The 56469-nt window shown below is 64.1% G+C and carries 56 protein-coding genes (1 of these 56 only partly in view); 39 read left to right on the plus strand and 17 right to left on the minus strand.

All coding sequences use genetic code 11. The features are described 5' to 3' along the window. The 9 genes from M2343_RS00005 to M2343_RS00045 all read left to right on the plus strand — a co-directional run. The coding region (locus tag M2343_RS00005; protein ID WP_264603846.1) for a c-type cytochrome at nucleotides 1-1086 on the plus strand (1086 nt) is incomplete at its 5' end. A 120-nt stretch (nucleotides 1087-1206) separates the two neighbouring features. After that, entirely contained in the window at nucleotides 1207-2217 is a 1011-nt protein-coding gene (locus M2343_RS00010; RefSeq protein ID WP_264575110.1) for an alpha/beta hydrolase, read from the plus strand. Nucleotides 2218-2470: 253 nt separating this feature from the next. After that, on the plus strand, nucleotides 2471-3034 hold the full coding sequence (gene ahpC / locus M2343_RS00015) for an alkyl hydroperoxide reductase subunit C (RefSeq protein WP_264575111.1): 564 nt from the start codon (nucleotides 2471-2473) through the stop codon (nucleotides 3032-3034). A gap of 181 nt (nucleotides 3035-3215) precedes the next feature. Next, nucleotides 3216-4799: an alkyl hydroperoxide reductase subunit F gene (gene ahpF, locus M2343_RS00020; protein WP_264575112.1), complete on the plus strand. Its 1584-nt coding sequence runs from the start codon at nucleotides 3216-3218 to the stop codon at nucleotides 4797-4799. Nucleotides 4800-5005: 206 nt separating this feature from the next. Next, on the plus strand, nucleotides 5006-6091 hold the full coding sequence (locus M2343_RS00025; RefSeq protein WP_264575113.1) for a transferrin-binding protein-like solute binding protein: 1086 nt from the start codon (nucleotides 5006-5008) through the stop codon (nucleotides 6089-6091). A 99-nt stretch (nucleotides 6092-6190) separates the two neighbouring features. Beyond that, on the plus strand, nucleotides 6191-7477 hold the full coding sequence (locus M2343_RS00030; protein ID WP_264575114.1) for a porin family protein: 1287 nt from the start codon (nucleotides 6191-6193) through the stop codon (nucleotides 7475-7477). Nucleotides 7478-7621: 144 nt separating this feature from the next. Beyond that, nucleotides 7622-9742, plus strand: a complete 2121-nt coding sequence (locus tag M2343_RS00035; protein WP_264575115.1) for a M3 family metallopeptidase — start codon at nucleotides 7622-7624, stop codon at nucleotides 9740-9742. A 119-nt stretch (nucleotides 9743-9861) separates the two neighbouring features. Then, nucleotides 9862-10545 carry a guanitoxin biosynthesis heme-dependent pre-guanitoxin N-hydroxylase GntA gene (gene gntA / locus M2343_RS00040; RefSeq protein WP_264573468.1) on the plus strand — a complete coding sequence of 228 codons (684 nt, stop codon included), beginning with the start codon at nucleotides 9862-9864 and terminating at the stop codon, nucleotides 10543-10545. After that, nucleotides 10545-11132, plus strand: coding sequence for an urea carboxylase-associated family protein (locus M2343_RS00045; RefSeq protein ID WP_264575116.1), 588 nt, complete (start codon nucleotides 10545-10547; stop codon nucleotides 11130-11132). The genes gntA and M2343_RS00045 overlap by 1 nt, the downstream gene beginning before the upstream one ends. Nucleotides 11133-11307: 175 nt before the next feature. Here M2343_RS00045 and M2343_RS00050 read toward each other — a convergent pair whose 3' ends face one another. From M2343_RS00050 to M2343_RS00070, 5 genes are all read right to left on the minus strand, one after another. Then, on the minus strand, nucleotides 11308-11727 hold the full coding sequence (locus M2343_RS00050; RefSeq protein WP_264575117.1) for a hypothetical protein: 420 nt from the start codon (nucleotides 11725-11727) through the stop codon (nucleotides 11308-11310). Between the two features lie 100 nt (nucleotides 11728-11827). Further along, complete coding sequence (locus M2343_RS00055; RefSeq protein ID WP_413715994.1) at nucleotides 11828-11989, minus strand: DUF2474 domain-containing protein; 162 nt, start codon at nucleotides 11987-11989, stop codon at nucleotides 11828-11830. Beyond that, nucleotides 11947-12945 (minus strand): cytochrome d ubiquinol oxidase subunit II, encoded by a 999-nt coding sequence (cydB, locus tag M2343_RS00060; RefSeq protein WP_264575119.1) that lies wholly within the window; start codon nucleotides 12943-12945, stop codon nucleotides 11947-11949. Before cydB ends, M2343_RS00055 begins: the two co-directional genes overlap by 43 nt. Then, entirely contained in the window at nucleotides 12942-14396 is a 1455-nt protein-coding gene (locus M2343_RS00065) for a cytochrome ubiquinol oxidase subunit I (RefSeq protein WP_264575120.1), read from the minus strand. The genes cydB and M2343_RS00065 overlap by 4 nt, the downstream gene beginning before the upstream one ends. A gap of 225 nt (nucleotides 14397-14621) precedes the next feature. Next, nucleotides 14622-17132, minus strand: a complete 2511-nt coding sequence (locus M2343_RS00070) for a TonB-dependent receptor (protein ID WP_264575121.1) — start codon at nucleotides 17130-17132, stop codon at nucleotides 14622-14624. 333 nt (nucleotides 17133-17465) lie between these two features. Here M2343_RS00070 and M2343_RS00075 point away from each other — a divergent pair, with 333 nt between their 5' ends. Continuing rightward, nucleotides 17466-18470: a helix-turn-helix domain-containing protein gene (locus M2343_RS00075; protein WP_264575122.1), complete on the plus strand. Its 1005-nt coding sequence runs from the start codon at nucleotides 17466-17468 to the stop codon at nucleotides 18468-18470. A 37-nt stretch (nucleotides 18471-18507) separates the two neighbouring features. Continuing rightward, entirely contained in the window at nucleotides 18508-19425 is a 918-nt protein-coding gene (locus M2343_RS00080) for a hypothetical protein (RefSeq protein WP_264575123.1), read from the plus strand. A gap of 123 nt (nucleotides 19426-19548) precedes the next feature. Here the strand turns inward: M2343_RS00080 and M2343_RS00085 are convergent, their stop codons facing one another. Beyond that, entirely contained in the window at nucleotides 19549-21105 is a 1557-nt protein-coding gene (locus tag M2343_RS00085) for a carboxylesterase/lipase family protein (RefSeq protein ID WP_264575124.1), read from the minus strand. A gap of 260 nt (nucleotides 21106-21365) precedes the next feature. Between M2343_RS00085 and M2343_RS00090 the strand changes: the two genes are divergently transcribed. The 8 genes from M2343_RS00090 (at nucleotide 21366) to M2343_RS00125 (ending at nucleotide 27202) form a co-directional block, all read left to right on the plus strand. Then, entirely contained in the window at nucleotides 21366-21830 is a 465-nt protein-coding gene (locus tag M2343_RS00090; RefSeq protein ID WP_264575125.1) for a MarR family winged helix-turn-helix transcriptional regulator, read from the plus strand. 140 nt (nucleotides 21831-21970) lie between these two features. After that, nucleotides 21971-22285: a hypothetical protein gene (locus tag M2343_RS00095; protein ID WP_264575126.1), complete on the plus strand. Its 315-nt coding sequence runs from the start codon at nucleotides 21971-21973 to the stop codon at nucleotides 22283-22285. A 44-nt stretch (nucleotides 22286-22329) separates the two neighbouring features. Further along, a complete protein-coding gene (locus M2343_RS00100; RefSeq protein WP_264575127.1) occupies nucleotides 22330-23817 on the plus strand; it encodes a carotenoid oxygenase family protein in 1488 nt (495 codons plus the stop codon). Nucleotides 23818-23861: 44 nt separating this feature from the next. Further along, nucleotides 23862-24452 (plus strand): nuclear transport factor 2 family protein, encoded by a 591-nt coding sequence (locus tag M2343_RS00105; protein WP_264575128.1) that lies wholly within the window; start codon nucleotides 23862-23864, stop codon nucleotides 24450-24452. Between the two features lie 136 nt (nucleotides 24453-24588). Next, nucleotides 24589-25248 (plus strand): HAD-IA family hydrolase, encoded by a 660-nt coding sequence (locus M2343_RS00110; protein WP_264575129.1) that lies wholly within the window; start codon nucleotides 24589-24591, stop codon nucleotides 25246-25248. Then, nucleotides 25245-25535, plus strand: a complete 291-nt coding sequence (locus tag M2343_RS00115) for a purine permease (RefSeq protein ID WP_264575130.1) — start codon at nucleotides 25245-25247, stop codon at nucleotides 25533-25535. Before M2343_RS00110 ends, M2343_RS00115 begins: the two co-directional genes overlap by 4 nt. Nucleotides 25536-25543: 8 nt before the next feature. Beyond that, entirely contained in the window at nucleotides 25544-26242 is a 699-nt protein-coding gene (locus M2343_RS00120) for an ATP12 family chaperone protein (RefSeq protein ID WP_264575131.1), read from the plus strand. A 39-nt stretch (nucleotides 26243-26281) separates the two neighbouring features. Then, nucleotides 26282-27202, plus strand: a complete 921-nt coding sequence (locus M2343_RS00125) for an ABC transporter ATP-binding protein (protein ID WP_264575132.1) — start codon at nucleotides 26282-26284, stop codon at nucleotides 27200-27202. A gap of 90 nt (nucleotides 27203-27292) precedes the next feature. Here the strand turns inward: M2343_RS00125 and M2343_RS00130 are convergent, their stop codons facing one another. After that, complete coding sequence (locus M2343_RS00130) at nucleotides 27293-27961, minus strand: PEPxxWA-CTERM sorting domain-containing protein (protein WP_264575133.1); 669 nt, start codon at nucleotides 27959-27961, stop codon at nucleotides 27293-27295. 228 nt (nucleotides 27962-28189) lie between these two features. Here M2343_RS00130 and nadB point away from each other — a divergent pair, with 228 nt between their 5' ends. From nadB to queE, 12 genes are all read left to right on the plus strand, one after another. After that, a complete protein-coding gene (gene nadB / locus M2343_RS00135; protein WP_264575134.1) occupies nucleotides 28190-29794 on the plus strand; it encodes an L-aspartate oxidase in 1605 nt (534 codons plus the stop codon). A gap of 322 nt (nucleotides 29795-30116) precedes the next feature. Beyond that, nucleotides 30117-31340: a class A beta-lactamase-related serine hydrolase gene (locus M2343_RS00140; protein WP_264575135.1), complete on the plus strand. Its 1224-nt coding sequence runs from the start codon at nucleotides 30117-30119 to the stop codon at nucleotides 31338-31340. Between the two features lie 86 nt (nucleotides 31341-31426). Further along, nucleotides 31427-32467: a glycosyltransferase family 2 protein gene (locus M2343_RS00145; protein ID WP_264575136.1), complete on the plus strand. Its 1041-nt coding sequence runs from the start codon at nucleotides 31427-31429 to the stop codon at nucleotides 32465-32467. Then, nucleotides 32464-33504 carry a glycosyltransferase family 2 protein gene (locus M2343_RS00150; RefSeq protein WP_264575137.1) on the plus strand — a complete coding sequence of 347 codons (1041 nt, stop codon included), beginning with the start codon at nucleotides 32464-32466 and terminating at the stop codon, nucleotides 33502-33504. The genes M2343_RS00145 and M2343_RS00150 overlap by 4 nt, the downstream gene beginning before the upstream one ends. After that, nucleotides 33501-34016: a serine O-acetyltransferase gene (locus tag M2343_RS00155; RefSeq protein ID WP_264571125.1), complete on the plus strand. Its 516-nt coding sequence runs from the start codon at nucleotides 33501-33503 to the stop codon at nucleotides 34014-34016. Before M2343_RS00150 ends, M2343_RS00155 begins: the two co-directional genes overlap by 4 nt. Before the next feature lie 116 nt (nucleotides 34017-34132). Further along, nucleotides 34133-35332: an aspartate aminotransferase family protein gene (locus M2343_RS00160; protein ID WP_264575138.1), complete on the plus strand. Its 1200-nt coding sequence runs from the start codon at nucleotides 34133-34135 to the stop codon at nucleotides 35330-35332. Continuing rightward, on the plus strand, nucleotides 35329-36258 hold the full coding sequence (argF, locus tag M2343_RS00165; protein WP_264575139.1) for an ornithine carbamoyltransferase: 930 nt from the start codon (nucleotides 35329-35331) through the stop codon (nucleotides 36256-36258). Before M2343_RS00160 ends, argF begins: the two co-directional genes overlap by 4 nt. Before the next feature lie 138 nt (nucleotides 36259-36396). Further along, on the plus strand, nucleotides 36397-37539 hold the full coding sequence (locus tag M2343_RS00170; protein ID WP_264575140.1) for an acyltransferase family protein: 1143 nt from the start codon (nucleotides 36397-36399) through the stop codon (nucleotides 37537-37539). A 48-nt stretch (nucleotides 37540-37587) separates the two neighbouring features. Further along, nucleotides 37588-38508: an Hsp33 family molecular chaperone HslO gene (locus tag M2343_RS00175; protein ID WP_264575141.1), complete on the plus strand. Its 921-nt coding sequence runs from the start codon at nucleotides 37588-37590 to the stop codon at nucleotides 38506-38508. Nucleotides 38509-38631: 123 nt separating this feature from the next. Next, complete coding sequence (locus M2343_RS00180; RefSeq protein WP_264571120.1) at nucleotides 38632-39054, plus strand: DUF3617 domain-containing protein; 423 nt, start codon at nucleotides 38632-38634, stop codon at nucleotides 39052-39054. Between the two features lie 138 nt (nucleotides 39055-39192). Beyond that, entirely contained in the window at nucleotides 39193-39897 is a 705-nt protein-coding gene (gene queC / locus M2343_RS00185) for a 7-cyano-7-deazaguanine synthase QueC (protein ID WP_413715995.1), read from the plus strand. Nucleotides 39898-39906: 9 nt separating this feature from the next. Next, nucleotides 39907-40548, plus strand: coding sequence for a 7-carboxy-7-deazaguanine synthase (gene queE / locus M2343_RS00190; RefSeq protein WP_264575143.1), 642 nt, complete (start codon nucleotides 39907-39909; stop codon nucleotides 40546-40548). A gap of 2 nt (nucleotides 40549-40550) precedes the next feature. Here the strand turns inward: queE and M2343_RS00195 are convergent, their stop codons facing one another. Both M2343_RS00195 and lipB read right to left on the minus strand, forming a co-directional pair. Beyond that, nucleotides 40551-40829, minus strand: a complete 279-nt coding sequence (locus M2343_RS00195; RefSeq protein WP_264575144.1) for a hypothetical protein — start codon at nucleotides 40827-40829, stop codon at nucleotides 40551-40553. A 146-nt stretch (nucleotides 40830-40975) separates the two neighbouring features. Further along, nucleotides 40976-41656 carry a lipoyl(octanoyl) transferase LipB gene (gene lipB, locus M2343_RS00200; RefSeq protein WP_264577454.1) on the minus strand — a complete coding sequence of 227 codons (681 nt, stop codon included), beginning with the start codon at nucleotides 41654-41656 and terminating at the stop codon, nucleotides 40976-40978. 104 nt (nucleotides 41657-41760) lie between these two features. Here lipB and M2343_RS00205 point away from each other — a divergent pair, with 104 nt between their 5' ends. Then, nucleotides 41761-42522, plus strand: coding sequence for a hypothetical protein (locus tag M2343_RS00205; protein ID WP_264593993.1), 762 nt, complete (start codon nucleotides 41761-41763; stop codon nucleotides 42520-42522). Here M2343_RS00205 and hemF read toward each other — a convergent pair. Beyond that, nucleotides 42509-43390 carry an oxygen-dependent coproporphyrinogen oxidase gene (gene hemF, locus M2343_RS00210; protein WP_264575146.1) on the minus strand — a complete coding sequence of 294 codons (882 nt, stop codon included), beginning with the start codon at nucleotides 43388-43390 and terminating at the stop codon, nucleotides 42509-42511. The two genes, M2343_RS00205 and hemF, sit on opposite strands and share 14 nt — an antisense overlap. Beyond that, entirely contained in the window at nucleotides 43387-43845 is a 459-nt protein-coding gene (locus M2343_RS00215) for a tRNA (cytidine(34)-2'-O)-methyltransferase (protein WP_264575147.1), read from the minus strand. The genes hemF and M2343_RS00215 overlap by 4 nt, the downstream gene beginning before the upstream one ends. 298 nt (nucleotides 43846-44143) lie before the next feature. Between M2343_RS00215 and petA the strand changes: the two genes are divergently transcribed. Genes petA through M2343_RS00230 form a run of 3 tightly spaced genes read left to right on the plus strand, consistent with a single transcriptional unit; the run spans nucleotide 44144 to nucleotide 46917 of the window. Further along, nucleotides 44144-44710 carry a ubiquinol-cytochrome c reductase iron-sulfur subunit gene (petA, locus tag M2343_RS00220; protein ID WP_181560428.1) on the plus strand — a complete coding sequence of 189 codons (567 nt, stop codon included), beginning with the start codon at nucleotides 44144-44146 and terminating at the stop codon, nucleotides 44708-44710. A gap of 11 nt (nucleotides 44711-44721) precedes the next feature. Then, nucleotides 44722-46062: a cytochrome b gene (locus tag M2343_RS00225; protein WP_181560427.1), complete on the plus strand. Its 1341-nt coding sequence runs from the start codon at nucleotides 44722-44724 to the stop codon at nucleotides 46060-46062. Between the two features lie 15 nt (nucleotides 46063-46077). Beyond that, a complete protein-coding gene (locus tag M2343_RS00230) occupies nucleotides 46078-46917 on the plus strand; it encodes a cytochrome c1 (protein WP_181560426.1) in 840 nt (279 codons plus the stop codon). Nucleotides 46918-47070: 153 nt separating this feature from the next. Here M2343_RS00230 and M2343_RS00235 read toward each other — a convergent pair whose 3' ends face one another. The 3 genes from M2343_RS00235 to M2343_RS00245 all read right to left on the minus strand — a co-directional run bounded on the left by M2343_RS00235 (nucleotide 47071) and on the right by M2343_RS00245 (nucleotide 49739). Then, nucleotides 47071-47934, minus strand: a complete 864-nt coding sequence (locus tag M2343_RS00235) for a UTP--glucose-1-phosphate uridylyltransferase (protein ID WP_264575148.1) — start codon at nucleotides 47932-47934, stop codon at nucleotides 47071-47073. A gap of 174 nt (nucleotides 47935-48108) precedes the next feature. Continuing rightward, nucleotides 48109-49410 (minus strand): UDP-glucose dehydrogenase family protein, encoded by a 1302-nt coding sequence (locus M2343_RS00240; RefSeq protein WP_181560424.1) that lies wholly within the window; start codon nucleotides 49408-49410, stop codon nucleotides 48109-48111. 71 nt (nucleotides 49411-49481) lie between these two features. Further along, nucleotides 49482-49739 carry an XrtV sorting system accessory protein gene (locus tag M2343_RS00245; protein ID WP_181560423.1) on the minus strand — a complete coding sequence of 86 codons (258 nt, stop codon included), beginning with the start codon at nucleotides 49737-49739 and terminating at the stop codon, nucleotides 49482-49484. 237 nt (nucleotides 49740-49976) lie between these two features. Between M2343_RS00245 and rfbA the strand changes: the two genes are divergently transcribed. From rfbA to rfbB, 4 genes are read left to right on the plus strand one after another with little or no spacing between them, the layout of a single operon-like run. After that, a complete protein-coding gene (gene rfbA, locus M2343_RS00250) occupies nucleotides 49977-50852 on the plus strand; it encodes a glucose-1-phosphate thymidylyltransferase RfbA (protein ID WP_264575149.1) in 876 nt (291 codons plus the stop codon). After that, nucleotides 50852-51397 carry a dTDP-4-dehydrorhamnose 3,5-epimerase gene (gene rfbC, locus M2343_RS00255; RefSeq protein WP_264575150.1) on the plus strand — a complete coding sequence of 182 codons (546 nt, stop codon included), beginning with the start codon at nucleotides 50852-50854 and terminating at the stop codon, nucleotides 51395-51397. Before rfbA ends, rfbC begins: the two co-directional genes overlap by 1 nt. After that, nucleotides 51394-52260: a dTDP-4-dehydrorhamnose reductase gene (gene rfbD / locus M2343_RS00260; RefSeq protein WP_264575151.1), complete on the plus strand. Its 867-nt coding sequence runs from the start codon at nucleotides 51394-51396 to the stop codon at nucleotides 52258-52260. The genes rfbC and rfbD overlap by 4 nt, the downstream gene beginning before the upstream one ends. Next, nucleotides 52253-53323: a dTDP-glucose 4,6-dehydratase gene (rfbB, locus tag M2343_RS00265; protein WP_264575152.1), complete on the plus strand. Its 1071-nt coding sequence runs from the start codon at nucleotides 52253-52255 to the stop codon at nucleotides 53321-53323. Before rfbD ends, rfbB begins: the two co-directional genes overlap by 8 nt. A 417-nt stretch (nucleotides 53324-53740) precedes the next feature. Here rfbB and M2343_RS00270 read toward each other — a convergent pair whose 3' ends face one another. The 3 genes in view from M2343_RS00270 to M2343_RS00280 are tightly spaced (at most 32 nt apart) and all read right to left on the minus strand, a layout consistent with a single transcriptional unit that may run on beyond the window. Further along, nucleotides 53741-54544 (minus strand): CpsD/CapB family tyrosine-protein kinase, encoded by an 804-nt coding sequence (locus tag M2343_RS00270; RefSeq protein ID WP_264575153.1) that lies wholly within the window; start codon nucleotides 54542-54544, stop codon nucleotides 53741-53743. A gap of 32 nt (nucleotides 54545-54576) precedes the next feature. After that, nucleotides 54577-56079: a GumC family protein gene (locus M2343_RS00275; RefSeq protein ID WP_264571106.1), complete on the minus strand. Its 1503-nt coding sequence runs from the start codon at nucleotides 56077-56079 to the stop codon at nucleotides 54577-54579. Continuing rightward, nucleotides 56079-56469: the end of a hypothetical protein gene (locus M2343_RS00280; RefSeq protein WP_264575154.1), read on the minus strand. 803 nt of this gene lie beyond the right edge of the window; only the last 391 of its 1194 coding nucleotides appear in the window; the start codon falls outside the window, past its right edge; it ends in the stop codon at nucleotides 56079-56081. The genes M2343_RS00275 and M2343_RS00280 overlap by 1 nt, the downstream gene beginning before the upstream one ends.

Here is a 56469-nt window from a genome sequence, read left to right on the forward strand (position 1 = left end):
AAGGTGCTGATGCAGGCGCCGAAGAACGCGTTTTTCTATGTGATCGACCGGACGAACGGCAAGCTGATCTCCGCCAAGCCCTATGCGCGGCAGAACTGGGCTGAGGGCATCGACCTCAAGACGGGGCGGCCGATCGAGAAGCCCGGCGTGCGCTATGACAATGGGCCGGCGCTGGTCATCCCCTCGGGCATCGGCGCCCATGCCTGGATGCCGATGAGCTATTCGCCCAAGACCGGCCTCGTTTACATTCCAGCGATGGAGCATCCTCTGGTCTATGGCGATGCCGATCCGTTCGTGATCCATGAGGGGCGCTGGAATACGGCAGTGTCCTTCCTCGATCCGCCGGCGATGCCGGGTCTGCCCGACACCGTGGAAGGGCGCCGCAAGGCCCTCGAATCCATGGTGAAGGGTAAGCTGGTCGCTTATGACCCGGTGACGCAGAAGCCGCGCTGGGAAGTCGAGCGCGACTGGCCGTGGAATGGCGGCACGCTGGCGACCGCCGGCAACCTCGTCTTCCAGGGCACGCCGCATGGCGACTTCGAGGCGTTCAGCGCGGACAATGGCAAGAAGCTGTGGTCCTTCCAGACCCATCGCGGCGTGCTGGCCGGGCCGATCACCTATCGCGTCAATGGCGAGCAATATATTGCCGTCATGGCCGGCTATGGCGGCTCGATGGGCATGGCGAGCGGCACGCCGTTCATGAAGAACAAGATGCCCAATGGCCTCGTGCTGGCGTTCAAGATCAAGGGCAGCGGCAAGCTGCCGCCCTACACCCCGATCCCGCAGCCCGAGCCGACGCCGAGCAACGAGACCTTCACGGCGGCGCAGATCGCGACCGGCCAGAAGGGCTTCTTCCAGTTCTGCCAGATCTGCCATGGCGGTCCGGTCAACCCGAACCTGCGGCGCTCGCCGCTGATTGCCGACAAGGATCTGTGGCAGCAGGTCGTGATCGGCGGCGCGCTGGCGCAGAATGGCATGGCGAGCTTCGCGGCCTATCTCAAGCCCGAGGAAGCCGAGGCCATCCGCGCTTATCTCAACCAGCAGGCAAAGGCGCTGCTTGCCGAAGAGAAAGCCAAGGCACGCTGATCAGACCGACCGCGCAACCGCATAATGCGTTGCGCGGTCGGCGGCGGTCGTGCAACTCCTGCTAACGCTATAGTCTAACGATCCGCCCGCAAGGGCAGATCGCGCGTTGAGGAGAGAGTGATGCCGCCCAAATCCCTGTTTGCCCGCTGCCTGATGGTGGCGTCCCTGATGCTTCTCCCACTGACGGCCAGCCGGGCCGAGGTGAAGGTGGAGCATATCAAGGTCCACTCGCAGGCGGTGGAAGGCAATCTGGAAGGGAACAGCGCCGACCGCGACGTGATCGTCTTCCTCCCGGAGGATTATGCGACGAGCACCAAGCGCTATCCGGTCGTCTATTTCCTGCACGGCTTCATGGGATCGGCCGAGGGCTATGACAAATATATCGGCTTTGCCGATGCGCTGAACACCGCCGAGGCCAAGAACCGCCAGGCGATTCTGGTCGTGCCGGATTCCAACTCCCGCCATGGCGGCTCGATGTATTCAAGCTCACCGACCACGGGCAATTTCGAGCGCTTCATTGCGCAGGATCTCGTTGCCTATGTCGACAAGCACTATCGCACGCTCGCCAAGCAAGAGTCGCGCGGCCTGAGCGGCCACTCTATGGGTGGCTATGGAACGCTGCGCATCGCCATGAAATATCCCGGCGTGTTTTCGAGCATCTACGCGATGAGCGCCTGCTGCCTCTCCGCCCGGCCGGTGGATGCAGAGCGCAGCCAGCGCCTCGAAGCGATGAGCATGGATGAAGCGCTCAAAGGCGACTTTGGCGTGCGGGCCGATTTCGCGGCGGCCTCGGCCTGGTCGCCCGCGCCGGACAAGGCGCCCTTCTATCTCGACCTTGGCACGCAAAAGGGCGTCGTCCAGCCGCAGATCATAGCGCAATGGGCGGCCAATGCGCCGCTCGCCATGGCCCCGCAATATCTGCCGGCGCTCAAGAGCCTCAAGGCCATCGCGATTGACGTGGGGGACAAGGACACCCTCATCAAGGATAATGGCGATATGGCCAAGCTGCTCGACCGGATGGGCGTTGCGCATAGCTATACCGTCTATGAGGGCGACCATGGCAATCGCGTGCGCGAGCGCTTCCGGGCCTTCGTCCTGCCTTTCTTTGCCGAGCATCTCGCCAAGGATTGATCTCGAGAAAGGCTAGCGCGGCACCGCTTTGGCCCCGTGACGCCCTGCCCGGTTCGAGACCGGCAGGGCGCGATGTGCGTTGGATGGTCGCGCCTGTCCTTTAGCCGACATTTTTTCTCCCTAACTGTGTGACAGGCGCGCGATCGACAGCGCAGAGATCGACAAAATCGATCTTTGCGTTGAGATTAATCAATTTTGCCTGAACAACAATGATGCCTATGTGCAAGGCGTCAATTCACCAAGAGGAGCAGACATGAGTCTCGTAAACACCCCGATCAAGCCGTTTTCCGCCACGGCCTTCAAGGAAGGCAAGTTCGTCGACGTGACTGAGGCGGACGTGAAGGGCAAGTGGGCCGTCTTCTTCTTCTACCCGGCTGACTTCACCTTCGTTTGCCCGACCGAGCTTGAGGATCTGGCAGACATCTACCCGACGCTCCAGGGCATGGGCGTGGAAGTCTATTCGGTCTCCACCGACACGCACTTCTGCCACAAGGCCTGGCACGACACGTCGCCGGCCATCGGCAAGATCAGCTACTACATGCTTGGCGACCAGAACCACAGCATCTCGAACAATTTCGAGATCCTGCGCGAAGGCGTCGGCCTTGCGGACCGTGGCACCTTCGTCGTGGACCCGGACGGCACGATCCAGCTCGTCGAGATCACGCCGGAAGGCGTCGGCCGCAACGCCGCCGAACTGCTCCGCAAGATCAAGGCGCTGCAGTACTGGGCGAGCCACCCTGGCGAAGTCTGCCCCGCCAAGTGGGAAGAAGGCGAGAAGACCCTCGCACCTTCGCTCGACCTCGTCGGCAAGATCTAATCCTAACAACCCCTCCCCTTCAGGGGAGGGGCAAGGGGTGGGGGCGTGCGCAGCATCGCTCGCGCAGCGACAAGTTGCGGCCTCCAGCCCCACCCCAACCCCTCCCCTGAAGGGGAGGGGCTCTATCTCGACCAACCCCTCCCATGAAGGGGAGGGGCTCTATCTCGAAAGGAGCCCTCTCATGCTCGACGCCGCCATCAAGAGCCAGTTGCAGGCCTATATGGCCAACATCAAGCAGCCGATCGAGCTGGTGCCGTCGCTGGACGACAGCGCCAAGGCGTCGGAGCTGCGGGGCCTCCTGGAAGACATCGCCGGGCTGAGCGATCTTGTGACCATTGCGGCCGATGAAGGCGATGCGCGCAAGCCCAGCTTCCTCATCCGCCGGGCCGGCCCGGATATCGGCGTGCGTTTCGCCGGCATTCCGCTCGGGCACGAGTTCACCTCGCTGGTGCTGGCGCTGCTGCAGGTCGGCGGCCACCCGCCCAAGGTGAGCGATGACGTCATCGAGCAGGTCAACGCGCTGGAGGGCGACTATCAGTTCGAAACCTATTTCTCGCTCTCCTGCCAGAACTGCCCGGACGTGGTGCAGGCGCTCAACCTGATGAGCGTGCTCAACCCGCGCATCCGCAACGTCTCCATCGATGGCGCGCTGTTCAAGGCGGAAGTCGATGAGCGCAAGGTGATGGCGGTGCCCAGCGTTTATCTGAATGGCGAGCCGTTCGCCTCCGGACGCATGGATATCGAGCAGATCCTCGCCAAGCTGGATACCGGAGCTGTCGCCCGCGCGGCCGAGAAGATCGCCGCCAAGGAGCCGTTCGACGTGCTCGTCGTCGGTGGCGGGCCGGCCGGTGCCGCCGCGGCCATCTATGCCGCGCGCAAGGGCATCCGCACGGGTGTCGTTGCCGAGCGGTTCGGCGGGCAGGTGCTGGATACCATGGGCATCGAGAACTTCATCTCCGTGCCGCACACCGAAGGGCCGAAGCTGGCTGCCGCGCTGGAGCAGCATGTGAAGGATTATGATGTCGACATCATGAACCTGCAGAAAGCCAGCAAGCTGGTGCCGGCCAAGGCGCCGGGCGGCCTCGCTGAAGTGCAACTGGAGAGCGGCGCGACCCTCAAGGCCAAGGCGGTGATCCTCGCCACCGGTGCCCGCTGGCGCACGATGAACGTGCCCGGCGAGGACGAGTATCGCAATAAGGGCGTGGCTTATTGCCCGCACTGCGATGGCCCGCTGTTCAAGGGCAAGCGCGTGGCGGTGATCGGCGGCGGCAACAGCGGTGTCGAGGCCGCGATCGACCTCGCCGGCATCGTCAAGCATGTCACGCTGGTCGAGTTCGACAGCCAGTTGCGCGCCGATGCCGTGCTCCAGCGCAAGCTGCACAGCCTGCCGAATGTGACGGTGGTGACCTCCGCCCTGACAACGCAGGTGCATGGCGATGGCGAAAAGGTGGTGGGCCTGACCTATCGCGACCGCAACAGCGATGAATCGCATCTGGTCGAACTGGAAGGCATTTTCGTCCAGATCGGTCTGGTGCCCAACACCGAATTCCTCACCGATGCGGTGGCGCTGAGCAATCGCGGTGAGATCGAGATCGATGCGCGGGCGCACACCTCGCAGCAGGGCATTTTCGCGGCGGGCGACTGCACCACCGTGCCCTACAAGCAGATCGTGATCGCGATGGGGCAAGGCTCCACCGCCGCGCTCTCCGCCTTCGATTATCTGATCCGCCTCGCGCCGGCAGAGGAGCAGGCGAAGGCGGCCTGAGCGCGGCGTATCGGTTAAGATTGGAAAGGGGCGTTCGGCACGGGCCGGGCGCCCCTTTCTTGTGGATGCGGTTGTCCCATGGCGGGTCGCAGCGTGCGCATATCCCGTTTGGGAGATGCCGGGCTCCCGACCTTCTGGCAGGCGCGGATTGTAGCGGCGGACGGACTATGCCTCCGCCGGTCCATGTCTTTGCCAGGGGGTGCATCATGATAATTTCACGGACTTATTCCAGGGCCTTGCTGCTCGTTTCGGCAGCGGCGCTGTCACTCACCCTTTCTGCCTGCGGAGACGAAGGCGTGAACTCGACCCCGACGCCCACGCCTGCCCCCACGCCCACGCCTGCGCCGACACCCACGCCATCACCGACACCCACGCCGACCCCGACCCCGACGCCCACGCCGACTCCCACGCCCGCTGCGGGGCCGATCGCCAACATCGTTGCAGGGCCGGGCACCAACGCGACGCCGGCCGTGCAGGCCACCAATGGCGCCTCGTTCGATACCCAGACGTCGGGAACGATCAGCTTTCCGCTCAGCCAGCTTGCGGTGAATTTCGACGCACAGGGGAATCCCACCGCCGCGGCGACTGCCAACGCCAATGGCGTCACGATCAGCCGGGACTCATCGGGCTTGAAGTTCACCGTCAATGTCCCCGCGGCCGGGATCACCAATGTGGCCCTCGTCGAGGATTGCGACGATTGCTACTCGGCCAACCTCTCCAACGGTCGCAAGCTGGAGGTCGTGCTCGATGGCGAGCTGGATAATGGCGATCTGAGCTATCTGCGCTTCGGCGAATGGGCGGTCTTTGGACAGAACGGCCAGCTTGGAACTTATGCGCCGCTGATCGGCGGGTACGAAACGCCGAGCGCCGGCATGCCGACAAGCGGCACCGCCACCTATGCCGGCGAGGTGGAGGGCTATGTCAGCTTTGTCGATGGCAGTGCCCGCAATGTCGGCGAGCTGGAAGGCAATGCCGCGATCAGCGTGAACTTTGCCGCCAACAGCCTGACCGGCACCACGTCCAACATGCAGGTTGGCTACGAGAAGAACGGCAACTGGCAGCAGGCGGCGTGGAACGATGCCTCGTTCACGGCTTCGCTCTCCGGCAATGACTTCTCGGGCACTACGGCGGTGACGAGCGCACCGAGCGGTGCGGCATCCCTGCAGAGCGGCGCGGTCGGCACGATCGGCGGCAGCTTATACGGGCCGGCAGCCGATGAGGTCGGCGCGATCTGGTCGCTCTCCGACGGCACGAACACGGCGCTCGGGACGATCGCCGGAATCAAGCAGTAACCCGAGGGGCGATCCGCTGCCCGCGCGTGGGGCGCAAAAAGCGTGGTGGGGGCAGCGGATCGAATGGGACGGCAGCACATGTCTGCAGTGGGAGCATTCATGCTTATGTCCCAGGTGGGGGCGATGGCGATGGCCGGGACACCAACGGCCATCGCCGCGCATCCCGATGCGGCGGCCAGCAGCGCGCCGGAAGCGGCAGCGCCAGCGGCGGCCGTGTCGGTGTCGGCAGAGGCCTATGCCGAACGGCTCGCGCGTGATCCGGCCAATCCCGAGCTGCGGTTTCGCCTCGGCATGGCGCTGATGGAAGCGGGGCGGACGCGCGAGGCGATCCGGCAGTTCCAACATTTACTGGCCGATCAGCCGCAGGCGGTGCGCGTGCGGCTGGAGCTGGCGCGCGCTTATTATGTCGCCCGGGATTATGCCAATGCCGAGCGGCAGTTCCGTCTGGCCGGCGCGGCCAATCTGCCCGCGATCGTCTCCGCCAATGTCGATCGCTACCTCAAGTCCATTCGTGAAATGCGATCCTGGTCGTTCAGCGCCTCCTTCGCGCTCGCGCCGGATACCAACATCAATGCGGCGACGGCGGCGGAAACGATCGAGCTCTACGGCCTGCCGTTTGACCTGTCGGAAGCAGCCCGCCGGTCGAGCGGGGTGGGGGTCTATGGGCAGATCGGCGCGGAGTGGGCGCCACGTCTGTCCGCGCGGGTTCGGCAGCGGTTCGGCGCATCCCTCTCGCGGCGCGATTATCAGGGGCAGCAGTTCGACGACATGGTGCTGAGCGCCTATCTCGGCCCGCGCGTGACGCTGGGCCGGTTCGCGTTGGCCGCCGCCGGCACGGCCTCCCGCCGCTGGTATGGCGGGCAGCCCTATAGCCGGATGCTCGGCGGTCAGGCGGATGTCGCTTACTATCCGGGCACCCGCACGGCGATCAGCCTGCAAGCCAGCGCGAGCGACCTGCGCCATAACGGCGCCACGCATCTGAATGGGGCGCTGCTCGGCCTGTCGCTGGGCGTCACGCGCTCGCTGGACAAACAGAGCCTCGGCAATTTGCGCGTCGGCATCAATCGTCACGACGCGGCCAACCGCGCCTTCGCGCAGACCTCCTACACGGCGGGCGCGATCTACGCGCGCGAATTGCCGATGGGCTTCTCGCTCTCGCTGCAGCCCGGCTTTTCCTACAGCCGCTTCGATGGCGTGTTTGCCGCGTTCGGCGCGGCGCGGCGCGACACGAGCTACAGTCTTGGGGTGAGCGCGCTCAATCGCAAGGTGACGCTTGGCCGGTTCGCGCCGCGCGTGGGCGTCTCGCATACGATCAACGAGAGCAATATCGCGCTCTACGCCTACCGCCGTACGCGCTTCGACATCGGTGTGACGACGATTTTCTGACCGGATAGGCGCGCGCCGTAACGTCCGCGTCTGACGGTGCATGTCGCGTCGCCCGCAAGGGGTTGAAACCAAGCGGGTAGCCGATAAGTTTGGCCTCATGTGACGCGACACTGCGTTTCCCCAAGGATTGAGGTTTTCCGACAAATGCCTTCAAAGCATGTTCTTGCCCCGTTGAGCGCCGTCGCGCTCGCGCTATCCACGCCGCTCGCCGCCCAGAAGGCGGAGACCATCACCCCGCCGTGGACCGGCCCCTATGGCGGCGTACCCGCCTGGGACAAGGTCGATCCGGCGGCATTCCCTGCCGCGTTCGAGGCGGTGATGGCCTCGGTGAAGGCGCAGTTCGAGGGTGTGCTGGCCAGTAAGGCCGCCCCGACGTTCGACAATACCATCACCGCGCTTCAGAAGGAGACGCTGTCCGACCGGGTGATGCCGATCTGGGGCGTGTATGTCTCCAATCTCTCCAATGACGACATCCGCCGCATTCAGGGTGAGTGGAGCCCGAAGCTGAGCGCCTTCTTCAACGAACTGACGCTCGATCCGCGCTATTTCGCGCGGGTGAAGGCGCTTTACGACAAGCGCGAAAGGCTGGGCCTTGATGCCAAGCAGATGCGGCTGCTGACCCGCACTTATGAGGATCTGGTCGCCAACGGCGCCATGCTGGATGCCGCGCAGAAGAAGGAACTGATCGGGATCGAGACGGCGCTCGCGCAGGAGTTCAGCAGCTTCCAGAACAAGGTGCTGGCCGATGAGGAGAAGTTCATCACCTTCACCAGCCAAGCCGATCTCGCGGGTCTGCCGGCGGACTTCGTGGCGACGATGAAGTCGGCGGCGCAGGACAAGGGCGTGGATGGCTGGCTGCTGATCAACACCCGCTCCTATGTGCAGCCCTTCCTCGAAAGCTCGACGCGGCGCGACCTGCGCAAGAGCGTGTTCGAGGCGTTCGCCAATCGCGGCGACAATGGCGATGCCAATGACACCAATGCGACCATCGCGCGGATCGTGGCGCTGCGTGCCCAGCGGGCGAAGCTGCTCGGGTTCAAGACACATGCCGAATACCGCATGCGCGACACCATGGCGCAAACGCCGGACAAGGCGATGGCCCTGATGATGAAGGTGTGGCCGGCGGCCGTCGCCCGCGTGCGTGAGGAAGTGGCGGACATGCAGGCCATCGCCGATGCCGAGGCGAAGGCCGGGCAGGGGCCGAAGATCACCATCGAGCCATGGGACTACCGCTTCTACGCCGAGAAGGTCCGCAAGGCGAAGTACGACCTCGATCAGAATGAAGTGAAGCCCTATTTCCAGCTCGACAAGATGGTCTCCGCCATGTTCGACATGGCGAACCGGCTCTACGGCTTCACCTTCACCGAGAATACCGGCGCGGTGCCGGTCTTCCACCCCGATGTGCGGACCTTCGAGGTGACGCGCGGCGGCAAGGTCGTCGGGCTGTTCTACCTCGATACCTGGGCGCGCAGCGGCAAGCGGTCAGGGGCGTGGATGACCACCTACAAGGGGCAGGATCATCTGAACGGCAATGAATATGTGCTGGCCTCCAACAATAACAATTTCGCCAAGGGCAGCGCCGGTGCGCCGACGACGATCAGCCTCGATGATGCGACCACGCTGTTCCACGAGTTCGGCCACGCGCTGCATTATCTGAGCTATGATATCACCTGGCCGGGGCTGGGCACGACGCCGCGCGACTTTGTGGAATATCCGAGCCAGGTTCATGAGAATTGGGTGCTGACCCCCTATATTCTCGAGACCTATGCGCGCCATTTCCAGACCGGCGCGCCAATCCCCAAGGCTCTGGTCGACAAGATCAAGGCCAGCGACACCTTCAACCAGGGCTTTGCCACGGTCGAATATCTCTCCTCGGCCATCGTGGACATGAAGCTGCACAATCGCCCCGATGCGCCGACCGATATCGACGCGTTCGAGCGCGAGACGCTGGCGGAAATCGGGATGCCCAAGGAGATGATCATGCGGCACCGCCTGCCGCAGTTCAATCACCTGTTCTCATCCGATGCCTATTCGGCGGGCTATTACAGCTATTTGTGGTCTGAGACGATGGACGCGGACACCTGGGCCGCTTTCGAAGAGACCGGCAATGTCTGGGACCCTGCGCTGGCCGCGCGCTTTAACAAGGCGCTGCTCTCGACCGGCAACGAGACCGACCGGGCCGAAGCTTATCGGGCATTCCGCGGCCGCGACCCGGATGTGAATGCGCTGCTGCGCAAGCGGGGCTTCCCCGTTCCTGCGCAGTAATCCAGCCCTCGATCCGTGCGATTTGCTTTTTGTTAGTGCGGGGAACCCGCCTCGATTTGGAACGAATGCCCCGGGCAGGATTTCTGAATTAGACTGAGTAGATAGCGGATATAGGACGGATGCTGATTTCACAGGAGGAAGAAGCGCGGCTGCGCGCCTCTTTCGAGGCATTTATCATGGACAGGAGTTTTCCGTGCGTGGGGGCCAAATCGGCTCTCTCGCGCGGCACGCTCAACATTCTCGTGGGCTGGTCCATCGACAGCGGCTGGGACGATTTGCGCCTGCACGGCGAATTGATGGCCTGGGCGCAATCCTATGCGAGCGATCCGGGGCTGTTCCGCAGCCTCGCGATCATTTTCGCGCATGCGGCACCACTGGATGAGAAGGCCTATGAGCAGGCGATGTGGGACCGCTTGCAATCGCTGGCCGACAAGGATGCGTGGCTCGGCCTGCCCTATGATGAGCGGGTGAGCCGCGATCCGGACGATCCCCATTTCTCGCTGAGCTTTGGCGGGGAAGCCTTTTTCGCAGTGGGTCTGCATCCGGCAGCGAGCCGCCCGGCGCGGCGTTTCGAGCGGCCGGTGATCGTGTTCAACCTGCACGATCAGTTCGAGCAATTGCGTCAGGAAGGGCGCTACGAAAAGATCCGAGAGACGATCATCGCCCGCGATGTCGATCTTGCCGGTGAGGCCAATCCAATGCTTGCACGCCACGGCACGAGCAGCGAGGCCGCGCAGTATAGCGGGCGGCATGTCGGCGAGGACTGGAAATGCCCATTCCATGACCCCCGCGAGGTCGCGTGATGGCAGAGCGTATTCCGCCCCGTTCGGGCGTGGCGTTCGAATTGCGTGCCGGCCAGTATCTGACCGTGATCGACCCGGAAGGGTGCCAGGTGGCGGACCTGCTGGCCTATAATCGCGCGGACATCGGCGAGGTGCTCAGCAATGGTCGCACGCTCGATTATGAGGAGACCATTCGGCTGACGACGGGCAACCGGCTGTGGTCGAACCGGTCCAATGTGCTGCTGACGATCGAGCAGGATACGGTCGGCTGCCATGATTTTCTGCTGACGCCGTGCAGCACCGATACCTTCCTGCACTTTTACCCGGACAAGCCGGTCGTTCCGGGTTGTTTCGGCAATCTGGCAGCGGCGCTGGCGCCTTATGGCATCACGGCCGATATGATCCCGGTTGCGTTCAATTGCTTCATGAATGTGCCGGTGGGGGCGGACGGCAAGATCAGCGTTCTGCCGCCGCTCAGCGCGGCGGGCGACCGGATTGTCCTCAAGGCGGAGATGGATCTGATCATCGGCCTGACGGCCTGCTCGGCATATGCCAGCAATGGCGGGAGCTTTCGTCCGATCGATTATATGGTCGAGGATCTGGTTTAGGGATTGCCGCCCGGTCCCCCCTCCTCTTTAGAGGAGGGGGCGGGGGTGGTGGCGATGCGCGAGCAACGCGAAGGCTGTGAATGGCTGCGCGGTTGATGCACCACCCCAACCCCTCCTCTGAAGAGGAGGGGCTCAGGTCGCGCTCGCTATCGCTTCGTCAACCAGCGCAGCCGCCTCAGCGCAAACGCCGGTCGTTGGCCGTCACGGCGCTGTGATAAGGCGCGAGCATCTTGCCCGGCAGGGCCATCAGGGCGACGGTCGTCGCCACATTGCGCTCCATCAGCCGCATCCAGTCGTGGGGCCAGAAGGGCTGGCCTGAGGCGAGGCGCTGCATGTCGCGGGCGTTGGCCGCGCCGGTCTGGCGCAAGCGGCGGGCGCCGCGATCCTGCGCGCGGGCCGCCTTGCCGAAGGCGTCGGTCTTTTCCGTCACCATCAGGCTGAGCTCCCGGCCATCGGCGGTGAAGGGGGACTGCCATGCCGCCATGATGATCGGCGTGCGGGCGAGCAGGACATTGTGCGTGCTCACCATCGTTTCGGTCGCCCGAATGCAGGTCTGCGCGAAATCGAACCACATTGAAAAGGGGTTGGCAGTCATGGCAGTGCTCCTGTTGCAGGAGCACAATGAGCGAGAGGCGGATTGGCCCCCGGCGCGCCAGCTGATTATTATCATGCTGGATGGTTAGGCGTGCGGCGTGTCAGGCAATCCAGAGGCGCAGGACCCAGGCCACGACGCCGAGCACGCACACGCTCGCCAGCCATATGCCTGCCATCCAGCCGAGGCGCTGCCACAGCGGTGCCTCTTGCGGCGCGCGGGTCAATGATAGCCCTCGTGGCCCACCTTGCCCCGGAAGACCCAATAGGACCAGCCGGTATAAGCGAGGATGAGCGGCAGGGTGATCGCGACGCCGACCAGCATGAAGATCTGGCTCTTCTCAGGTGCGGCCGCATCCCAGATGGTGATCTGATCCGGCACGACATAGGGCCAGATGGTGACGCCAAGACCGGCCATGCCGAGGAAGAACAGGGCCAGCGCCAGCAGGAACGGCATCAGCTCACGCCGCGTCTTGAGCGCATAGAAGAGCGCGCCGGCGACGAGGGCGGTGAGCAGCGGCACCTGACTGGCGAACAGGATGTTCGGCATTTCCAGCCAGCGGGCGCGATAATCGGAGAGCAGCAGCAGATTGTAGGCGCTCACCGCGCCCATGAGCAGCAACGTGGCGATCGCCGCCTTGAAGGCGAGCCGATAGGCGTGCTCTTGCACCTCGCCCTCCAGCTTCCAGATCATCCAGCAGGCGCCGAGCAGGGCATAGCCGGCGACTACGCCGGCGCCGGTGAGCAGGGTATAGGGCGTCAGCCAGTCCCACCAGCTGCCATCATAGGAGCGCCCGGTGACATCGATGCCCTGCAGCAGTGCGCCCAGGATCATGCCTTGCGCCAGCGCGGCGACCACCGAGCCGCCGAAGAAGCACATGTCCCACAAGGCGCGGTGGCCCGGATCGCGCCAGCGGAACTCGAAGGCGACGCCGCGAAAGACGAGCCCCAGCAGCATGGCGATGACCAGCGGGTATGTGGCCGGCAGAATGATCGCATAAGCCAGCGGGAAGGCGGCCATCAGGCCGCCGCCGCCGAGCACCAGCCAGGTCTCGTTGCCATCCCACACCGGCGCCACGGAGTTCATCGCGCGATTGCGCCCGTGGCCGACCGTGATGGTCGGGAACAGGATGCCAATCCCCAGATCGAACCCGTCCATCACCACATAAGCGAAGACGGCGAAGGCGATAATGAACGCCCAGATGACCGTGAGATCGATCATGAGTCGGCCCTCCCCTGAACTGTCGGCTGAACTGGTGAGGTCGACCTGGGGTCCCCTTGCGCCGGGCCGGGTGTGATGCCGGCGGTCCGGATCGGACCGCGTTCCGTGGCCTCCACCCCCGGCTCGCCGCTATGCGGCGCGGCATTCATGAGGCGCAGGATATACCAGGTGCCCGCGCCGAACACCGCGAAGTAAATGACGACGAAGGCCAGCAGCGAGGCGGCGACGGCCGGCGCGGCGAGCGGCGAGGCCGCCTCGGCAGTGCGGAGCAGGCCATAGATCACATAAGGCTGGCGGCCGACTTCGGTCGTCACCCAGCCGGCGATGACGGCGACGAAGCCCGCCGGCCCCATGACCAGCGCGAAGCGGTGCAGCAGCGACCAGTCGTACAGGCCCTTGCGCCACCGCGCCAACAGGCTGGTCATGCCCAGTGCGAGCATGAGCATGCCCAGCCCGACCATGATGCGGAAGGACCAGAAGACGACGCCGACCGGCGGGCGCTCGTCAAAGGGAATGGTCTTGAGGCCCTCAATCGGGGCGTGGATGTCGTGTTCCAGGATGAGGGAGGTCATGCCCGGAAGTTTCACGGCATAATCGACCCGCTCTTCCTTGGCGTTCGGCACGCCGAAGAGGATGAACGGCGCGCCATCCGGATAGCTCTCATAATGGCCCTCCATGGCGAGCACCTTGGGCCGCTGATGCTCCCAGCTGTTCAGCCCGTGCATGTCGCCGACGAAAATCTGGATGGGCGCGACCAGCGCGATCATCCACATGGCCATGGAGAACATCTTGCGCGCATGGGCATTGGCACGATCGCGCAGCAGATGCCAGGCGCCGACCGCGCCGACGACCAGCGCCGTGGTGAGATAGGCAGCGGTCACGGTGTGGACGAGGCGGTAGGGGAAGCTGGGATTGAAGATGATCGGCAGCCAGCTGTCACCGGGGAGGAACTGGCCGTTCGCGCCCATGATGTGGCCCTGCGGCGTCTGCATCCAGCTGTTGACCGACAGAATCCAGAAGGCCGAGACGAAGGTGCCGATGGCGACCATCAACGTCGCGAAGAAATGCAGCTTCTTGCCGACGCGGTTCATGCCGAACAGCATGACGCCGAGGAAGCCTGCTTCCAGAAAGAAGGCGGTGAGGACTTCATAGGCCATGAGCGGCCCGATGACCGGCCCGGCGACATCCGAGAAGACCGACCAGTTGGTGCCGAACTGGTAGGACATGACAATGCCCGAGACGACGCCCATCGCAAAGACGATGGCGAAGATCTTCAGCCAGTAGCGGAACAGGTCGATGTAGACCGACTTGCCCGTCTTGAGCCACAGCCCTTCCAGAACGGCGAGATAGCTGGCCAGGCCGATCGAGAAGGCCGGAAAGATGAAGTGAAAGCTCACCGTGAAAGCGAACTGGATACGCGCCAGCAGGAGAGCGTCGGCCTCCGCGAACATAGCTTTTATCCCCAGTCAGTTACTGGTGCCGACAGCTCATGGCGTCGGTGGTGGCGCCTTAGCATCTGCGCCCGGTCCTTAGAAGGGCCATCAGGGGATTTCGGCATGACGATGCCGAGAAGACACATGCAGAATATGCAACAAGTGTGTTTGGAAGCCAAAATGCAGAAGGGCTGCAACCCTGTGCCGGTCGCAGCCCTTCCTTTTTTCGTTAGTAGCCCGCGATCAGAACTTCTTCTTCACGCTCACAGCCCATTCCCGCGGACGGCCGGGCTGGCCGTTGGAGTAGCCCTGGCTGCCGACGGTCTGGTCATAGATGGTGAGCAGATAATATTCGTCGAACAGGTTGGTGACCTCGAACGAGACGTCCAGATCCTCATCCGCATTCCGCCAGGTCAGCCGCGCATTTGCGACGCCATAGGCGTCGATGCGGTTGCTCGAGCGGTTGGCCGACACAGTGTAGACCTTGCTCTGATAAGAGCCGTCGACCCGCGGCGTGAGCGACCCGGCGGTGCCGAGATCGATCTTATACTGTACGCCGAGGCTCCACTTCCACTCTGGCGTGTAGGGCGCATAGTCGCCGAACTGCGGGCCGCTGAGGTTGGTGGGGCCGCCGACCGATACGGTGGAGGTGCCGGCCGTGTAGGTGCCGAACTTCTTATATTCGAAATCGATGTAGCTCAGGGCGCCATCGATGCTCATGCCCTCGGTGGGACGCAGCGTGACTTCGACTTCGACGCCCTTGATGTCGGCATCGCCAGCGTTGACCGGCAGGGCGCATGGCGCGCCGAATCCGGCGCCCGTGATAGCGGTACAATTGCCGAGCGAGAGCTGGATGTCTTTATATTTGCTGAGGAAAGCAGCGACGTTGAAGCGCAGCACGCGATCGAACAGATCGGTCTTCAGGCCGATTTCATAAGCGTTCAGCGTCTCGGGACCGAAGGACAGGGCCTGCTGGACGAAGAAGGGCCGCGGGTTGACGCCACCGCCCTTGAAACCGGTGGAGAACTGCGCATAGGCCATTACGTCGTTCGAGAAGGCGTACTGGACGTTCGCGCGGTAATCGACGCGATTGCCGCTGTAGTTGCCCACCGTTCCGTTGAGCGGCAGCACGCCGTTTGCCGTGACCGACGTGGGGTCCAGATAGGGCCGCTGGCGCACATAGGTGTAGGTCTTGGCCTCTTCCGTGTAGCGGATGCCGCCAGTCAGCGTCAGCGCGTCAACCGGGTTCCAGGAGATATGAGCAAACGCAGCCTTGCTATCCGCGTTGACAGGATCACTCTGCTGGAACTGCAGCGCCGAGGACCGCAGATCCTGGAAGGAGGTGTAGACCGACTTCTGATCGCTGTAATAGCCGCCCAGGGTGAAATCGATCTGGTCGTTGATCGACCCGTTCAGGCGCAGTTCCTGGCTGAAGAATCGGAAGGTCAGCGGGCCATAGCCAAGACTGTGGGCCAGCGGCGATACGTCGTTGTCGTTGCTGAAGTTCGACTCATATTCACGATAGGCCGTAATCGAGTTGATCTGCAGATTGGGCGCGATTTCCCAATCGATCTGTCCCGAAACGCCCCAGCCCTTGAAGCGAACCCGGCCATTGCCGCTGGATGCGCGATAGGGGCCATCTGCTGGCATGTCGTACGTTGCGTAGTTGCAATAGGGCCCGCACACGAAGCGCGTGTCATAAGGCACGACCGCAGCAAAAGGCTGGATATCTCGCGGCACCGCGCCTGAGGGCGGCGTGCCAGTGGTGTAGGGCGGGTTCGGCGCGAGCGGGAAGTTGGGGCTCGCAAGGCCGCCATTAGGGTACGTGCGCGCCAGCAGCACCGAACCGGCGGCCTGACGATCATCGTCGGTATAATCGCCGATGATGTTGATATCGATCGTCTCGGACGGACGCAGGCGTAATTGGCCACGCGCGGCGATGTAGTTCACTTCGCCTTCCTTTCCGAGCACGCAGTCCGCGCGACTGGTGCGGGCAGGAATCCCGCCGACAGGATTCATCAGGCTCCCGCCATTCAGCGGTGCGGTGGTCGGCAAGGTTGCCGTGCCGCCAGCGGGGTAGACGCAGCCATAGTCGAGACGGGTGACATAGCCCTCCTGCTTCTTGGCCACCCCAGCGAGGCGCATGTCGATACCCGGCGCGATGTTGAAATCGGCGCTGCCGCGCAGATCGATGCGGTTACGGCTACCGTAAGCGGCGGCAACATAACCGCTGTTCGTGCCTTCCGGCTTTTGCGAATAGAGCTTTACCGCGCCGCCGATGGAGTTGCGGCCGGCCAGCGTGCCCTGCGGGCCGCGCAGCACTTCGACGCGATCGAGGTCGAGCAGGTCAAGGATCGAGCCGGTCAGCGTGGCGTAATAGACGTCATCGACATAGAAGCCGACGCCAGGCTCAAGTGCGGGGTTGAAGTCGAACTGGCCGACACCGCGAATGTTAGCGCCCAGAGCAGGGCCATAAGCAGCGCCCTGTGGCTTCAGTGTCACAGAGGGGGCCTGGTTGGCGACCTGGCTGATATCGGTCTGGCTGCGTGCCTCCAGCATCGCCGAATTCACCGCGGTGATGGCGATAGGCGTATCCTGCAGATTCTGTTCGCGAAACTGTGCGGTGACGATGATGTCGCCGTCACTCGCGGCCTGCGTATTGCCCGCCTGCGGCGCGGCATCCTGAGCAAAAGCATTGGTCGACGAGATCAGCGCGATCGCGGACGACAAGAGCGCAAAACGGAACTTTCTCATGACATCTCCCCTGTGTGTAATTTATTTTGTCCTACCATAATTGGGATATCTAAGGATGCGAAGCGCAAAATCGGGACTGGCCGTTTCTTTCTTCCGACCGGTCGAGGAAACCTGATCGGGCAGACCGCCGCCAAATTACGGCAGGCAAAGGCATTTGCCTTCTCCAATGGTGCACGCGGACTTGTTTCATGATGCACGGGCGCAACAATGGCTGCACTGTAAGCGGCTTGACTTGGAAGCGGTCTCACGAAACAATCTCTCGCAAAGAGATAATGCGGGCGGCCGGTCCCAAGAGGGATGCGAGCGGCCCGGACATGAGGACGGGAGAGGGCAGTGGGCGCAGCGCGCAGAGTCTCGACTGAGGACATCCCGGACCGCGACCGGCTGGGGTTCTGGAATGCCGGCGCCGCGGCTATCGGCGGGGTAGAAGCCGACCGGATCGAGGACCACGCCTTTCAGGGCGTCGTCGTCCGGCGGGCGCTCGGCGATGCCAAGGTCTTTCGGCTCGACACATCCCCGCATCGCGCGGCGTGGACGCGGCGCCTGATTGCCGCAGGCGAAGGCGATCCGCATGTCCGCATCTGGTTTCAGCACCGCGGCTCGACAATCGTGTCGACCCGCCATGGCGAACATATCGTGCGGGCCGGGCAATGGTCTGTGAGTGACGGGCGATATCCCTATGTGGCGACGCATCTCGAAGCCTCGCGCAAGCTGGCGCTGCAGCTGCCGTTGGGTCGGCTGGCGCGCCATGAGCAGGACGCAATCGCCCGGCTGCCCGGTGCGCTGCAGGTCGGCGGCGACATCGCGCGGATGCTGCAGGCCTGCCTGCATAGCGCGATCACCACGACCGCCGAGACGGACGACCGGCTCGATGCCGATCTTGGCGAGACGATGATCGATTTCATGCGCATGCTGCTGCATGAGCAGCGGCTGGGCAGCGACGTGGCGCCGATGCGCGAACTTACCCAGGACCGCATCCGTGCGTTTGTGCGGCGGAACGTCGGCAATCCCGCTCTATCCGTGGATATGATCGCCCAGGCGATGAAGTGCTCGAAGCGCTATGTGCACAAGGTCTTCAATGGTGACGAGACGATCAGCGAGTATATCTGGGGAACGCGGCTTGAAAGCTGCCGCGCCGCGCTGGCGTCGCCCAAGGCGGCCCAGACGACGCTGACGCAGATCGCCTTCGAGAACGGCTTTAGCAGTTCCGCGCATTTCAGCCGCGCCTTCCGAGAAAAATTCGGCACCGCCCCCAAGGCGTACCGCGCGCAGATGCTGGATGCCGGTTCACGCACGGACAAAACGCGCATGTCCGTCCCGACAAGCGCGGGGACGTGACGATGCTAGGCTGACAGCCGATCGAGTGGAGGATGCAATGCGGTTGGTTCTGGCGCGTGTGGGAGCATTGATGATGATGGCGATGTCGAGTGGCGCGGTGCAGGCCGAGGCTGGCTGCGACAAAGCCTGCCTTGAAGAGATTATGGGGCAATATCGGGCGGCCTATCTGGCCCATGATGTCTCGGCTGCGCCCTTTGCCGATCATGTGCGCTTCACGGAAAACAATATCGAGATGGCGTTTCCCGATGCGAGTTGGGATACTGTGACGGAGGAAGTCGGCACGGCGCTGACGCTCTCCGACCCGCAGACCGGGCAGGCCGCTGCGTTCATGGCCATCAACCAGAGCGAAATTCCCGGCTATCTCGCCGTCCGGTTGAAGATCGAGAACCGGAAGATCACCGAGGTCGAGCACATGCTTTCGACCAGGCGCAACCTGAGCTCGCCGCCGACGCCGTTTGCGGAGCCCAAGGATTTCGTGCGCCCCGCCGACCGTGCAACGCCGGTGCCTCAGGCGCGCCGCAATAGCCGTGAGGAATTGCTGAGCCTGGGCGATGGCTATTTCCAGACGCTGGAGAATAACATCGGCGAAATCCGCAACACGCGCTTTGCGCCCGATGCGATCCGCTACGAAAACGGCATGATCTTCGGCGATATCGAGAAGGATTTCCGGCTCGGCCGCTATGCCTTCAACAATAAGGTCAGGCGGGTGCCGATCCTCGTCGATGAGGAGCGGGGCATTTCCTTGTTCCGCGGCTTCATCGATCACAAGGGCGTTCTGGCCGATTACACCCTGACCGACGGCACGCCGCGTCGATCCATCTTCCGTGAGCCGCATAGCTGGGCGCTGCTGGAAATGTTCAAGATCCAGGGCGGCATGATTACCGGGGTGGAAGCCACGTTCATCACGGCGCCCTATAATGCGACGTCGCCCTGGGGGCCGGGCAACGGGAAGTAGGCGCGGACCTAAGAGGCGTATCGAAGCATCGTTTCGAAGGGCCGACCCTTCGATACGCCGCTTCGACAAGCTCAGCGGCTACTCAGGACGAACGGAGGGAATGTCCTTGCGGTCCCCGCGTGCCTAGCCTTCCACCAGATCGCCCATGATCTCGCGCGCGAGCTGGCCTGCGTCGGGCTCCACGCGGCACGACTGGTCGAACAGCATCGTCGCGCGGGTGCTCCGCTCATAGGCCGGCCAGTGCGGCAATCCGCTCGCCTGATCATTGGGATCGCCATTGGTGGCGAAGGCAACCCAGGCGCTGCTCATCTTGGCCGCGAGCGTGGTCGGGGCGTCGCCCTCGCCCAGCAGGGCGCGGGCGGACTGCGGCGTATTCAGAATGAACGGCGTCTCCATCGTGTGGAGGGCGCCTAGCTTCCCGTCGAGCGCGGGGCTCTGATAATCGAGCCGGTACATGAAGGCGGGCGCGCCTTCCTTGCGCTCGGCCTGCGCGATGATCGGTGCCTGGATGGAATAGTCGCTGAACAACTGGAGGAAGAGCCGGCTCGGCGTGGCCTCGGGATAGGCCTGCCGGTAGCGGCTGAGGACTCTGCCGGTGCGGTCGCCGAGAAACGCCTGGGAGCGGGACTCGAGGCCGGCCTCGTCCAGCGTGAAGGCGCCGGGATCATTGCCCCAGAAGAAGCTCATTTCCTGCGCGTTGCAGCCGATGAGCATCGGGATGGCGTTGGTGAGCGGCGCCGCGCGGGGCGAGAAGGGGTGTTGCGGGAGCAACAGCGGATCGAGCACCGGCGCGAAACAGGGCAGATGCGTGAAGTTGCGCGGCTTCAAATCGTCCGCGACGGCGTGATAGCCGGCAAGCAGGGTCTGGACCGGCAGGGTGAGCAGGCTCTGCCAGTCGTCGCGCGGGATGTTCAACCGGTGCAGCAGCCGGTCGGTCGCTGTCGCGGCATCGTCCCGCTCCATGAAGCGCAGCGCCGGGCCGCTCTGTACGCCGGCACGGTGGATGAGGCCCTGCGCGGCAGGGCTGCTCATCAGGAAGCTGGTCTTCATTCCGCCGCCGGAGGTGCCGAACACCATGATGCGCGCCGGATCGCCGCCGAAATTCTCGATATTGTCGCGGATCCAGCCGAGCGCGGCGATAATGTCCTGCATTCCCGCATTGCCGGCATGCGCGAATTCGTCGCTCTCCGTCAGGCCGGCGAGGTGGGTGTAGCCAAGGGCATTGAGGCGATGGTTGAGGCTGACGAATACGACATCGCCGCGCGCAGCGAGCTTGCTGCCGTCCACCGCCGAGCCTGAGCCGCCATAGAAGAAGCCGCCATGCAGGGAGACCATCACCGGCCGCTTGCGGCCATCGCGCAGGCCGCTGGTCCAGATGTTCAGGAACAGGCAGTCCTCCGATTCCGGGACCGGCGGGGGTGCGGGCGGCGCACTGGCCGGGCGCGGCAGTTGCGCAAGGATGACATAAGGCGGGCCGGGAGGCGGATTGGGGTTGGATTGCGGTGCGCTGGCCCCGAATGCGAGCGCATCGGTAATGCCCGTCCAGCCCTCCGGCGCGACGGGCGGGCGGAAGCGCTCGGCCCGCGCATAGCGAATGCCGCGAAACGCCATCACATCGCCTTCGAGGCGGCCGCGCAGGCGCCCATATTGCGTGTCGGCAATCGGTTCGGATGATGTCATCGCAAAAGCCTTTGGCAGAATGATGGCGGGAGCGGTCGTGGCAGCAAAGACGGCTTTCAATGCCGTTCGTCTGCTGACGCCGGGGTGAGCGGGCATGGCAGGCTCCTCTGGTTCGCCTCATTCTAGGAACTCCGGCCCGCTCGCAATTTGCGGACAGGGAACTCTTGTTCGTCTGCCGGTGAACTGGGCGCTCGAAGATCGCCCCCGCGCGCGCATGAGGGTCGACAGGGCGCATTGCTCGCGCCAAGGCTGGAGCGGACATGAGCGAGGCGGCGGTGGAACGAACAGAGCAGCTGAAAGAGAGGGGCTTCCAGTTGGCCGGGCTGGAGCACACCTTCGGCTTTTTGCTCCATGCGGCGTGGCGCGATGCCTCGACGACGTTCAACCGCTTCTTCGCCGGCACGGACATGACGCCGAGCGCTTATTCCGTCCTCCTGCTGATCCACAGTAACCCCGGTTGCGCGCCCGGCGACCTCTCCGAGATCATGGGCATCACCTCCAACAACATGACGCGCCTTCTCGACGATCTGGTCAAGCGCGGCTTCGTGGCGCGTGAGGTGAGCGAGGCGGATCGTCGCGTGCGCCTGCTGCGGATGACGGCGGCGGGAACGGATTTTCTGGCCGAGCTGCGGCGTTGCCACGATGCTTATGAGGCGCATTTCGATGCGCGCATCGGGCAGGAGCGGATCGCCCAACTCTGCGAGCTTTTGCGCCGGTTCGGCTGACCGCCCGCTGCCGGACGCGGCGCAAGGCCGTTCGCCTGCCTGCACTTTGTTCCCGGCAATGCAAAGCACGATGCGTCGCCAGTAAAGCCCCGCGGGGCCGGCCCTTTTAACGATCATGTGCAATTGCAGGAGAGCAGCACGTGTCGGTGGAGTCGGACAATCGGGCGCATCGTCCCCGGTTGGCGCATGAACTGGGGCCTCTGGCCAGCCGCCGCCAGATGTTGCGCGGGGCCTGCGTCGGCGCCTTGCTGATCGGCGCGGGCGGCTCCGCCGTGCTGGCGCGTGCGGCTGGACCAACCCGGATGGATGCCGTGCTGTCCTTCCATTCCAACGAACCGTGGCTGGACCGCACCGGCCGCGCCGCGCCCTGGCATCCGCCGCGCGGGTGCCGCAGCGGCGAGGGCGTGGAGCCGCTGTCGGACGAGATGCTGCGCAGAGTGAATTGTTATGTCTGAACGGGTCTGCCGAGATGTGCGGCTGCCCTTGACCGGAGGTTCAAGTGGTCGATTTTTCTTCTGATCCGGCCAAGCGCGGCTTCTTTTCCCCGCAGCGCTACGATGCCGAGATTCTCGAATGCGAAGTGCAGGGCACACTGCCCGCCGATCTGGTCGGCACCTTCGTGCGCCTGGGCGGTGAATGGTATTATCCGCCGAGCAAGCCGGACGATGCGATGCTGCATACCGACGGTTATGTCAGCACCTTCCGGTTCAAGGATGGGCGCGTCTCCTACAAGGGCAAGTTCGTCCGCACGCCGCGCTTCCAGGCCAATCTCAAGGCGGGTCGGCAGCTCTTTGGCTATTATCGCAATCGCTTTACCGACGATCCCAGCGTGCAGGGCATCGACGGCACCGTGTCCAACACCACCCCGCTGGTGCATGGCGGCAAGCTGTTCACGCTCAAGGAGGATTCGCTGCCCCAGCAGATCGATCCGGTGACGCTGGACACGATCGGCGCGTGGGATTTCGAGGGCAAATACAAAAGCCAGACCTTCACGGCGCACCCGAAGATCGACCCGTTCACCGGCGAGATGATCGCTTATGGCTATGAGGCGACGGGGCCGGCCTCCAAGGACGTGTTCGTCTACGCGATGGACAAGGCGGGCCGGGTGACGCGCGAGACGCGGTTCGAGGTCCCCTATGTCTCGGTGATGCATGACATTGCCTTGACCGAGAAGCACATCCTCTTCCCGTTCGGTGGCTACGTCACCAGCATGGAGCGCTTGCGCGAAGGCAAGGTTCACTGGGGGTGGGACCGCAGCAAGGACAGCTACATTGGCATCATGCCGCGCGATGGCGAGGGCAAGGACATCCGCTGGTTCAAAGGCCCGGAACGGTGCATGATGCACACGTTCAACGCGCAGACCATCGGCAACAAGGTGGTGCTCTACGCCCCCTTCTACGATTCCAATTTCTTCCCCTTCTTCCCCAATGTCGATGGCTCTCCCTGGGACCCAACGCGGGCAAAGGCCTATGTGCGCCGCCTGACCTTCGACCTGAATTCCAAGAAGGATAGCTGGGAGGAGGAGATTCTGTTCCCGCTGCCCATCGGCGATCTGGGGCGGATCGATCCGCGTTATCTGACGCAGGAAAACCGCTATTGCTTCACGGGATTTACCGACCCGACCCGGCCGTTCGACGAGGCGCGGGCAGGCAATCTGCGCGGGCGCGTGACGAACAGCTATGCCCGGTTCGACCTGCATACAAACAAAGTCGATCGCTATTTCCCCGGCGATACGCACAGCCTGCAGGAGTGCTGCTTCATTCCTCGCAATGCCGACGCGCCGGAGGGCGATGGCTATCTGATCGGCACGGCTTCCAATTATGCGGAGATGCGCTCCGAGCTGATCATTGCCGATGCGCAGCGGCTGGAGGAGGGCGACATCGCCCGCGTGATCCTGCCGTTCCGCGCAGGTCCGCAAGTCCACTGCATCTGGGTGCGGCCGGACGAACTGGCGCCCTTTCCAAAAGCAGGAGGCATCGATGCGTGATGAGACCGAGGCCCTTGAGGCTGCAAAAACAGGAGGAGAGAGATATGGCCATGACGAGACTGCGGTGCCTGGCTTTGACGGCCGTAGCGATGGGGCTGGCCATGACCGGTAATGCCCAGGCTCAGAGCCTTTCGGCGGAGGACTATGCGGTCGCGCGCGCCGAGATCGTCAACCTGTCGAACCGGCTCATGATCGCGTCCGACGCGCGGGATGCCGAGACCTATGCCGAGAGCTTCGCCAGCGATGGCGTGCTGGACTGGATTGGCGGGGTGGAACACGGCCGCGAAGCGATCCGCAAGGCCATCGAGGAATGGCGCGGCCAGATCGCGAAAAAGGCGACGATTCCAGCGGACGCTAAGTCGCAGCCACGCACGCGCCATTATGTGCTCAACCACGACATCACGGTGAACCCGGACGGCAAGACCGCGTCGGGCCGCGTGTATTGGTTCGCGCTGACGAACAATACGCCGCAAACCGATGTGCAGGTGCTCTACTTCGGCCATGTCATCGAGGATTATGTGAAGGAAGACGGCAAATGGCTGTTTTCCAAGCGCGCGGTGTTCAACGAATCCCGCCACAATCGGGCATTGTTCTACCCCGAGTTGGGCGAGAAGGACCCGCGGCAATCGGACTGAACGGCTGTGCTGAGCGTGCGCGGTGCCCGCAAGGGCGGCCATCGCTGGCCTTGCGTGCCTCGGGCGCGTCTGGCACGGGCGGCTGGACGGTCTGCCCGTCCAGCCACACCCGCCTGATCCGGATGCCTCGCCTGTCATGAGCCTGCGTCTTGCCATTTTCGATTGCGATGGAACGCTGGTCGACAGCCAGCACAGCATCGTCGAGGCCATGGATGGCGCGTTTCGCGCGGTGTCGCTGGTGCCGCCCGACCGCCAGCAGTGCCTCTCTGTCGTGGGCCTCTCCTTGCCTTATGCGATTGCCCGGCTGGTGCCCGATGGGTCCGACGCGTTGCGCGACGAGCTTTGCGACCACTACAAGCTGCGCTTCCAGCATCTGCGCGCCTCCGGCGGGCTGCGCGAGCCGCTGTACCCGGGCATTGCCGACCTGCTGGATCGGCTCGAAGCGCAGGGCTGGCTGCTCGCCATCGCCACCGGTAAATCGGAGCGGGGCTTGCGGCTGCTGCTCGAGCATCATGGCATGGCCAAGCGCTTCGTTTCGTTGCAGACGGCGGATCGCAATCCCTCCAAGCCGGACCCCGCGATGATCGGCGCGGCGCTTGCCGAGGCGGGCGTCGAGCGGGCCAGCGCTGTCATGATCGGCGATACCAGCTTCGATATGCTGATGGCGCGGGCGGCCGGGGTCCAGGCGCTGGGTGTGGCCTGGGGCTATCATCGCGCCGAAGAGCTGATCGAAGCCGGTGCTGCATCCGTGGCCATGGACAGTGCCGAGCTGGCGCGCCATATCGGCCTTTCATGACAGAGACGACACCCAACAGCGCCGGTCCGGACCCGTCCGACGCCGCAGCGCAGGCCCGCCGTGCGGCCGCAGCCAAGCAGCGCTTTTACGCGATCGGCCTGTTCCGGCTGTCCGGCGCGTTCATCCTGCTGTTCGGCATGGCAATCTCGCTGGAGCGGTTCGATTGGGTGCAGGGTGACAAGGCGAAGTGGATGGGCGTGATCGTCTCCACCGTCGGCTTCATCCAGTTTCTCATCGTGCCCCGGATGCTGGCGCGCGCGTTCGCGACGCCGAAGGACAAAGGCTAAGCCCCGACATGAAGCGGTTCTGGACTTCCGCGCAGGCGATCGCGAGCGAGGACGGCTGGTCGATCGGACTGGACGGGCGCCCGGTGCGCACGCCCGCGCGCGCGCTGCTGGTCGTCCCCGGTGCGGCGCTGGCGCAGGCGATTGCCGAGGAATGGACCGGGCAGGGCGAGGAGATCGACCCCGCCACCATGCCGATGACCGGCTTTGCCAATGCGACGATCGACCGCGTGCTGCCGGCGCTGGGCGACTTTCGCGGGCAGGTGGCGGCTTATGCCGAGAGCGATCTGCTCTGCTACCGCGCCGATGGACCGCAGACGCTGATCGCGCGCCAGGAAGCCCAATGGCAGCCGTTGCTCGACTGGGCTGGCGAGCGCTTTGGCATCGCCTTCGTCGTCACGCAGGGCATCATCCCGGTGGATCAGCCGGCGCTGACTTTGGCTGGCCTGCGCGCCGCCGTCGAGGCGCTCGATCCGTGGCTGCTCGCAGGCTTTGCCACGCTCGTGCAGATCAGCGGCACGCTGGTGGGTTCGCTCGCGCTGATGGAAGGCAGGCTGTCGGCAGAGGATCTGTTCGCGGCGGCGAGCCTGGATGAGGCCTGGCAGGCCGAGCAATGGGGCGAGGATGCTGAAGAGAGCGCGCGGCTCGCACGTCGTCGCGCTGATTTCCTCAACGCGGCGCGCTATTGCGCGCTGGCGGCCGAGCGCTGAGCGTTCCCTTGCTCCGCGATTTGGTCTAGGGCGCGAACCATGACGCAAGCCGCTCTCGAAATTCAGGATCTCTGCAAGACCTACAAGGGCGGCAAGCGCGCTCTGGACGGCGTGAACCTCACCGTGCCGCGCGGCAGCATCTACGGCCTGCTCGGCCCCAATGGCGCCGGCAAGTCGACGATGATCAACATCCTCGCCGGGCTGGTCAACAAAACCAGCGGCACGGCGCGGATCTGGGGGTTCGATATCGACAAGGATGCGCGCAACGCGCGGCTCTCGATCGGCATCGTCAATCAGGAAATCCTGTTCGATCCTTTCTTCACGCCGCTGGAAACGCTGGAAAATCAGGCCGGCTATTATGGCGTGCCCAAGGCGGAGCGGCGCTCGATGGACCTGCTGCGCGCGGTGCATCTTGAGGACAAGGCATCGGCTTATTCGCGCACGTTGTCGGGCGGCATGAAGCGGCGGCTGATGGTCGCCAAGGCGATGGTCCATGCCCCGCCGATCCTCGTGCTGGACGAGCCGACGGCAGGCGTTGACATCGAGCTTCGCCAGCAGCTCTGGTCCTATGTCCGCTCGCTCAACGCGCAGGGCGTGACCATCGTGCTCACCACCCACTATCTGGAGGAAGCCGAGGAGCTGTGCGATCGCATCGCGATCATCAATCACGGCCGGCTGATCGCGGACAAGCCGACGCGCGAACTGGTCGGCATGGCGCGGGAAAAGGTGGTGGAAGTCACCGTCGACCGCGACCTCGGCACGCTGCCTGCGCATGACCGGTTCGAGCGGGTCGAGCGGTCCGACGCGCGGAGCCTCAAGATTACCTATCTCAAGGACAAGGCCACGGCGGGCGATGTGATCAATGTCGTGCAGGCGCAGGGCTATAGCATCGTGGACGTCTCCACGCACGACCCCGACCTTGAAGACGTCTTCCTGACCCTCACCCGCGCGGACGGTTGAAGAAACCTCCCACACGTCAGACATGATGCGCAAAATGAAAGGCCGCCGATTTGCACCGGCGGCCTGTCATGTGTTCAGACTGAGCGAGGCTCAGGCGAAGCTGGTCGAAACCCGACGACGACGCAGCTGCATGCCGGCGAGCGCGAAGCCACCGATCATGAGAGCCCAGGTCGCCGGCTCGGGAACCGCAGCCATCGACACATTGTCGACCACGAAGTCGGCGGCCGTGCTGCCGTCACCGAAGAAGTTGAACTTCAGATTGGCAGGGCCGCTATTCGTCGCGGTGAACTGCGTGGTGAAGGTGTACCAGGTCTGCGGCGTGGTGCCGCTCACGCTGCCCGCCGTGAGAGTCAGCCCCGCCGGTACATCGTCGATCAGGAACTGGAGCGAGGCGTCGAACGGATTGCCATAGCCATTCAGCGGCACGAAGTAGTCGAACGACAGATAGTAGCTCACGCCGGCAACCACGTTCACGCTCTGCGAGAGCGAGTCAGGATTGGCCGTGTCGGACGAGAAATAGGCGCCGTAGGTGCCGCCGCCAGCCGGGGCGGGGATGGATTCGCCATAGGCACCGGTCGGGTAACCCGAGCCCTGACCATAAGCGATCACGACTGGAGCCGTGCCGCCGCCGACATTGCTCAACGACCAGCCGCTGAAGCTGCCCGACTCGAAGCCACCATTGGTTACGAGATTGGCCGCCATGGCGGGGCCAGTCAGGGCGAGCGCGACAGCCGTCCCCAGAAAATAAAGTGATTTCATGATCTTTTCTCCCACACGCAAACGCACAAGGCGTCACACGACGCTTTGTACTCCATTTCGCGATATATTTCCTCTTCGTTAACTATCTTCCCTTGAGTTTCCGCCGAATAATCGGAAAGATCGTTCTCGATCAGTCTATTACGAGCTGCCGCATTGCAAAGCGCCGCGCGCAGGCTAGGACACGGCATTGCGCGCCATTCCACCACGCGGCCGCTCGGGACCTTGTGCATGACCATTTCCACGCATGACATCATCATCATCGGATCGGGCGCGGCGGGCCTGACCGCCGCCATTAACTTGGCGCAGACGCACAAGGTGCTGGTGCTTGCCAAGGGTGCGCTCGATTCCGGATCGACCAACTGGGCGCAGGGCGGCATCGCGGCGGTGCTCGATGGCGGGGACAGCTTTGCGGCGCATGTCGAGGATACCATGGTCGCCGGCGGTGGGCTGAACGACCGGGCGACGGTGGAGTTCGTCGTGTCCGAAGCCCCGGCCGCGATCGAGCGGCTGGCGGCACTGGGGGTGCCATTCAATGCGGGCGAGGCCTTTGGCGAGCGCTGGCATCTCACGCGCGAGGGCGGGCATTCGCATCGCCGCATCGTGCATGTCGATGATGCGACCGGCCACGCGGTGCAGGTCGCGCTGATGGCGGCCGCGCGCGCCAATCCGAACATCACCCTGATGGAGAATATGGTCGCGATCGACCTCATCACCTCCCGTCATGGCGAGCGCTATTCCGGCGACGGCCGGGTGTGGGGCGTCTATGCGCTCGACAGCAAGGCCGGGCGCGTGGAAGCTTTTGTCGGTCGAGCGACGATCCTCGCAACCGGCGGGGCAGGCCGCACCTATCTGTTTTCCACCGCGCCGCGTGGCGCGACCGGGGACGGGATCGCCATGGCCTGGCGCGCCGGCTGCCGCGTCTCCAACATGGAGATGATGCAGTTCCATCCCACTTGCCTTTACAATCTGGAGGTCAAGAACTTCCTGATTACCGAGGCGATGCGGGGTGAAGGCGGCAAGCTCAAGCTGCCCGCGGGCGTGCCCGGTGGCGGCGAGCGGTTCATGGACCGGTTCGATCCGCGCGGTGAACTCGCGCCGCGCGATGTCGTGGCCCGCGCCATCGACCATGAAATCAAGCGGCTCGGGCTGGATTATGTCCATCTCGACATCAGCCACCAGCCGCCCGAGTTCATCAAGGAGCATTTCCCGACCATCTATGCGCGGCTGCTGAGTCTCGGCATCGACATCACCAAGGAGCCGATCCCGGTGGTGCCGGCGCAGCATTACACCTGCGGCGGCGTGGTGATCGACCTCGACGGGCGCACCGATCTGCCGGGCCTCTATGCAGCGGGTGAGGTGACGGAAAGCGGCCTGCACGGTGCCAATCGCCTGGCCTCCAACTCGCTGCTCGAATGCTTCGTGTTCGGTGAGGCGGCTGCCAATCACATCCGCGCGACATGGGCCGATCTGCCCGCGCCGCCGCCAATCCGGGCGTGGGACGAAAGCCGTGTGACGGACAGCGACGAGGAAGTCGTCGTGACCCATAACTGGAAGGAAATCCGCCGGTTCATGTGGGATTATGTCGGCATCGTCCGCTCGACCAAGCGGCTGGAGCGGGCGCAGCACCGGGCCGACCTGCTCGCGCGCGAAGTGGATGACTATTACGGCAATTTCCGCGTGACGTCCGACCTCATCGAGCTGCGCAACCTGCTCGAAGTCGCCCGGCTGATCATTCGCAGCGCGCTCAAGCGCAAGGAGAGCCGGGGCCTGCATTACACGCTCGATCATCCCGACATGCTGCCGGAGGCTGTCGATACGGTGCTGGTGCCCTGACGTCAGAATGAGCAAAAAAAGGGCGCGATGGCCAAGCCGTCGCGCCCTGAGGTTCTGACTAGGAGGGAAAACAGCAGAGCTGCCTTCAACGCTTCGACTGCGGATCGTCGCGTCATGATGTGTATGGGGGGTGTCGGCAGTGCGCGCTTTGACAGAGATCAAACCGTTGCGATTTGCAATAATTAGGGCCGCGCTTGTTCCCGCGACATCCTCATTTTGTCGCAAAAGGGATTCGGTACACCGCAACTGATCGCTTCGTTCTGGAATTATGCGCAGGGCTCGGTCAGTATATCCCTATGTTCGGCAAGGAAGATTTCAGCGCGTGAGGCAGGGTCTGGGGCCATTGTCGGCGGCGCTCGCGGTGCTTGCATTGGCGAGTTCGTGCACCGCCATTCCGTCATCGACACATCCAAGCGCGCGGATCGCGGCGCCGGCGCAGCCCGCCGTCCGCTACGCGCCGCCGCGCGAAGTCGTGCAGCCGGTCCCGCAGCAGGCCGCCGTTCAGCGGGTGCAGCGCGGCGGCACGGTGAGCGCGCCTTGGCTGCCCAATCGCAATGCCGTTCCCACGCCGCGCGTGCCGGTCACAGCGGCACCGCCCGCGCTGGTTGCCAGCATTCAGGCGCTCGGGCGCCAGTTCAATGGCAAGGTCGGCATCGCCGTGCAGAGCGTGGATGCGGGGTGGACCGTCTCGCATAATGGCGATCTGCTGTTCCCGCAGCAGAGCGTCTCCAAGCTGTGGGTGGCGATGACCATGCTCGATGCCGTGGACCGCGGCAAGCTGACGCTGGACCGGGATGTCACCATCCGTCCGTCCGACCTGACGCTCTTCCATCAGCCCATCGCGGCGCTGGTGAACAGCGAGCAGGGTTATACCACCTCGCTGCGCAGCCTGTTCGAGCGGGCGATGACGCAGAGTGACAATACCGCGAACGATTCGGTGCTGCGCACCGTTGGCGGGCCGGACGCCGTGCGCAGCTATCTGGCGCGGCGGTTTATCGGAACGGACAGCATCAGGTTCGGCCCCGGCGAGCGGCTGTTGCAGAGCCAGACGGCCGGGCTGACCTGGTCGCAGAACATGTCCGCCGGGCGGAACTTCTATGCGGCGCGGTCCAACCTGCCCCGCTCCGTGCGCGAGCGGGCGCTCGACAGCTATCTGGCCAATCCGCCCGATGGCGCGGCGCCGCTGGCCATCGTGGGGGCGCTGGCACGACTCCAGAAGGGCGAGATGCTCTCGCCATCTTCGACGCAAATCCTGCTGGCGACGATGGAGCGCGCGAAGACCGGTCCGCAGCGGATCAAGGCCGGTGTTCCGGCCGGCTGGACCTATCTCCACAAGACCGGCACCGGGCAGGATCTGGCGCCGCGTTCGACCGGCTATAATGATGTCGGCATCATGACCGCGCCGGATGGCTCGAGCTATGCGATTGCGGTGATGATCGGCGAGACCACGGTGGGCATTCCGCAGCGCTGGGAGCTGATGCAGGCGGTATCCCGTGCGGTCGGCACGCTGCACCAGGGCGGCGCCCGCTACAGCGCCGCGCGCTGACCATAGCTTTCGTTTAGGAAATGCCGCTAAGAGCGGGGCGGGGCGGCGTCGACCGCGCCGGCCCATGATGCCTTATCGGAACCGACATGCCTGCCACTTCTCCTTCCGATCTTGCGATCGTCATCGTCAATTACCGGACGGCGGATTATGTCATCCGTTGTGTGGACTCGCTCGTTGCGGAACGGGCGCAGGCCGGGCCGTTCGAGGTCATCGTGGTTGACGGTGGCTCGGCTGACGGGTCGGCAGAGAAACTCACCGAGCATTTCGCTCAACCTGAGTGGCAGGATTGGGTGACGGTGCTGCCGCTGGAGCGCAATGGCGGCTTTGGCTGGGCCAATAATCAGGCGATGTTGCGGCTGCTCCAGCGCCCCGCGCCGCCGGCCTTCATTCATGTGCTGAATCCCGACACGCTGGTCCAGCCCGGCGCGATTACGGCCTTGCTGGATGCCTTGCGCGCCCGCCCGCGCGCCGGGGCCGTTTGCAGTCGCCTGTTGGAGCCGGATGGCGCGCTGGCCGGCTCCGCGTTTCGCTTTCCGACGCCGGGCCGGGAGTTCGTCCGGGGATGTGGCATGGCCAAGCTCGGGACGATGCTCGGCATTGCACCGACGCTGGTCGAGGGCGAGGTGCCTGTCATGGCAGACTGGCTCACCGGCGCCAGCGTCCTGTTTCGTAGTGCGGCCCTTCGAGAGACCGGATTGTTCGACGACGGCTTTTTCCTGTATTTCGAGGAAGTCGAACTGATGCACCGCATGGGCCGCGCGGGCTGGGAGATGTGGTTCGTGCCGGACAGCCGCGTGATCCATATTGCCGGGGCCGCCACGGGCGTCGCGAGCGGGGCGCAGGTCGCGGTGCGGCCCTATCCGGCTTATCGTTTTGAGGCGCGGCGGCGTTATTTTGTGCGCACCGGCGGCGTTGCGCGGCTGTTCAGTGCCAACCTTGCGTGGCTTGCCGGGCGGGCGCTGGCGCTCGCCTTGCGCCCGTTGCGTGGGCCGAGGGCCGATGCCGTTCCGCAGGAGGTGTCGATGACCTTGCGGCATGGCTTCTGGCCCAAGCGGGCGGATGCGCGCGCCTCCATCCCCCGGTGGGACGAGCCGGCGGGCCGTGCGCCCGGTTGGACCGCGCCATGAGCGTCGTGGCGCCGCGCACGGGCATCGTGGCGATCGGCCGGAACGAGGGCGAGCGGTTGAAACGCTGCCTCAGAAGCGCGCCGGCTGATTGTCCTGTGATCTATGTCGATTCGGGTTCGACGGATGGCAGCATCGCCTTCGCGCAGAGCCTCGGCATCGGCGTGGTGGAACTGGATGTCGCGACGCCTTTCACTGCGGCGCGTGCGCGCAATGCCGGCTGGCGCCGCCTGCTGGCGGATCATCCCACGCTCGATTTCGTTCAATTCGTCGATGGCGATTGCGAACTTGCGCCGGACTGGATCGGTCGGGCCGAAAAGGAGCTGGATGCCGAGCCGGGACTGTGCGCAGTCTTCGGGCGGCGTCGCGAGCGCTTCCCCGCTGCCAGCTTCTACAACGCGCTGTGCGACGATGAATGGAATGTCCCCATTGGGCTGGTCGAGGCCTGTGGTGGCGATGTGCTGTTCCGCGTGGCGGCTCTGTCGCAAGCCGATGGCTATGACGGCAGCCTGATTGCCGGCGAAGAGCCTGACCTTTGCCTGCGTCTTGGTGGGATGGGCTGGCAGGTGCGGCGGATCGACGCGGAAATGACGCTGCACGATGCCGACATTCACCATGCGCGCCAACAATGGCTGCGTGCGCGCCGGGCCGGCTATGCCTTTGCCGAGCATGTCGCGCGTCATGGCGATGCGGCATTTCCGATCTGGCGCCGCCAGCGCAATAGCATCCTGCTATGGGGCGGTGTCATCCCGCTCCTCATCCTGGGCGCGATCCTGCTCGGGCTGATATCGGGCGTTGCGCCGCTGATCTGGGCTGCGCTTGCGATACTGCTGATGTATCCCGCGCAGGTCGTGCGGATCGCGGCCCGCAAGCGCGCGGCGGGGTCGCCCCTGCGCTTCGCCATGGGCTATGGTCTGTGGATGATGCTCGGCAAGTTCGCGCAATTCGGCGGCTTGGCGCGCTATCATCTGCGCGCGCGCGGGGGAGCGCCGGCCCGGCTCATCGAGTATAAGGGCGCAGAAGGGAGTGCGCGGCCATGAGCTTCAAAGACATGTGTCAGCTCGTGCGCGAGGATTATGCGGCGCATGGGCGCGAATGGACCCGGCCGGGTTTCCGCACCTTGTTCTGGCACCGGTTCGGCAACTGGCGGATGACGGTGCGCTCCAAGCTGCTGCGGGCGCCGCTCAGTATGATCTATCGCTGGGGCTATCGGCATTGCCGCAATGTCTATGGCATCGAGATTCCCTATACCGCGACGATCGGCCGGGGCGTGATCGTCGAGCATCAGGGCGGTATCGTGGTGCACGGGGCCAGCATCATTGGCGATGGCTCGATCATTCGGCAGAACTGCACGCTGGGCTTGCGGTCCTTGCAACGGCTTGATGAAGCCCCGATTATCGGGCGGAATGTGAACATCGGCGCCGGTGCCGTGATCATGGGGCGCGTGACGATTGGCGATGGCGCCGCCATCGGCGCGAACGCGGTGGTGATGACGGATGTGCCCCCCGGTGCCCTCGCGGTCGGTGTCCCGGCGGTAGTGAAGGTCCGCTAGGCGCTTTTCTTGCCAACCAGTCCGCACACAGCTATAGCCACCCCCTGACGATGGCGGCCTCGCACGGGCCGCCTTTTTCTGTTTGAAAAGCCGTGCGAGGAAGGAAGAGTAGTCTTATGTCTATCACCCCGCTCATGCCCGTTTATCCCCGGTGCGATGTGCGTCCGGTGCGAGGCGAGGGCTGCTATCTGATCGGCGAGCGCGGCGAGCGTTATCTGGATTTTGCCAGCGGCATTGCGGTCAACGCGCTGGGCCATGGCCATCCGCACCTGGTGAAAGCGATTTCCGAGCAGGCTGCGACGCTCATGCACGTCTCCAACCTCTACGGCTCGCCGCAGGGTGAGGCGTTTGCGCAGCGCATTGTCGAGAATAGCTTTGCCGATGCGGTGTTCTTCACCAACAGCGGCGCGGAAGCGGTGGAATGCGCCATCAAGACCGCGCGGCGCTATCACTTCGCCAATGGCAACCCGCAGCGGCACAAGCTGATCACGTTCAAAAACGCCTTCCATGGGCGGACTTTGGGCACGATCAGCGCCACCGACCAGCCGAAGATGCGCGACGGGTTCGAGCCGCTTCTGCCCGGCTTCGATTATGTCGCGTTCAACGATCTGGAGACGGCGCTCTCCAAGATCGACGATGAGACCGCCGGCTTCCTCGTGGAGACGGTGCAGGGCGAGGGCGGTCTGACTGCTGGCAAGCCCGACTTCATCAAGGGCCTGCGCGAGGCGGCGGACAAGCATGGGCTGCTGCTGGTGCTCGATGAAGTGCAGTGCGGTTATGGCCGCACCGGCAAGTTCTTCGCGCATGAGCATTATGGCGTGAAGCCCGACGTGATGGCCGTGGCCAAGGGCATTGGCGGCGGCTTTCCGCTCGGCGCCTGCCTTGCGACGGAAGAGGCCGCCAAGGGCATGGTGTTCGGCACCCATGGCAGTACCTATGGCGGCAATCCGCTGGCGATGGCGGCGGGCATGGCGGTGCTCGACGTGCTGCTGGAGCCGGGCTTCCTGGAGCAGGTCGCGGCAACCGGCGAGCGGCTGCGCGGCGCGCTGGAGCAGCTCATCCCCAATCATGACGATGTCTTCGAGGAAGTGCGGGGCCTCGGCCTCATGCTCGGCGTGAAGCTGAAGCCGCAGGTGGAGGCACGCAACTTCGTGGCGCATCTGCGCGACAATCACGGCCTGCTGACCGTCTCGGCCGGCGAGAATGTCGTGCGCATCCTGCCGCCGCTGGTGATAGAGCAGAGTCATATCGACGAAGCGATCGCCAAGCTTTCGGCGGGGGCCGCCAGCATCAAGGCAGAGGCGAACGCATCATGATCCGGCATTTCCGCAATCTCACGGATGCAGGCGGCGACGCGCTCGCCGCCATTCTCAACGATGCGATGGACCGCAAGGCCGCGCGCGCGGGCATGCCCAAGGGCGCTGTCGACAAGGACGCGCCGTTGGCGGGCCGCACGCTGGCGATGATCTTCGAGAAGAACTCGACGCGTACGCGTGTGAGCTTCGACATGGCGATCCGCCAGCTTGGTGGTTCGTCGCTGATCCTGGACAGCGGCACGACCCAGCTCGGTCGTGGCGAGACGGTGGCGGATACCGCCCGCGTGCTCAGCCGCATGGTCGATCTGATCATGATCCGCACCGACGATCACGCCAAGATCGAGGAAATGGCGCATTATGCGACCGTTCCGGTGATCAATGGCCTGACTGACCTCTCCCACCCTTGCCAGATCATGGCCGATCTGCTGACGGTCATCGAGCATGGCCTTGCCTTGCCGGGCAGCCAGTGGGCGTGGCTGGGGGATGGCAATAATGTGCTGCACTCGATCATCGAGGCGGCCGGGCTGTTCAAGTTCGACGTGCGCATCGGCGTGCCGGAAGGGTTCGATCCCGATCCGCGCTTTGCCGCGGCGGCGCGGGCCGGGGGCGCGACCATCACGCTCACCCGCGATGCGGTGGAGGCGGCCAGCGGCGCGGACGTCGTCGTGACCGACACATGGATTTCCATGGGTCAGGCCGGCGGCGACGCCAAGTTGCGCGCGATGATGCCCTATCAGGTGACGCCCGCGCTGATGGCCCGCGCCAAGCCCGATGCCAAGTTCCTGCACTGCCTTCCCGCCCATCGCGGGGAAGAGGTGCTGGAAGAGGTGATCGATGGTCCGCAGTCGCTGATCTGGGATGAGGCCGAAAACCGCCTCCACGCCCAGAAGTCGGTGCTGCTCTGGGCGGCGGGCCTGATTGGCTAGGACCAACCGCCATTCAGCGCTGGCGGTCATCATCTGAATGTTGGTCGGTGCTAAACCAGACACAGGACATCCGGCGCCGTGCCGGAGTCCCACAGGATATGCCGGGGCGCCCAACGCGCGCTCCGGCACAACCCGCACATGATCGGCGCCGGGGCACGGCGGATAGCCACGCTGTTCACGCCGCCCGAGCGGACGTCGGGGCATTTTCTGCTGATCGATGCGATGCGGGGCGTGGCCGCGCTGGTCATCATCTTCTGGCACTATCAGCATTTCTTCTACCCGCCGGGCGCCGAGCGGGCGATGGCCGGCTTCCGCCCGCAGCAGCCTTTTTTCGAGCAGGCCAGCTGGCTCTATGAGCATGGCAAATATGCCGTGCAGCTCTTCTGGGTGATATCCGGCTTCGTCTTCGCCCATGTCTATCATGGCCGGAAAAGCAGCACGCGCGACTTTGTCGTGAACCGGCTCGCGCGCCTCTATCCGCTTCACGTGCTGACGCTGCTGATCGTGGCGGGCTTGCAGGGAATCGCGCAGGCGAAATTCGGCGCATTCCTCGTTTACCAGCACAATACGCTGGGCAATTTTCTGCTGCATCTTGGTCTTGCCTCCAACTGGTGGCCGACGGTGGTCTACAGTTTCAACGCGCCGATCTGGTCGGTGTCCATCGAGATTCTTGTTTACGCGCTGTTCTGGCTGAGCCTGCCGGTGCTGTTTCGCGCGGGCGTGCTTGGGCCCGCCCTGCTGGCCGCAGCGGCCATCGCCGGATGCTTCCTGTTCGAGGGCTACATCCTCTTCATGTGCGCGGCAGGTTTCTTCGGCGGCGCGGCGCTGTTTGCTGTTCACGCCAATCGCGCCATCTGGCTCTCCGTGCTGGTCGTCCTGCTGCTGGGGGCAGGGGGATGGACGAGCTGGGACGATAGTCTCGATATTCGGCGCTATCTCTCGGTTCCGCTGTTCAGCATGGCGATCGTGCTGCTGGCCGCCCTGCTGGAGCCCTGCCTGCGGGCGAGCCTGTTACAGCGGACGCGCTGGCTGGGGGATGCCAGCTACGGCATTTATCTGTGGCATTTTCCCGTCCAGCTGGTGCTGCTGCTCGCTGTGCCGGGTCTGGCGTCCGACCATCAAATGGCGCGCGAGCCGGCCTTCTTTCTGATCTTTATGACCAGCGTGGTCATCATCGCGGTGCTCTCCTTCCGCCTGTTCGAGACACCATCGCGGCGATGGTTGCGGGCCCGGCTGGAGGCGCGGCCTCATCCGCCTGCTTCCTCGCAGGCGGCGCCTTAGACTCTCGCCCCCTTAGACTTTCGTGAGGGGAGTGCCTATCTAGGCGCCATGTCAGAATTCGATCCTACCCGCACAGAGGACCGCGTCCTCGGTTTCGCCCTGCCTGCCCGCAATGTCCGGGGCCGGCTCGTGCGCCTTGGCCCTGCGCTCAATGCGGTGCTCGCCGCCCATCGCTATCCGCCCGTCATCGAGAAGCTGGTGGCAGAGGCCCTTGTGTTGGCCGCTTTGCTCGGCGCTATGCTCAAGGATGATGAGGGCCAGCTCACCTTGCAGGCGCAGACCGAGCAGGGCGCGGTGTCGCTGCTGGTCGCCGATTATATGGGCGGCGCGGTGCGCGGATATGCGCAGTTCGATGAGCAGCGCCTCGCCGAGCTGGGCGAGAATCCGACGCTCTTCGGTCTGTTCGGCAAGGGCTATCTGGCGATCACCTTCGATCAGGCTGTCACGGGCGAGCGCTATCAGGGCATCGTCCCGCTCGAAGGCACCGGCCTTGGCGCGGCGGCGGAGCATTATTTCGCCCAGTCCGAGCAGATTCCGAGCATCGTGAAAATCGCGGTTCGGCACGATGCGGAGGAGGGCTGCATCGGCGGCGGCATGCTCCTGCAGCATCTGCCCGAGGGCGAGGTGGGGCGCGAGCGGCTGCATGTGCGGCACGATCATCCGGATTGGGAGCACGTTATGATCCTCGGCAACACCCTGTCCGAGGAAGAACTGACCGATCCGGCGCTGGGGCTGGAGGATATCGCCTGGCGCCTGTTCCATGAGGAAGACGAGATTCGCGCGCTTTCCAGCGCCGATTTGCGCAAGGGCTGCCGGTGCGACCCGGAGCGGATTCGCGGCGTGCTGGGCCGGTTCGACCCCGCCGAGCGCACCTCCATGGCCGATGAGCGCGGGGTGATCGCGGTCGACTGCGCTTTCTGTTCGCGGATTTTCGATATCACCTTGGCCGAGTTGCAGGCCCCGCACTGAGGCGCACGCCCGCCGGCAAATTTGACAATCTGCGACAAGCCGTGCATTTCCATCGTTGAAATATTGCGGCAGCCGACCCCGTCGGCCTCTGCCGCCTGCAAACGAAGAAGTGGCTGAAGTGACATGGCATTCAAGGCAGCGACGCTGGCGATCGGGCTCGCGCTGGGCAGCTTGCTGGCGCCCATGTCCATGGCGCAGGCGCCGCAGGCGGGTGGGCTGGACTCGGTCGAATCGGGCGAGTGGGAGCTGCTGGAGCGCGGGAGTAATCAGGCCGCGCGCCGGATTTGCATCAGCGATGGCAGCCAGCTGCTCCAGCCCAAGCACCCCTATCGGCAGTGCGAGCGTTACCTGATTCGCCAGTCGCCGCGTGCCGTCGCGGCATCCTATGACTGTGGCGAGGGCGGCCGTGGTCGCACTGATCTGCGGATCGAGACCTCGCGGCTCGTGCAGATTTCGTCGCAGGGCGTGTCGGATGGACTCCCTTTTGCGCATGAGATGGAAGCCCGACGGGTGGGGGCCTGCCGCCCGGGTGCTGCGGGGCGCTGACGACATGTCTCCCCTCCTCTAAAGAGGAGGGGCTAGCACTGCCGCAACGGCGTTCTCCCGCCCGAGCGCCCGTTCGAAAAACGCCAAATCATCTCATCCCGTGACAGGGGCAGGGGATTTGCGCTAGCGCGGGGCATCATGTCACCGATATCGTCTGCATCGCACGGCCCCATGGCGGTTGTCCTTCTTTCCGGCGGACTCGACTCGATGGTCGCCGGTGGGCTGGCGCGCGAGGCGGGGTTTCGTCTGGCGGCGCTCACCATCGATTATCAGCAGCGCCACCGCGTCGAGCTGGAGGCCGCCAAGCGGGTGGCGGCCGCGCTGGAGGTGGAGCGCCATGTCGTGCTGCCGCTCGACCTCTCGCTGTTCGGCGGATCGGCGCTGACCGCCGATATCGACGTGCCCAAGGAGGGGGTCGGAGAGGGCATTCCGATCACTTATGTGCCGGCGCGCAACACGATCTTCCTTTCGCTCACCCTGGGCCTAGCCGAGGTGGTGGGGGCGGAGCGCATCTATATCGGGGTGAACGCGCTCGACTATTCCGGCTATCCCGACTGCCGCCCGGAATTCATCGCCGCGTTTGAGCATATGGCATCGCTGGCCACCAAGCAGGGCGTGGAAGGCGCGCCGGTGCAGATTGCCACGCCGCTCCAATATATGAGCAAGGCGCAGATTGCCGCCGAGGCGGCGCGGTTGGGGCTGGACGCCGGCATGAGCTGGTCCTGCTACGATCCGACGTCCGAAGGCCTGCATTGCGGCCTGTGCGATAGCTGCCGTTTGCGCGCGAAGGGCTATCAGGAAGCCGGCCTGCCCGATCCGACGCGTTACGCGACGCATCCCTGAGCCGCGCCGATGAGCTACGCCGTCAAGGAAATGTTCCTCACCTTGCAGGGGGAAGGGATGCAGGCCGGCCGCCGGGCGGTGTTCCTGCGCTTTGCCGGCTGCAACCTCTGGTCCGGGCGGGAGCAGGATCGGGCGAGTGCGATCTGCCGGTTTTGCGACACCGATTTCGTGGGGACGGACGGGGAGAATGGCGGTCGCTTCGGCGCGGCACCGGCGCTCGCGCAGGCGGTGGCCGATCTATGGGGTGATGAGACCGGCCAGCGGTTCGTCGTCATCACCGGCGGCGAGCCGATGTTGCAGCTCGATGCGGCGCTGATCGACGCGCTCCATGCCGCCGGCTTTGAAATCGCGGTGGAGAGCAACGGCACGCTGGCGGCGACGCCGGGCGTCGATTGGCTCTGCATCAGCCCCAAGGCCGGCAGTAGCGTGACGCAGCGTCGGGGCGATGAACTCAAGCTGGTCTGGCCGCAGCCTGGAATCGACCCGGCCGAGCTGCTGGATTGGGACTTCGGCCAGTTTCTCGTGCAGCCGATGGATAGCGGCACCCCGGAGGCGAATGCCGCAAACCGGGAGGCCGCCATCGAGCTGGTCCTGTCAGATAGCCGCTGGCGACTGTCCCTCCAGACCCACAAGCTGCTCGGGCTGAAGTAGAGTTATTCCGAGGCGACGGTCTCGGTGTCTTCGGAGCTGGCATTGGCGGCAGGCTCGCTCGTCTGCTTGCGGCTGACGCTGCCGGCATTACCCACGGCGCCGAGGCCATCGGCCTTCACGGCGTCGAGATCGGTCATCGAATCGTTCACCGTGCCTTCCAGCACGTTCATGTCCCGCATTTCTACCGTATTGCCCGACGTGTCCTGCGCGCCGTCGCACCCCGCGAGCGCGAGACCGCCCATGGCCGCAAGCAGGAGAAGGGGAACATGGGTCTTGCGCATCAGCGGCATCCTTTCTGGTCTTCTTGGTCGTGGCCGATTTCCCGATCGGTCGAGGCCCCCTCGGCAGCACGAAGAGCCGGTCTTAAAGAGGGATGCCGCAGGGCTCAAGGGGCCGTGGAACCCGACCACCCCATGGCTGCGGCCGTTCACCCGCCGTCGGACTCGAGCGCTGCCAGCATGGCCTGCAGATGCGATTGGAGAATGGCATCGAGGCGGTGCATGTCGGCCGGGCGTCCCAGATCGGCGAGGCTGGTGACGCCCAGATCGCTGATTCCACAGGGCACGATGCCGCCATAATGGCCAAGATCCGGCGCAACATTGATGGAGAGGCCGTGCAACGTCACCCATTTGCGCACCCGCACGCCAATGGCACCGATCTTGGCCTCCGCCCCGTGCGGCCCCTGCGTCCAGACGCCGACGCGGCCATCCACGGTCCACGCCTCGACACCGAGATCGGCCAGCGCGGCGACCATCCACTGCTCCAGCGCGCGGACGAAGCGCCGCACATCGCGTCCGCGTCGGCCCAGATCGAGATTGAGGTAGACGACGCGCTGGCCGGGGCCGTGATAGGTATATTGCCCGCCACGTCCGGTGACATGGACGGGAAAAACTGGTGCCAGAAGATCGGTCGAGAGCGCGCTGGTGCCCGCAGTGTAGAGCGGAGGATGCTCGACAAGCCAGATGCGCTCGCGCGCCTCGCCGGCGGCAATCGCCGCGACGCGCGCATCCATATCGGCCAGCGCGCTTTCATAATCGAGCAATCCCGGCTCGATCCGCCACTCAGGGCTGGCCAGGAAATCCTGTTCGGGGAGGGCAGGTGCGGTCATCTCGCCCGAGATGCGATCTGCGACCAAATTTGGCAAGGCATGGCTCGCCTATGGCGCGCGGGGGAGATATTGCCTATCGAGCGCGCAAACGGGAGCACAAGCGGTTGAGCAGGATCGATCTGGCAGCGATATGGGACGACGCCAAGCAGATGGGCGCGGCAAACCGTGACATTCTGGGCGCCGTGGCCGGCATGTTCATGTTCCTGCCCGCTCTGGTGGCCGAGCAGCTCGTCAAGCAGCCCGAGCCGCTCGCCGAGAACGCCACCAACGACATGATGCTGGCGCGGCTGACCCAATATGCCGAGCTGAACTGGCCGGTACTGCTAGCCTTCGCTGCCATCTCGTCCTTCGCCGTGCTGGCGATGCACGCGCTGCTGCTGCGTGGCGAGCGACCGACGGTGCGGGAGGCTCTGGTCATGGCTCTTCCGGTCCTGCCCGGTTTCTTCCTTGCGAATCTGCTGCAGGGACTGGGCGCCATGGGCGGCTTCATGCTCTTCATTCTGCCCGGCTGCTATCTGATTGGCCGGCTGGCCTTGATTGCGCCGGTCTCCGCGGCGGAGTCGCAGCGCAACCCGCTCACTATCCTCCAGCGCAGTGCCGCGCTGACTCGGGGAAATGGCTGGCGGGTCTTCGGCGTGCTCGGCCTTATTTTCATCATGATGATCATGCTGGGGGTTGTGCTCACCTCCGTTGTGGGGGTGGTCGCCGAACTGCTGCTGCCGGCCGACATCGCCGACCTGCTGATCGCGATGGTCTCGGCGCTGGTGGAAACCGCCCGTACGGTGCTCGTCGTGCTGATCTGCGCCGCGCTCTACCGGGCGACGGCGGGTGCGCCGGCAGCCGGAGCGCCGTTCAGCTCCAGGTGACGCGCGGCGGCAGGCTCATCAGGATTGCGTCGATATTGCCGCCGGTCTTGAGGCCGAACAGCGTGCCGCGATCATGCACGAGGTTGAACTCGACATAGCGGCCGCGCCATTCGAGCAACTGCGCTTCCTGCTCCGCTGTCCATGGCAATCCCATGCGGCGACGCACGATTCGCGGAAAGGCCTCCAGAAACGCCTCGCCCACCGCTTGGGTAAAGGCGAAGCTCTCCTCGAACGGCCCTTCGAGATGGTCGTAGAAAATCCCACCCACGCCGCGGTGAACCTGGCGGTGGGGAATGTAGAAATACTCTTCCGCCCATTTGCTGAAGCGCGGATAGTAGCTCTCGTCATGCGCATCGCAGGCGCGGCGCAGCGTGTCATGGAAGTCCGCCGTGTCTTCCTCATAGACGATGGGCGGATTGAGGTCCGCGCCGCCGCCGAACCAGCGCTTGGTCGTCACCAGCATGCGCGTGTTCATGTGTACGGCCGGCACATGCGGATTGGCCATATGCGCCACGAGGCTGATGCCGGTCGCGAAAAAGCCGGGCTGCTCCTCGCCGGCGCCATGGATGGTCTTGGCGAATTCGGGGGAGAAGGCGCCGCCGACCGTCGAGACATTCACCCCGACCTTCTCGAACACCTTGCCCTTCATCACCCCGCGCACGCCGCCGCCGCCACCGCCCTGTTCAATGGGGCCGGAGGGCTGGCCGTCGCTCTCGCGCCACCAGGACAGATAATCGAACGCCGCATCGCTGCCCGCTTCCCGCTCGATGGCTTCGAACGCGGCGCAGATCCGGTCCCGCAGGCTTTCGAACCAGGCGCGGGCGGCCAGATGTTGATCGTCGAGGCTGTTGGGTGCGGTGGAAGTCATGCGGGGAAAAGTCCGGTCTGTCTGAGAGCTTCGCCAAGCGCGATGCCAGTTGCTACCGCGACGTTCAAGGAGCGAAAGCCGGGCGCCATGGGAATGCGCACGCGCAAAGCCGCTTGTGCGTGGATCGCCTCGGGCAGACCGGCGCTCTCGCGGCCGAGTAAGAGGATGTCGTCGCGCTGGAAGCTGGCATGGGGCAGGGGCACGCTGCCGACGCTGGTCAGTGCCACCAGGCGCGCGCCGTCCTTCAGCCGCTCGGCGATGAAGCTCTCAAAGTCCACATGCCGCGTCACATCGGCCTGCGCGCCATAATCCATGGACGCCCGGCGCAGCTGCGCGTCGGACACCGGAAAGCCGCAGGGAAGGATGATGTCGACCGGGATCTGCCAGCAGGCGGCCAGTCGCAGGATGGTGCCGACGTTGCCGGCGATATCGGGCTGATAGAGGGCGATGCGCATCCTCACCTCCTAGCCACGGCCCTTGCGCAATCCCACCCCTGTTGCGCCCGGCTAGAAAAAGGCGGGCGGGCCACGAAATTGAAGGTTGGCAAATCGCAATCAAGGGCGCTATCAGGCGCCCGAACGCGCCGGGACCATCCTGGCGTGCGGTGTGTCGTATCATTCGGCGGACGAGCGGACTTCCGGCTAATAAGGAAGCCTTTCGGTTCGACCGCGCGATCGACTGGCGCCCGAATCGAGATTTCGGCGTGCACGACGCTCTCGGGCGATCGTGGACAAAGGGAGGCAATGACAAAGCATGGCCACTGAAGTGCAAGGGACGGAAGCTGTCATGGACGATGGCGAAGGCGTGCGTCGTCGCGACTTCATCAACATCGCAGCCGTGAGTTTCGCTGGTGTTGGCGGTCTCGCCGTTCTGTATCCGCTGATTACCCAGATGAGTCCGAGTGCGGACGTGCTGGCGCAGGCGACGACGGAAGTCGATCTGTCGGCAATCCAGGCCGGCCAGGCGATCAAGACGGTGTTCCGCTCGCAGCCGCTGTTCGTGCGGCATCTGACGGACAAGGAAATTGCCGAGGCGGACGCTGTCAACGTCTCCACCCTGCGCGATCCCCAGACGCTGGAAGAGCGCACGGTCGACGGCAAGAAGCAGTGGCTGATCACCATGGGCGTGTGCACCCATCTGGGTTGCGTGCCGCTCGGTGCCGGCGAGGGTGAGAACCGGGGCGAGTTCGGCGGTTATTTCTGCCCGTGCCACGGTTCGAGCTATGATACTGCCGCGCGCATCCGCAAGGGGCCTGCGCCGAAGAACCTCGTGGTTCCGCAGTATAAGTACACCTCCGATACCGCCATTCTCGTAGGCTGAGGATAAAGATAATGAGCTTTCCCTGGGCTGAGCATTACACGCCGAAGCATCCCGTGATGAAGTGGGTGGATGAGCGCTTGCCGCTCCCGCGCTTCGTCTACAACGCCGTCGGCGGCGGCTATGAAGTGCCGCGCAACCTCAACTATTTCTGGAACTTCGGTGTCCTCGCGGGCGTCGCGCTGACGATCCAGCTGATCACCGGCATCATCCTCGCCATGCACTATGCGGCTAATGCCGGCGTGGCGTTCGATAGCGTCGAGCACATCATGCGCGATGTGAACTCGGGCTGGCTGCTGCGTTATGCGCACGCCAACGGCGCGAGCTTCTTCTTCATCGTCGTCTATCTCCACATTTTCCGCGGCCTCTATTACGGATCGTACAAGGCGCCGCGCGAAATGGTGTGGCTGCTCGGCGTGGTCATCTTCCTGCTGATGATGGCGACCGCGTTCATGGGCTATGTGCTCCCCTGGGGTCAGATGAGCTTCTGGGGCGCTCAGGTGATTACCGGCCTCTTCGCCGCCATTCCGGTGGTGGGTGAGCCGATCCAGACCTGGCTGCTCGGCGGCTTCGCGCCTGGCAATGCCGCGCTCAACCGCTTCTTCTCGCTCCACTATCTGCTGCCCTTCGTGATTGCGGGTGTCATCATCCTGCACATCTGGGCGCTGCACATTCCCGGCTCGTCCAACCCGACCGGCGTGGAAGTGAAGGGGCCGCAGGATACGGTGCCGTTCCATCCCTACTATACGGCGAAGGACGGTTTCGGCCTCGGCGTGTTCCTCATCCTCTTCGCGCTGGTGTTGTTCTTCGCGCCGAATTCGATGGGCCACCCGGACAACTATATCCAGGCCAACCCGCTTTCGACGCCGGCGCACATCGTGCCTGAATGGTACTTCTGGCCGTTCTACGCCATTTTGCGCGCCTTCACGATGGATCTGGTGATCCCGTTCACCGGTATCGTGCTGGTTCCCGCGAAGCTCCTCGGCGTGATGGCGATGTTCTCGTCCATTCTGCTGCTGTTCTTCCTGCCGTGGATCGACACCTCGCCGGTCCGCTCGGGCAACTACCGCCCGCTGTTCAAGAAGTTCTGGTGGCTGCTCATTCTGGACGTGCTCGTGCTCGGCTATTGCGGCGGTGCACCGGCGGAAGAGCCCTATGTCATGATCAGCCAGATCGCTTCGGCTTATTATTTCGCGCACTTCCTGATCATCTTGCCGATCATTGCGTCCATCGAGCGGCCGCTGCCGCTTCCCGGTTCGATTACCGAAGCGGTGCTGGCCAAGGGCAAGTTCGAGGGAGAACAGTCTGCACCTCCGGGCATGGGCAGCGATACCCAGCCCACCGGCGCAGCTTAATTAAGGGGTCCGTCAATGGTTCGTGTCCTGGCCTTCCTTGTCGGCCTGTTTTTCTCCGGCATGCTGCTGCTCAGCTTCATCTGGGGTGGGGTCGCTTATGTGAGCGAGCCGCCGCAGCCCACGGCTGAGAAGGAGTTCCACCTCCACCCCGAGAAGGCTGGCTTCAGCTTTGAAGGGCCGTTCGGCAAATTCGATCGTGCGCAGTTGCAGCGCGGCTTCCAGGTCTACACGGAAGTCTGCTCGGCCTGTCACTCGATCCATCAGGTGGCGTTCCGCAGCCTCGCCGACCTTGGCTATAATGAAGCCGAGATCAAGGCGATCGCCGCAGCGCGTCAGGTGCCGTCGATCGACCCCAGCACGGGTGAACCCAGCACGCGTCCGGGCGTGCCGGCGGACAAGTTCCCGCTGGTCTACCCGAACAGCGTGGCTGCCGCTGCCGCCAACAACAACGCCATTCCGCCGGATCTTTCGCTGATCGCGAAGGCCCGTCATGACGGTGCGAACTATGTTCATGCGCTGCTGACCGGTTATCGTGAGCAGCCGGCCGAACTGCTGCGCAAGTTCCCCGACGCGAAGACGCCGGAAGGGCTGCACTACAACCCGTACTTCGCGAACCTCAATCTCGCGATGGCGCCGCCGCTGACGGCCGAAGGTCAGGTCACTTATGGCGAGGGTCAGCCCAAGCCGACCGTCGACCAGATGGCCACGGACGTCGCTGCCTTCCTGATGTGGACGGCCGAGCCGAAGATGGAAGCGCGCAAGAGCACCGGCATCGCCGTGGTGATCTTCCTGCTGTTCGCGACGGTGCTGGCTTACATGTCGTACCAGAACATCTGGGCGAACAAGAAGCACTGAGGGTTCCTGCCCGGGTCGGCAGGCCCAACGAGATAAGAAAAAGGGCGGATCGCAGGATCCGCCCTTTTTTATGTGCCGATGGATATTGGAGATGGCGCTTGCGTCAGGCGCTGCTGCGCAAGACCAGGGTCGTTGCGTCGGAGTTGGCGCCTCTCAGGCGAGGAAATCGCGAGCCCAGCTCTTGAGATCGCCGCCCATGGCATCGTCGCGGCAAGCGAGCGCGAAATTGGCTTGGGCGAAGCCGAGCTTCGAGCCACAGTCGAAACGCTCGCCATCGAAGGTCACGCCGTGGAAGGGCTGCTGGCCGATCAGCTTCGCCATGGAATCGGTGAGCTGCACTTCGCCGCCAGCCCCAGCCTCTTGCGTCGCCAGCAGGGCCATGACCTCGGGCTGCAGAATATAGCGGCCGGGCAGCATCAGGTTGGAAGGCGCCGTGCCCAGCGCCGGCTTCTCGACCAGGCCCCGGACCTCTGTCAGCACGCCGTCGCGGGCGCCCGGATCGATAACGCCATAGCTGGGCGTTTCGTCCATCGGGACTTCCAGTGCGCAGACCAGATTGCCGCCGACTTTCTCATATTGCTCGATCATTTGGGCCAGACATCCCTTCTCACGGCCGACGAGAAGCTCGTCCGGCAGGATGATGGCAAAGGGCTCATCGCCGACAATATCACGCGCGCACCAGATCGCATGGCCAAGGCCACGGGGTTCCTGCTGCCTCACGAAGATCGCATTGCCGGGCGTCAGGCGCGTGCCTTCCAGCGCGGCAACGCTCTTGCCGCGGTCGGCCTGCGTCCGCTCCAGCTCGAAGGCGATATCGAAATGGTCCTCGATGGCGCCCTTGCCGCGCCCGGTGACGAATATCATCGTCTCGATGCCGGCTTCCAGCGCTTCATCGACGGCATATTGGATCAGCGGGCGATCGACGACAGGAAGCATTTCCTTCGGCACCGCCTTGGTGGCGGGCAGGAAGCGAGTGCCAAGCCCGGCGACCGGGAAGACAGCTTTGCGTATCGTCAAATGAACCCCCTGATTGCTCTGTCAGTCGTGGACGTGCCTATCGAGCATTAAGGTAAAGATACCGCATATTGTTCGATTGGCCGCCCCAAAGGCCGGATGAAAAGCCCACATTTGGTGGGGGCATCCATCCAGGCCGAGGTCAGAACGGTCGGTACGAAACTCGGTTCCGCCGAATTACCGACCGACGGCCGTGTAGGAGAAGCCGGCCTCCTCGACCAGATCGCGCGGGTAGAGGTTGCGCAGATCGATCATCACCGGCGTCTTCAGCAGCGACTTGATGCGTGCGAGATCGAGCGCGCGGAAGGCGTCCCACTCAGTGATGAACACCAGCGCATCGGCGCCGGCCATCGTGTCATAGGCATTGCCGAAATAGGTGACGTCGCGCAGCACCAGCTTGGCCTGCTCCATGCCCTCGGGATCATGGGCGTGGATCTCGGCGCCCGCGTCCTGCAGCGTCTCGATGATCGCGATGGCGGGCGAATCGCGCATATCGTCCGTATTCTGCTTGAAGGTGAGGCCGAGCACAGCGATGGTTTTGCCACGCACTTCCCCGCCCATCGCCTGAATGACCTTGCGGCCCATGGCGCGCTTGCGCGAATCGTTCACGGCGACGACCGTTTCGACGATCCGCTGCGGCGCCTCATAATCCTGCGCGGTCTTCAACAGAGCGAGGGTGTCCTTGGGGAAGCAGGAGCCGCCAAAGCCGGGGCCAGGGTGCAGGAACTTGGCGCCGATGCGATTATCCAGGCCAATGCCCCGCGCGACTTCATGCACGTCCGCGCCCACCTTCTCGCACAGGTCGGCGATCTCGTTGATGAAGGTGATCTTGGTCGCGAGAAAGGCGTTGCCGGCATATTTGGTCAGCTCGGCACCGCGCCGGCTCATCTCGATCACCGGTGAGCGGCCGATGACGAGAGGGCGATAAATTTGCCGCATCACGTCCAGCGCCCGGCGATCATCGCCGCCGATCACGACGCGGTCGGGGCGCTTGAAGTCATCGATTGCCGCGCCTTCGCGCAGGAACTCCGGGTTGGAGATTACGGCAAAATCGGCGTCGGGGTTGGTCTCCCGGATGATCCGCTCGACCTCGTCGCCAGTGCCGACGGGCACGGTGGACTTGTCGACCACCACGGTGAAGCGCTTGAGGAACGGCGCGATTTCCGCGGCCGCGCCGTACACATAGCTCAGGTCCGCATGGCCATCGCCGCGCCGCGAGGGCGTGCCGACGGCGATGAAGATCGCATCGGGGTCGGCGAGGGCGTCTGCCGCTTGCGTCGTAAAGGACAGCCGGCCGGCCGCGACATTGCTGGCGACGAGATGATCGAGGCCGGGTTCGAAGATGGGGATGCGGCCTTCCTGGAGGGCGGTGATCTTCGCCTCGTCCTTGTCGAAACAGATGACGTCATGGCCGAAATCCGCGAAGCACGCGCCAGAGACGAGGCCCACATACCCCGAGCCGATCATTGTAATTCTCACAGGAATACGCCCTTTTTGCCGTAATCACGGTGGATGCGCCGGCAGCCCGACGCCGCCAACAGGCGCAAGGCCTATTTAAAACTGGGCTTCAACACCAGCCAAACATAGGCCACCACGCCGACCAGCAGCAAAATCCCGGCGGCATGCATGACCATGCTGTCATGCTCGATCGCATAATTGCCGGCCTGGTTGGCAATGGCGCAGCCAAGCGCCGGCGGCAGATAGTCGATCATCCGGTCTGGCGGATTTTCCATCGAGGAACGCTGGAGGAACAGCACGATGATGCCAGCAAATATCGCCAGAGAGAGCCAGTCATAAACTGTTTCCATGCAGTCTTCTCCCGTCAGGCGGCACAATTTTGATCGCAGGATCGATCGGTCCGAAACCGCTAATTTTTCTGAAATGAAAACGCAAAGCGATTCACGATCTTTTCGTCCTATGGCTGCATAATCCCGCCATGCCAAAATGGTTCAGGCTCGGGACCGGCCGAAAATGGTCGCCTTGCATTGTGAAGATGATGCGTTACCTCGGAGCGCCCGTCCGGGCACAGGCATGGAGTGTTGCTATTGCGTAAGGGAATCATTCTGGCAGGCGGATCGGGCACGAGGCTGTATCCGCTGACGAAGGCCGTCTCCAAGCAGCTCATGCCGGTCTACGACAAGCCGATGATCTATTATCCGCTCTCGGTGCTGATCATGGCGGGCATTCGGGAGATCATGATCATCACCACGCCGCATGATCAGGCGGCATTCCAGGCCTTGCTGGGCGACGGGAGCGCACTGGGTCTCGACCTGCATTATGCCGTGCAGCCAGAGCCCCGTGGCCTGGCGCAGGCTTATCATATCGGTGCGGATTTCATCGGCACGGACCCCTCCGCGCTGATCCTCGGCGACAACATCTTCTATGGGCATGGTCTCACCGACCTATTGCAGGCCGCCAATGCCCGCGACCATGGCGCGACGGTGTTCGGCTATAATGTCAGCGACCCGACAGCCTATGGCGTCGTCTCCTTCGATGCCGACGGGAAGGCGCAGACGATCGAGGAAAAGCCCGCGCAGCCCAAATCCAATTATGCCGTGACCGGTCTTTATTTCTACGACGGGCAGGCGGTGGAGCGTGCGGCCGGGCTGGCGCCTTCAGCCCGGGGCGAGCTGGAGATTACCGATCTCAATCGCGTCTATCTGGAAGCCGGCGAGCTGAATGTCGAGCTCATGGGGCGCGGCTATGCCTGGCTCGATACCGGGACGCACGGCTCGCTGACGGACGCCGCCAATTATGTCCGGATCACGGAGGAGCGGCAGGGCCTCAAAATCTGTTGCCCTGAGGAGTTGTGCTGGCGCATGGGCTTTATCGATGATGCGCAACTGCTGCGCGTCGCCGAGCCGCTGCGCAAGTCCGGCTATGGCGAGTATCTCCTCAAGCTGCTGGACGGCAAAGCCTGATGAACCTCATAGAAACGGCCATTGATGGCGTCTTCATCATCGAGCCAAAGGTTTTCGGCGATGAGCGCGGCTTCTTTCTGGAAAGCTGGAACGCGCGGGCGTTCAAGGATGCCGGGCTCGATATCGACTTCGTGCAGGACAATCACAGCCGCTCCTCGCGCGGGGTGCTGCGCGGGCTGCACTATCAGCAGCCTGGCCCACAGGGGAAGCTGGTGCGGGTCACGGCCGGCGCGGTCTTCGATGTCGCTGTGGATATGCGCCGGTCCTCGCCGACCTTCGGCAAATCGGTGGGCGTCGAACTGAGCGCGGCCAACAAGCGGATGCTCTGGGTGCCCGAAGGCATGGCGCACGGGTTCCTTTGCTTGGAGGATGGCACGGACTTTCTCTACAAGTGCCGCGGCTTTTACGATCCCAGCCATGAGCACAGCCTGCTGTGGAACGACCCGGCGCTCGGCATCGACTGGCCATTGGGGGACATCGTACCGCAGCTTTCGGCCAAGGACATGGCGGGCAAGCCGCTGGCGGATGCGGTGACCTTCCCGTGAAGGTCATCATCACGGGGGCCGGCGGTCAGCTCGGCCAGGCGCTGCAGCGATGCGCGCCCGAGGATGCGGACATTGTCGCGCTGGACCGGGCCGCGCTGGATATCGGGGACGCGGCGGCGGTTTCGGCCTGCGTCGCCGAGGTTCAACCCGCGCTCATACTCAATGCGGCCGCCTATACGGCCGTGGACAAGGCAGAGGGCGAACGCGATCTTGCCTGGCGGATCAACGCGGATGGGCCGGCCAACCTGGCGCGGGCAGCGGCTTCGAGCGGCGCGACCCTTGTGCATGTCTCGACCGATTTCGTGTTCGACGGCACACAGGGCACGCCCTATCGGCCGGACAGCCCCGTTGCACCGCTGGGTGTCTATGGAGCCAGCAAACGGGCAGGGGAGGAGGCGGTGCTTGCGGCGTCTCCGCAAGCCCTCATCGTGCGGACGGCCTGGGTCTATGGCGACACCGGCCATAATTTCGTGCGGACGATGCTGCGCCTGATGGCGGAGCGGGACGAGGTCCGGGTGGTCGCCGACCAGATCGGCACGCCGACTTATGCCGCCGGGCTGGCCGACGTCTTCTGGCGGTTGCAAACCGCAGGGGCAAGCGGCCTCCATCACTGGACCGACAGTGGCGCGGCGAGTTGGTATGATTTTGCCGTGGCGATTCAGGAGGAAGCGGTCGTGCTCGGCCTGCTGAACCGGGCCGTTCCGATCGTGCCGATCAGCACCCGCGATTATCCTACGCCGGCGCAAAGACCCTCTTATTCGGTTCTGGACAAGAGCAGCACCGTTGCGCACATCGGCGCACCCGCGCCGCATTGGCGCGTCCATCTTCGTGACATGCTCGGAGTGATCAAGGCGAATGGCTAATCTGCTCGTCACCGGCGGTGCCGGCTTCATCGGCGCGAACTTCGTGCATTATTGGCGCACCCATCATGCCAGCGACGTTGTCACGGTTCTGGATGCGCTCACTTATGCGGGCAATCCAGCCAATCTCGATGGCCTGAGCGATGTCGAACTGGTCGTGGGCGATATCTGCGATACGCCGCTGGTCGAGGATCTGCTGGCCCGCAAGCAGATCGACACCATCGTCCACTTCGCTGCCGAGAGCCATGTCGATCGCTCGATCACAGGGCCGGACGCCTTCGTGACAACCAATGTCATCGGCACGCACAGCCTGCTCAAGGCTGCGCGCAAGCTGTGGCTTGATACCGGCACGGGCCGTCCGCACCGCTTCCATCATGTCTCGACCGACGAGGTGTATGGCTCGCTCGGGCCGAACGATCCGGCGTTCAGCGAGACCACCGCTTATGCGCCCAACTCGCCCTATTCGGCCAGCAAGGCGGGTTCGGACCATCTGGTGCGGGCCTATCACCACACTTATGGCCTTGAGGTCACGACGAGCAATTGCTCGAACAATTATGGCCCTTATCAGTTTCCCGAGAAGCTGATCCCGCTGTTCCTGCTCAACTGCCTCTATGGCCGAAATCTTCCGATCTACGGCGACGGCATGAATGTGCGCGACTGGCTGCATGTCGAGGACCATTGCCACGGCATCGAGAAGGTTTTGCAGGTCGGGCGACCGGGCGAGACCTATAATATTGGCGGCGGTCAGGAACTGCCCAATCTCACCGTTATCGAGGAGATTTGCGCGACGGTGGATCGCGCCTTCGCTGCCGATCCGCAACTTGCCCAGCGCTTCCCCGACGCGCCCGCCGCGCGGGGACAGGCGTCCGAGACGCTGAAGACCTTCGTCACCGATCGCGCTGGGCACGACCGGCGCTACGCGATTGACGAAACCAAGGCGCGCTCGGAACTGGGCTATGCGCCACGCCGCACCTTCAGTGAAGGCTTCGCGCAGACGCTGGACTGGTATCTTCGCAATGAGCAGTGGTGGCGGCCGTTGCTTGAGAAGGCCGCTGCTGGCCAGTGACGGGGGGCGGATCTCGGATCCGCGCGACCCTTCGGATCGCTGAGCCCTCTCTCAGCTTCGACCAGGCAGCACGCTGCCAAGTCTGCGCATCCCTCTCCCTCAGAGGGAGAGGGTTGGAGTGCAGCGCTATCGGCCTTTGATCGAACTCATGACGTCGGCCTGACGCCCGACGAGCCGGCCCACCACCCTCGTCACCCCGGGCTTGACCCGGGCCCCGCTAGGCTTCTTGCGGGGGAGGGAGTTTCAACCAAACCGTGCATTCGAGCGCCGGAATGTAATTGAGCATTAGGAAGCTGGACCCCGGGTCAAGCCCGGGGTGACGGTGGGGAACTGGGGGCACTCTAGCCCCTTTAGCGAGGACAGTCCTTCCAGTGCGACCAGTCAGGCAGCGCGGGATGCGTGAACCTGCCTCGCCGTTCAGTCTTCCTTGCTGAAGTAATCCGTATATTTGCCGTAACCGCCGTAGGAATAACCATAGGGGTCGGTCACGCCGCCATCGTAGCGGTTGAGGACGGAACCGAGGCATTCGGCGGGGTCGAGCAGGCGGATCGAATCGGTGACCTGCTTCTGGTTGGTCCGGCCCTGTTCGATCACCATCAGATAAGCATCGACATGGCCGGCGATCACCATGGCGTCGTCATTGGCGAACACGGGCGGCATGTCGAAGAGGATGATCGTATCGTCATCCAGCGTGCGCAGGGCTTTGACGAACCGGTCGAAGCGGTCGCCGGCGAGCAGCGGCATGCTGTCGAGATCGTTCGAATAGCAGGGGTAGAGCGTGAGGTTGGTGCCTTCGACATGGCGGCCGATCTTGCGCAGATCGTCGGTTTCGCCGGCGAGGAAGCGCTCCAGGCCGACTTCGCCCACCAAGCCGAAATTCTGCGCGAGCGAGGCCCGGCGAATGTCGAGGTCGAACACGAGGACCTGCTTGCCGGGCAGGCGGCTCAGCGTGGCGGCAAGATTGGCGGTCAGGAACGACTTGCCGGCACCGGGAGCCGGGGAGGTGACCCCGATGATCCGGTGCGCGCCCGCTGCCATCCGCTTGACCACCTGCGAGCGCAGCAGGCTGAACGGGCGGGAGGCAAGGTGCCGGTTGCTGAACGCCACGACATGTTGGGCTTCGAGAAGCTTCGGGTCGGGCGTGAACAGCGCCGTCTCGTTGGGCGCGGGAATGCGGAAAGGCGCGCCCTGCAGGGCCGATGGCGCAAGCTGATCAGACAATGCTCAAACTCCTTGGATACAGTGCGCGCGGATCAGTCGTCGTCATCATCGTCATCGGGCTTCGTGCGGCCTTTGCGCCCGCCAAAGGGCCACAGGCGCTTCAAACCGCGCTGCTGCTGCTCGGCCCGCGACATGATCGTGGGAATGACCACTAGCGGCAACGCACCGGTCGCTTGCAGGACGGCGTCAGCGCCACGGATCGGCCGCGTGAGCATTTCGATCAGGAAGATCAGGCCAAAGCCGAGACCCAAGCCTGCGAAGGCGCCGAGCAGGATGATCTTCGGGCGATTGGGCGAATAGGGATCGTCCGGCACCACCGGCGGGTCGATCACGGAAAGACGCTCGCCCTGCTGCTCGTCCTCGGCACGCTTGCCAGCCTTGGCGTTCATCAGCTGGTTGGACACCTTCTGATATTGCTCGTTGAGGCCCGTCATGCGCTGTTGCAGCTGCGCCAGTTCCTGCTGCACCACCGGCGCGCGAATCTGGGCGCTCAGAATGGAGGCGCTGCGGCCTTCTTCGGCGGCACGCGCCGATTCAAGGCGGGAAATCTCGCGATTATTGGCGGCGATCTGCGCGGAAATAGCGGAAGTCGGGATGCGCGACTGATTGGATTTCGCCAGCTCCCGCGCCTCGGCGAGCCGCTGCTTGGCCAGAACCACGTCCGGATGCTGCTCGGTGTAACGCGCCCGGGCGGTGGCCACAGCGGCTTCCGCTTCGGCGATCACCGGATCGCGGTCAGCCGCGCTCTGCGTGAGTTCACGCTGCGCCTGCAATTGCGCATTGGCGGACTGGAGCGCGGCGATGCGGCTGTCGATGCCGATGGTGCCGCCGCCGGTCGTCGCCATGGTGCTGCTGGCCAGCGTGAGGCCGTTCTTCAGCTGGATGTCGGCGATCTGCTTGTCCAGCGCGGCGATCTGCGTCTGCAAATCGGCCTGCTGGTCAGTGAGGAACTGAATGGTGTTCACCGATTGCGCCGCCGAGGTGCTGGCGTCCAGCTGCAGCACCTGGTCGGTCAGCGCCTGGGCGACGGCCTGGGCCTTCACCGGGTCGGAATAGTTGAAGCTCATCGAGAAGGCGATGGTGCTGCGCCGCCCGCCATTGGCGGCCTGAATGTCCGCTGTGACCGGTTCGATGGCAATCGCTTCGCGCATCGTAGTGATGACTTCGGAGAGCGACTGGGTCCGCAACTCGGTCTGGTACAGCCCGTTCCTCTGGATGAGTTCCACCAACTGCGGACGGCTGAGGACCTGCTGGCGAATGCGCGCCATGCGCTGGTCGACAACGCTCGTGCCGTCGGCGCTGCGGGGATCGCCCGCCACATCCTCGGGAAGAAGCGAGGCCTCGACCAGCAGAACCGCCTTGGACTGGTACTGCACCGGCAGAAGGAATGCCGTGGCGATGCCGGCCAGGAGCAGCAGGAGGGCGGGCACGATGACCAGCCATTTGCGCTGCATAAGAATCGTCGGGATATGCGGCAGGAACGATGCCCCGCCGGACTCCTCAGCCGTGTCGTAATTGGCGTGGACGTTGTTCATCAGTTCTGACCGAGCCTGTACCGCAATCCAACGAGTCCGTGGATGTTTGCGTTGCGTGAGACGAGCGAGCTATATGTGTCACTATAGGTTACCGAAATGACAGCAGACAGCCGAGGACGTAGCAAACGCTCGTAACCGACGCTCGCCCGCGCATAATCGCTGTCATTGCCGCCGGTTCCCACAAGGCTGCTCGACCGGGAATAAGAGGCGCTGGCGTTGAAGCTGCTACGCTGATCGATCTTGTAATTGTACAGCGCGCCGATGGCCGTGACTCGCGAGGAGCCGGCGATCGACGAGGGGGAAACCCCGTGCGAGCCCGTGAGGCAGAAACTCGTGCGATCGCCTTCACGGCACAGATCTGCCGAGGCGTAGAAGGACGTGTTGTTGATC

The sequence above is a fragment of the Sphingobium sp. B8D3B genome (genome assembly GCF_025961875.1).
In the GTDB taxonomy this organism is placed as follows: domain Bacteria; phylum Pseudomonadota; class Alphaproteobacteria; order Sphingomonadales; family Sphingomonadaceae; genus Sphingobium.

Excerpts from the sequence above, each read along its gene's own strand:
- M2343_RS00010 (WP_264575110.1), top strand. The coding sequence starts at position 1,207 with ATGCCGCCCAAATCCCTGTTTGCCCGCTGCCTGATGGTGGCGTCCCTG.
- ahpC (WP_264575111.1), top strand. The coding sequence starts at position 2,471 with ATGAGTCTCGTAAACACCCCGATCAAGCCGTTTTCCGCCACGGCCTTC.
- ahpF (WP_264575112.1), top strand. The coding sequence starts at position 3,216 with ATGCTCGACGCCGCCATCAAGAGCCAGTTGCAGGCCTATATGGCCAAC.
- M2343_RS00025 (WP_264575113.1), top strand. The coding sequence starts at position 5,006 with ATGATAATTTCACGGACTTATTCCAGGGCCTTGCTGCTCGTTTCGGCA.
- M2343_RS00030 (WP_264575114.1), top strand. The coding sequence starts at position 6,191 with ATGCTTATGTCCCAGGTGGGGGCGATGGCGATGGCCGGGACACCAACG.
- M2343_RS00035 (WP_264575115.1), top strand. The coding sequence starts at position 7,622 with ATGCCTTCAAAGCATGTTCTTGCCCCGTTGAGCGCCGTCGCGCTCGCG.
- gntA (WP_264573468.1), top strand. The coding sequence starts at position 9,862 with ATGCTGATTTCACAGGAGGAAGAAGCGCGGCTGCGCGCCTCTTTCGAG.
- M2343_RS00045 (WP_264575116.1), top strand. The coding sequence starts at position 10,545 with ATGGCAGAGCGTATTCCGCCCCGTTCGGGCGTGGCGTTCGAATTGCGT.
- M2343_RS00050 (WP_264575117.1), bottom strand. The coding sequence starts at position 11,727 with ATGACTGCCAACCCCTTTTCAATGTGGTTCGATTTCGCGCAGACCTGC.
- cydB (WP_264575119.1), bottom strand. The coding sequence starts at position 12,945 with ATGATCGATCTCACGGTCATCTGGGCGTTCATTATCGCCTTCGCCGTC.
- M2343_RS00065 (WP_264575120.1), bottom strand. The coding sequence starts at position 14,396 with ATGTTCGCGGAGGCCGACGCTCTCCTGCTGGCGCGTATCCAGTTCGCT.
- M2343_RS00070 (WP_264575121.1), bottom strand. The coding sequence starts at position 17,132 with ATGAGAAAGTTCCGTTTTGCGCTCTTGTCGTCCGCGATCGCGCTGATC.
- M2343_RS00080 (WP_264575123.1), top strand. The coding sequence starts at position 18,508 with ATGCGGTTGGTTCTGGCGCGTGTGGGAGCATTGATGATGATGGCGATG.
- M2343_RS00085 (WP_264575124.1), bottom strand. The coding sequence starts at position 21,105 with ATGACATCATCCGAACCGATTGCCGACACGCAATATGGGCGCCTGCGC.
- M2343_RS00090 (WP_264575125.1), top strand. The coding sequence starts at position 21,366 with ATGAGCGAGGCGGCGGTGGAACGAACAGAGCAGCTGAAAGAGAGGGGC.
- M2343_RS00105 (WP_264575128.1), top strand. The coding sequence starts at position 23,862 with ATGGCCATGACGAGACTGCGGTGCCTGGCTTTGACGGCCGTAGCGATG.
- M2343_RS00110 (WP_264575129.1), top strand. The coding sequence starts at position 24,589 with ATGAGCCTGCGTCTTGCCATTTTCGATTGCGATGGAACGCTGGTCGAC.
- M2343_RS00115 (WP_264575130.1), top strand. The coding sequence starts at position 25,245 with ATGACAGAGACGACACCCAACAGCGCCGGTCCGGACCCGTCCGACGCC.
- M2343_RS00120 (WP_264575131.1), top strand. The coding sequence starts at position 25,544 with ATGAAGCGGTTCTGGACTTCCGCGCAGGCGATCGCGAGCGAGGACGGC.
- M2343_RS00125 (WP_264575132.1), top strand. The coding sequence starts at position 26,282 with ATGACGCAAGCCGCTCTCGAAATTCAGGATCTCTGCAAGACCTACAAG.
- M2343_RS00130 (WP_264575133.1), bottom strand. The coding sequence starts at position 27,961 with ATGAAATCACTTTATTTTCTGGGGACGGCTGTCGCGCTCGCCCTGACT.
- nadB (WP_264575134.1), top strand. The coding sequence starts at position 28,190 with ATGACCATTTCCACGCATGACATCATCATCATCGGATCGGGCGCGGCG.
- M2343_RS00145 (WP_264575136.1), top strand. The coding sequence starts at position 31,427 with ATGCCTGCCACTTCTCCTTCCGATCTTGCGATCGTCATCGTCAATTAC.
- M2343_RS00150 (WP_264575137.1), top strand. The coding sequence starts at position 32,464 with ATGAGCGTCGTGGCGCCGCGCACGGGCATCGTGGCGATCGGCCGGAAC.
- M2343_RS00155 (WP_264571125.1), top strand. The coding sequence starts at position 33,501 with ATGAGCTTCAAAGACATGTGTCAGCTCGTGCGCGAGGATTATGCGGCG.
- M2343_RS00160 (WP_264575138.1), top strand. The coding sequence starts at position 34,133 with ATGTCTATCACCCCGCTCATGCCCGTTTATCCCCGGTGCGATGTGCGT.
- argF (WP_264575139.1), top strand. The coding sequence starts at position 35,329 with ATGATCCGGCATTTCCGCAATCTCACGGATGCAGGCGGCGACGCGCTC.
- M2343_RS00170 (WP_264575140.1), top strand. The coding sequence starts at position 36,397 with ATGATCGGCGCCGGGGCACGGCGGATAGCCACGCTGTTCACGCCGCCC.
- M2343_RS00175 (WP_264575141.1), top strand. The coding sequence starts at position 37,588 with ATGTCAGAATTCGATCCTACCCGCACAGAGGACCGCGTCCTCGGTTTC.
- M2343_RS00180 (WP_264571120.1), top strand. The coding sequence starts at position 38,632 with ATGGCATTCAAGGCAGCGACGCTGGCGATCGGGCTCGCGCTGGGCAGC.
- queC (WP_413715995.1), top strand. The coding sequence starts at position 39,193 with ATGTCACCGATATCGTCTGCATCGCACGGCCCCATGGCGGTTGTCCTT.
- queE (WP_264575143.1), top strand. The coding sequence starts at position 39,907 with ATGAGCTACGCCGTCAAGGAAATGTTCCTCACCTTGCAGGGGGAAGGG.
- M2343_RS00195 (WP_264575144.1), bottom strand. The coding sequence starts at position 40,829 with ATGCGCAAGACCCATGTTCCCCTTCTCCTGCTTGCGGCCATGGGCGGT.
- lipB (WP_264577454.1), bottom strand. The coding sequence starts at position 41,656 with ATGACCGCACCTGCCCTCCCCGAACAGGATTTCCTGGCCAGCCCTGAG.
- hemF (WP_264575146.1), bottom strand. The coding sequence starts at position 43,390 with ATGACTTCCACCGCACCCAACAGCCTCGACGATCAACATCTGGCCGCC.
- M2343_RS00215 (WP_264575147.1), bottom strand. The coding sequence starts at position 43,845 with ATGCGCATCGCCCTCTATCAGCCCGATATCGCCGGCAACGTCGGCACC.
- petA (WP_181560428.1), top strand. The coding sequence starts at position 44,144 with ATGGCCACTGAAGTGCAAGGGACGGAAGCTGTCATGGACGATGGCGAA.
- M2343_RS00225 (WP_181560427.1), top strand. The coding sequence starts at position 44,722 with ATGAGCTTTCCCTGGGCTGAGCATTACACGCCGAAGCATCCCGTGATG.
- M2343_RS00230 (WP_181560426.1), top strand. The coding sequence starts at position 46,078 with ATGGTTCGTGTCCTGGCCTTCCTTGTCGGCCTGTTTTTCTCCGGCATG.
- M2343_RS00245 (WP_181560423.1), bottom strand. The coding sequence starts at position 49,739 with ATGGAAACAGTTTATGACTGGCTCTCTCTGGCGATATTTGCTGGCATC.
- rfbC (WP_264575150.1), top strand. The coding sequence starts at position 50,852 with ATGAACCTCATAGAAACGGCCATTGATGGCGTCTTCATCATCGAGCCA.
- rfbB (WP_264575152.1), top strand. The coding sequence starts at position 52,253 with ATGGCTAATCTGCTCGTCACCGGCGGTGCCGGCTTCATCGGCGCGAAC.
- M2343_RS00275 (WP_264571106.1), bottom strand. The coding sequence starts at position 56,079 with ATGAACAACGTCCACGCCAATTACGACACGGCTGAGGAGTCCGGCGGG.